The 55,042-nt window shown below is 65.3% G+C and carries 56 protein-coding genes, 1 tRNA gene, 1 other RNA gene and 1 pseudogene (2 of these 59 only partly in view); 30 read left to right on the top strand and 29 right to left on the bottom strand.

What is annotated here, in order from left to right:
* The 4 genes from NMQ09_RS13640 to trmB form a co-directional block, all read right to left on the bottom strand.
* Positions 1 to 980, bottom strand: partial view of an acetyl-CoA carboxylase biotin carboxylase subunit gene (locus NMQ09_RS13640; protein WP_255191130.1) — the 5' portion only. It extends 817 nt beyond the left edge of the window; 980 of the gene's 1,797 nt are visible here — the first part of the coding sequence; the start codon lies at positions 978 to 980; its stop codon lies beyond the left edge, outside the window.
* 153 nt (positions 981 to 1,133) lie between these two features.
* Entirely contained in the window at positions 1,134 to 1,439 is a 306-nt protein-coding gene (locus NMQ09_RS13635; RefSeq protein ID WP_255191129.1) for a DUF8022 family protein, read from the bottom strand.
* The gene (locus tag NMQ09_RS13630; RefSeq protein WP_255194596.1) at positions 1,439 to 2,983 is read right to left on the bottom strand and encodes an acyl-CoA carboxylase subunit beta; all 1,545 of its coding nucleotides are present in this window, start codon (positions 2,981 to 2,983) and stop codon (positions 1,439 to 1,441) included. The genes NMQ09_RS13635 and NMQ09_RS13630 overlap by 1 nt, the downstream gene beginning before the upstream one ends.
* A 174-nt stretch (positions 2,984 to 3,157) precedes the next feature.
* A complete protein-coding gene (gene trmB, locus NMQ09_RS13625; RefSeq protein ID WP_255191128.1) occupies positions 3,158 to 4,222 on the bottom strand; it encodes an HTH-type sugar sensing transcriptional regulator TrmB in 1,065 nt (354 codons plus the stop codon).
* 189 nt (positions 4,223 to 4,411) lie between these two features.
* On the opposite strand from trmB, the gene NMQ09_RS13620 reads away from it, so the two are divergent.
* A complete protein-coding gene (locus NMQ09_RS13620) occupies positions 4,412 to 5,407 on the top strand; it encodes a mechanosensitive ion channel family protein (RefSeq protein ID WP_255191127.1) in 996 nt (331 codons plus the stop codon).
* A 70-nt stretch (positions 5,408 to 5,477) separates the two neighbouring features.
* Here the strand turns inward: NMQ09_RS13620 and NMQ09_RS13615 are convergent, their stop codons facing one another.
* Entirely contained in the window at positions 5,478 to 5,888 is a 411-nt protein-coding gene (locus tag NMQ09_RS13615) for a universal stress protein (protein WP_255191126.1), read from the bottom strand.
* 129 nt (positions 5,889 to 6,017) lie between these two features.
* Here NMQ09_RS13615 and NMQ09_RS13610 point away from each other — a divergent pair, with 129 nt between their 5' ends.
* Complete coding sequence (locus NMQ09_RS13610) at positions 6,018 to 6,257, top strand: DUF5816 domain-containing protein (RefSeq protein ID WP_255191125.1); 240 nt, start codon at positions 6,018 to 6,020, stop codon at positions 6,255 to 6,257.
* 28 nt (positions 6,258 to 6,285) lie between these two features.
* On the opposite strand, the gene NMQ09_RS13605 is transcribed toward NMQ09_RS13610, so the two are convergent.
* A complete protein-coding gene (locus tag NMQ09_RS13605; RefSeq protein ID WP_255191124.1) occupies positions 6,286 to 7,593 on the bottom strand; it encodes a tRNA(Ile)(2)-agmatinylcytidine synthase in 1,308 nt (435 codons plus the stop codon).
* A 188-nt stretch (positions 7,594 to 7,781) separates the two neighbouring features.
* Here NMQ09_RS13605 and NMQ09_RS13600 point away from each other — a divergent pair, with 188 nt between their 5' ends.
* Complete coding sequence (locus tag NMQ09_RS13600; RefSeq protein WP_255191123.1) at positions 7,782 to 8,750, top strand: transcriptional regulator; 969 nt, start codon at positions 7,782 to 7,784, stop codon at positions 8,748 to 8,750.
* Positions 8,751 to 8,765: 15 nt separating this feature from the next.
* On the opposite strand, the gene NMQ09_RS13595 is transcribed toward NMQ09_RS13600, so the two are convergent.
* Positions 8,766 to 9,014: a glutathione S-transferase N-terminal domain-containing protein gene (locus tag NMQ09_RS13595; protein ID WP_255191122.1), complete on the bottom strand. Its 249-nt coding sequence runs from the start codon at positions 9,012 to 9,014 to the stop codon at positions 8,766 to 8,768.
* Positions 9,015 to 9,157: 143 nt separating this feature from the next.
* On the opposite strand from NMQ09_RS13595, the gene NMQ09_RS13590 reads away from it, so the two are divergent.
* Both NMQ09_RS13590 and NMQ09_RS13585 read left to right on the top strand, forming a co-directional pair.
* The gene (locus NMQ09_RS13590) at positions 9,158 to 10,351 is read left to right on the top strand and encodes a threonine synthase (protein ID WP_255191121.1); all 1,194 of its coding nucleotides are present in this window, start codon (positions 9,158 to 9,160) and stop codon (positions 10,349 to 10,351) included.
* Positions 10,352 to 10,366: 15 nt separating this feature from the next.
* A pseudogene (locus tag NMQ09_RS13585) lies at positions 10,367 to 10,621 on the top strand (zinc ribbon domain-containing protein); the annotation flags it as partial.
* A gap of 29 nt (positions 10,622 to 10,650) precedes the next feature.
* Here the strand turns inward: NMQ09_RS13585 and NMQ09_RS13580 are convergent.
* Positions 10,651 to 11,370 (bottom strand): DUF2270 domain-containing protein, encoded by a 720-nt coding sequence (locus NMQ09_RS13580; RefSeq protein ID WP_255191120.1) that lies wholly within the window; start codon positions 11,368 to 11,370, stop codon positions 10,651 to 10,653.
* A gap of 455 nt (positions 11,371 to 11,825) precedes the next feature.
* Here NMQ09_RS13580 and NMQ09_RS13575 point away from each other — a divergent pair, with 455 nt between their 5' ends.
* A complete protein-coding gene (locus NMQ09_RS13575; RefSeq protein ID WP_255194595.1) occupies positions 11,826 to 12,194 on the top strand; it encodes a DUF7344 domain-containing protein in 369 nt (122 codons plus the stop codon).
* A 162-nt stretch (positions 12,195 to 12,356) separates the two neighbouring features.
* Here NMQ09_RS13575 and NMQ09_RS13570 read toward each other — a convergent pair whose 3' ends face one another.
* On the bottom strand, positions 12,357 to 13,568 hold the full coding sequence (locus NMQ09_RS13570; protein WP_255191119.1) for an MFS transporter: 1,212 nt from the start codon (positions 13,566 to 13,568) through the stop codon (positions 12,357 to 12,359).
* A gap of 124 nt (positions 13,569 to 13,692) precedes the next feature.
* On the opposite strand from NMQ09_RS13570, the gene NMQ09_RS13565 reads away from it, so the two are divergent.
* Complete coding sequence (locus tag NMQ09_RS13565) at positions 13,693 to 14,061, top strand: cupin domain-containing protein (RefSeq protein ID WP_255191118.1); 369 nt, start codon at positions 13,693 to 13,695, stop codon at positions 14,059 to 14,061.
* A 106-nt stretch (positions 14,062 to 14,167) separates the two neighbouring features.
* Here NMQ09_RS13565 and NMQ09_RS13560 read toward each other — a convergent pair whose 3' ends face one another.
* A complete protein-coding gene (locus NMQ09_RS13560) occupies positions 14,168 to 17,056 on the bottom strand; it encodes a disk-shape morphogenesis protein volactin (protein WP_255191117.1) in 2,889 nt (962 codons plus the stop codon).
* Between the two features lie 166 nt (positions 17,057 to 17,222).
* On the opposite strand from NMQ09_RS13560, the gene NMQ09_RS13555 reads away from it, so the two are divergent.
* On the top strand, positions 17,223 to 19,073 hold the full coding sequence (locus tag NMQ09_RS13555) for an acyl-CoA dehydrogenase family protein (protein WP_255191116.1): 1,851 nt from the start codon (positions 17,223 to 17,225) through the stop codon (positions 19,071 to 19,073).
* 39 nt (positions 19,074 to 19,112) lie between these two features.
* On the opposite strand, the gene NMQ09_RS13550 is transcribed toward NMQ09_RS13555, so the two are convergent.
* Positions 19,113 to 19,352: a hypothetical protein gene (locus NMQ09_RS13550; RefSeq protein ID WP_255191115.1), complete on the bottom strand. Its 240-nt coding sequence runs from the start codon at positions 19,350 to 19,352 to the stop codon at positions 19,113 to 19,115.
* A 108-nt stretch (positions 19,353 to 19,460) separates the two neighbouring features.
* Between NMQ09_RS13550 and NMQ09_RS13545 the strand changes: the two genes are divergently transcribed.
* Together NMQ09_RS13545 and metG are read left to right on the top strand one after the other, a co-directional pair.
* Positions 19,461 to 19,721, top strand: coding sequence for an amphi-Trp domain-containing protein (locus NMQ09_RS13545; RefSeq protein WP_255191114.1), 261 nt, complete (start codon positions 19,461 to 19,463; stop codon positions 19,719 to 19,721).
* Positions 19,722 to 19,983: 262 nt separating this feature from the next.
* Positions 19,984 to 22,071: a methionine--tRNA ligase gene (gene metG, locus NMQ09_RS13540; protein WP_255191113.1), complete on the top strand. Its 2,088-nt coding sequence runs from the start codon at positions 19,984 to 19,986 to the stop codon at positions 22,069 to 22,071.
* Positions 22,072 to 22,129: 58 nt separating this feature from the next.
* Here the strand turns inward: metG and NMQ09_RS13535 are convergent, their stop codons facing one another.
* Positions 22,130 to 22,699: a hypothetical protein gene (locus tag NMQ09_RS13535; protein ID WP_255191112.1), complete on the bottom strand. Its 570-nt coding sequence runs from the start codon at positions 22,697 to 22,699 to the stop codon at positions 22,130 to 22,132.
* A gap of 255 nt (positions 22,700 to 22,954) precedes the next feature.
* Here NMQ09_RS13535 and NMQ09_RS13530 point away from each other — a divergent pair, with 255 nt between their 5' ends.
* The 9 genes from NMQ09_RS13530 to NMQ09_RS13490 all read left to right on the top strand — a co-directional run bounded on the left by NMQ09_RS13530 (position 22,955) and on the right by NMQ09_RS13490 (position 31,638).
* On the top strand, positions 22,955 to 23,440 hold the full coding sequence (locus NMQ09_RS13530; protein ID WP_255191111.1) for a hypothetical protein: 486 nt from the start codon (positions 22,955 to 22,957) through the stop codon (positions 23,438 to 23,440).
* 277 nt (positions 23,441 to 23,717) lie between these two features.
* The gene (locus NMQ09_RS13525) at positions 23,718 to 24,134 is read left to right on the top strand and encodes a DUF2178 domain-containing protein (RefSeq protein ID WP_255191110.1); all 417 of its coding nucleotides are present in this window, start codon (positions 23,718 to 23,720) and stop codon (positions 24,132 to 24,134) included.
* Positions 24,131 to 24,331, top strand: coding sequence for a helix-turn-helix transcriptional regulator (locus tag NMQ09_RS13520; protein ID WP_255191109.1), 201 nt, complete (start codon positions 24,131 to 24,133; stop codon positions 24,329 to 24,331). Before NMQ09_RS13525 ends, NMQ09_RS13520 begins: the two co-directional genes overlap by 4 nt.
* Positions 24,324 to 26,474 (top strand): serine hydrolase domain-containing protein, encoded by a 2,151-nt coding sequence (locus NMQ09_RS13515; RefSeq protein WP_255191108.1) that lies wholly within the window; start codon positions 24,324 to 24,326, stop codon positions 26,472 to 26,474. The genes NMQ09_RS13520 and NMQ09_RS13515 overlap by 8 nt, the downstream gene beginning before the upstream one ends.
* A gap of 435 nt (positions 26,475 to 26,909) precedes the next feature.
* Positions 26,910 to 28,562, top strand: coding sequence for an ATP-dependent DNA ligase LigA (gene ligA, locus NMQ09_RS13510; RefSeq protein WP_255191107.1), 1,653 nt, complete (start codon positions 26,910 to 26,912; stop codon positions 28,560 to 28,562).
* 89 nt (positions 28,563 to 28,651) lie between these two features.
* Positions 28,652 to 29,299 (top strand): helix-turn-helix domain-containing protein, encoded by a 648-nt coding sequence (locus NMQ09_RS13505; protein WP_255191106.1) that lies wholly within the window; start codon positions 28,652 to 28,654, stop codon positions 29,297 to 29,299.
* 88 nt (positions 29,300 to 29,387) lie between these two features.
* Positions 29,388 to 30,521 carry a histidinol-phosphate transaminase gene (gene hisC / locus NMQ09_RS13500; protein ID WP_255191105.1) on the top strand — a complete coding sequence of 378 codons (1,134 nt, stop codon included), beginning with the start codon at positions 29,388 to 29,390 and terminating at the stop codon, positions 30,519 to 30,521.
* Positions 30,518 to 31,033, top strand: a complete 516-nt coding sequence (locus tag NMQ09_RS13495; RefSeq protein ID WP_255191104.1) for an adenylate kinase family protein — start codon at positions 30,518 to 30,520, stop codon at positions 31,031 to 31,033. The genes hisC and NMQ09_RS13495 overlap by 4 nt, the downstream gene beginning before the upstream one ends.
* Positions 31,030 to 31,638 (top strand): CDP-alcohol phosphatidyltransferase family protein, encoded by a 609-nt coding sequence (locus tag NMQ09_RS13490; RefSeq protein WP_255191103.1) that lies wholly within the window; start codon positions 31,030 to 31,032, stop codon positions 31,636 to 31,638. The genes NMQ09_RS13495 and NMQ09_RS13490 overlap by 4 nt, the downstream gene beginning before the upstream one ends.
* 90 nt (positions 31,639 to 31,728) lie before the next feature.
* Here the strand turns inward: NMQ09_RS13490 and NMQ09_RS13485 are convergent, their stop codons facing one another.
* The 4 genes from NMQ09_RS13485 to NMQ09_RS13470 form a co-directional block, all read right to left on the bottom strand.
* Complete coding sequence (locus tag NMQ09_RS13485) at positions 31,729 to 32,307, bottom strand: cadmium resistance transporter (protein WP_255191102.1); 579 nt, start codon at positions 32,305 to 32,307, stop codon at positions 31,729 to 31,731.
* 164 nt (positions 32,308 to 32,471) lie between these two features.
* Positions 32,472 to 33,011 (bottom strand): DUF7097 family protein, encoded by a 540-nt coding sequence (locus NMQ09_RS13480; protein WP_255191101.1) that lies wholly within the window; start codon positions 33,009 to 33,011, stop codon positions 32,472 to 32,474.
* 741 nt (positions 33,012 to 33,752) lie between these two features.
* Positions 33,753 to 34,742, bottom strand: coding sequence for a DMT family transporter (locus NMQ09_RS13475; RefSeq protein WP_255191100.1), 990 nt, complete (start codon positions 34,740 to 34,742; stop codon positions 33,753 to 33,755).
* Between the two features lie 78 nt (positions 34,743 to 34,820).
* Entirely contained in the window at positions 34,821 to 35,546 is a 726-nt protein-coding gene (locus tag NMQ09_RS13470) for a helix-turn-helix domain-containing protein (RefSeq protein WP_255191099.1), read from the bottom strand.
* 185 nt (positions 35,547 to 35,731) lie between these two features.
* Between NMQ09_RS13470 and NMQ09_RS13465 the strand changes: the two genes are divergently transcribed.
* Complete coding sequence (locus tag NMQ09_RS13465; protein WP_255191098.1) at positions 35,732 to 35,935, top strand: helix-turn-helix domain-containing protein; 204 nt, start codon at positions 35,732 to 35,734, stop codon at positions 35,933 to 35,935.
* Positions 35,936 to 36,026: 91 nt separating this feature from the next.
* On the opposite strand, the gene NMQ09_RS13460 is transcribed toward NMQ09_RS13465, so the two are convergent.
* Positions 36,027 to 36,404: a hypothetical protein gene (locus NMQ09_RS13460; protein WP_255191097.1), complete on the bottom strand. Its 378-nt coding sequence runs from the start codon at positions 36,402 to 36,404 to the stop codon at positions 36,027 to 36,029.
* A 100-nt stretch (positions 36,405 to 36,504) separates the two neighbouring features.
* Positions 36,505 to 36,816, bottom strand: an RNA gene (gene ffs, locus NMQ09_RS13455) — signal recognition particle sRNA.
* A 102-nt stretch (positions 36,817 to 36,918) separates the two neighbouring features.
* Here ffs and NMQ09_RS13450 point away from each other — a divergent pair.
* The 4 genes from NMQ09_RS13450 to NMQ09_RS13435 all read left to right on the top strand — a co-directional run bounded on the left by NMQ09_RS13450 (position 36,919) and on the right by NMQ09_RS13435 (position 40,444).
* Positions 36,919 to 38,124, top strand: coding sequence for an AI-2E family transporter (locus tag NMQ09_RS13450; RefSeq protein ID WP_255191096.1), 1,206 nt, complete (start codon positions 36,919 to 36,921; stop codon positions 38,122 to 38,124).
* Between the two features lie 77 nt (positions 38,125 to 38,201).
* Positions 38,202 to 38,450: a YhbY family RNA-binding protein gene (locus NMQ09_RS13445; RefSeq protein ID WP_255191095.1), complete on the top strand. Its 249-nt coding sequence runs from the start codon at positions 38,202 to 38,204 to the stop codon at positions 38,448 to 38,450.
* 43 nt (positions 38,451 to 38,493) lie between these two features.
* Positions 38,494 to 39,414: a mechanosensitive ion channel family protein gene (locus tag NMQ09_RS13440; protein ID WP_255191094.1), complete on the top strand. Its 921-nt coding sequence runs from the start codon at positions 38,494 to 38,496 to the stop codon at positions 39,412 to 39,414.
* A gap of 1 nt (position 39,415) precedes the next feature.
* Positions 39,416 to 40,444, top strand: coding sequence for a DUF2804 family protein (locus tag NMQ09_RS13435; RefSeq protein WP_255191093.1), 1,029 nt, complete (start codon positions 39,416 to 39,418; stop codon positions 40,442 to 40,444).
* 102 nt (positions 40,445 to 40,546) lie between these two features.
* Here the strand turns inward: NMQ09_RS13435 and NMQ09_RS13430 are convergent, their stop codons facing one another.
* The 3 genes from NMQ09_RS13430 to NMQ09_RS13420 form a co-directional block, all read right to left on the bottom strand.
* On the bottom strand, positions 40,547 to 40,753 hold the full coding sequence (locus tag NMQ09_RS13430; protein ID WP_255191092.1) for a hypothetical protein: 207 nt from the start codon (positions 40,751 to 40,753) through the stop codon (positions 40,547 to 40,549).
* A gap of 362 nt (positions 40,754 to 41,115) precedes the next feature.
* Positions 41,116 to 41,625, bottom strand: a complete 510-nt coding sequence (locus NMQ09_RS13425; RefSeq protein ID WP_255191091.1) for a DUF7382 domain-containing protein — start codon at positions 41,623 to 41,625, stop codon at positions 41,116 to 41,118.
* Positions 41,626 to 41,884: 259 nt separating this feature from the next.
* Positions 41,885 to 41,969, bottom strand: a tRNA-Ser gene (locus NMQ09_RS13420).
* Positions 41,970 to 42,107: 138 nt separating this feature from the next.
* Between NMQ09_RS13420 and NMQ09_RS13415 the strand changes: the two genes are divergently transcribed.
* Positions 42,108 to 43,058: an AAA family ATPase gene (locus tag NMQ09_RS13415; protein WP_255191090.1), complete on the top strand. Its 951-nt coding sequence runs from the start codon at positions 42,108 to 42,110 to the stop codon at positions 43,056 to 43,058.
* A gap of 139 nt (positions 43,059 to 43,197) precedes the next feature.
* Here NMQ09_RS13415 and ppc read toward each other — a convergent pair whose 3' ends face one another.
* Together ppc and NMQ09_RS13405 are read right to left on the bottom strand one after the other, a co-directional pair.
* The gene (gene ppc, locus NMQ09_RS13410; protein WP_255191089.1) at positions 43,198 to 45,939 is read right to left on the bottom strand and encodes a phosphoenolpyruvate carboxylase; all 2,742 of its coding nucleotides are present in this window, start codon (positions 45,937 to 45,939) and stop codon (positions 43,198 to 43,200) included.
* A gap of 89 nt (positions 45,940 to 46,028) precedes the next feature.
* Entirely contained in the window at positions 46,029 to 46,985 is a 957-nt protein-coding gene (locus NMQ09_RS13405) for an alpha/beta hydrolase (RefSeq protein ID WP_255191088.1), read from the bottom strand.
* A 256-nt stretch (positions 46,986 to 47,241) separates the two neighbouring features.
* On the opposite strand from NMQ09_RS13405, the gene NMQ09_RS13400 reads away from it, so the two are divergent.
* A complete protein-coding gene (locus NMQ09_RS13400) occupies positions 47,242 to 47,529 on the top strand; it encodes a DUF8011 family protein (protein ID WP_255191087.1) in 288 nt (95 codons plus the stop codon).
* A 270-nt stretch (positions 47,530 to 47,799) separates the two neighbouring features.
* Here the strand turns inward: NMQ09_RS13400 and NMQ09_RS13395 are convergent, their stop codons facing one another.
* The 5 genes from NMQ09_RS13395 to NMQ09_RS13375 form a co-directional block, all read right to left on the bottom strand.
* Positions 47,800 to 48,516 (bottom strand): DUF6498-containing protein, encoded by a 717-nt coding sequence (locus NMQ09_RS13395; RefSeq protein WP_255191086.1) that lies wholly within the window; start codon positions 48,514 to 48,516, stop codon positions 47,800 to 47,802.
* A gap of 128 nt (positions 48,517 to 48,644) precedes the next feature.
* On the bottom strand, positions 48,645 to 48,974 hold the full coding sequence (locus tag NMQ09_RS13390) for a transcription factor S (protein WP_255191085.1): 330 nt from the start codon (positions 48,972 to 48,974) through the stop codon (positions 48,645 to 48,647).
* 24 nt (positions 48,975 to 48,998) lie between these two features.
* On the bottom strand, positions 48,999 to 49,985 hold the full coding sequence (locus NMQ09_RS13385) for a beta-ribofuranosylaminobenzene 5'-phosphate synthase family protein (protein WP_255191084.1): 987 nt from the start codon (positions 49,983 to 49,985) through the stop codon (positions 48,999 to 49,001).
* A gap of 154 nt (positions 49,986 to 50,139) precedes the next feature.
* Positions 50,140 to 50,388, bottom strand: coding sequence for a hypothetical protein (locus tag NMQ09_RS13380; RefSeq protein ID WP_255191083.1), 249 nt, complete (start codon positions 50,386 to 50,388; stop codon positions 50,140 to 50,142).
* A gap of 89 nt (positions 50,389 to 50,477) precedes the next feature.
* Positions 50,478 to 50,687 (bottom strand): hypothetical protein, encoded by a 210-nt coding sequence (locus NMQ09_RS13375; protein ID WP_255191082.1) that lies wholly within the window; start codon positions 50,685 to 50,687, stop codon positions 50,478 to 50,480.
* A gap of 120 nt (positions 50,688 to 50,807) precedes the next feature.
* Between NMQ09_RS13375 and NMQ09_RS13370 the strand changes: the two genes are divergently transcribed.
* The 4 genes from NMQ09_RS13370 (at position 50,808) to NMQ09_RS13355 (ending at position 54,839) form a co-directional block, all read left to right on the top strand.
* A complete protein-coding gene (locus tag NMQ09_RS13370) occupies positions 50,808 to 51,422 on the top strand; it encodes a GNAT family N-acetyltransferase (protein ID WP_345781299.1) in 615 nt (204 codons plus the stop codon).
* 3 nt (positions 51,423 to 51,425) lie between these two features.
* Positions 51,426 to 52,022, top strand: a complete 597-nt coding sequence (locus NMQ09_RS13365; protein WP_255191080.1) for a GNAT family N-acetyltransferase — start codon at positions 51,426 to 51,428, stop codon at positions 52,020 to 52,022.
* Positions 52,023 to 52,230: 208 nt separating this feature from the next.
* Positions 52,231 to 53,547, top strand: coding sequence for a transposase (locus tag NMQ09_RS13360; RefSeq protein WP_255194594.1), 1,317 nt, complete (start codon positions 52,231 to 52,233; stop codon positions 53,545 to 53,547).
* A 113-nt stretch (positions 53,548 to 53,660) separates the two neighbouring features.
* On the top strand, positions 53,661 to 54,839 hold the full coding sequence (locus tag NMQ09_RS13355) for a 3-dehydroquinate synthase II (RefSeq protein WP_255191079.1): 1,179 nt from the start codon (positions 53,661 to 53,663) through the stop codon (positions 54,837 to 54,839).
* Positions 54,840 to 54,841: 2 nt separating this feature from the next.
* Here the strand turns inward: NMQ09_RS13355 and NMQ09_RS13350 are convergent, their stop codons facing one another.
* Positions 54,842 to 55,042: the 3' end of a zinc ribbon domain-containing protein gene (locus tag NMQ09_RS13350; protein WP_255191078.1), read on the bottom strand. Its footprint extends 222 nt past the window's final position; the window shows 201 of its 423 coding nt (coding positions 223-423); its start codon lies beyond the right edge, outside the window; the stop codon is at positions 54,842 to 54,844.

The following is a 55,042-nucleotide window of genomic DNA, read 5'->3' as shown; positions in this document are numbered from 1 at the left end:
TCGTCCTGCTCGAAGGCGAGTTCCTCGCCGGCCGCGACGCGCAGTTGCCACTTCACGATGTCGATGCCCGTAATCTCCTCGGTGACGCAGTGTTCGACCTGGATGCGGGTGTTGACCTCGAGGAAGTAGAACTCGCCGTCCTCGACGAGGAACTCGACGGTGCCGGCGTTGACGTAGTCGGTCGCCTTCACGCCGCGACGGGCCGCCTCGCCGATGCGCTCGCGCAGGTCGTCGTCGAGGGCTGGCGAGGGACCTTCCTCGATCACCTTCTGGTGACGGCGCTGGAGCGAACAGTCGCGCTCGCCGAGGTGGCGAACGTTGCCGTGCTGGTCGGCGATGATCTGGACCTCGATGTGACGCGGGCTCTCGAGGTAGCGCTCGAGGTAGACCGAGTCGTTGTCGAAGTACGCCTCACCCTCGCGCTGGGCGCTCTCGAGCTGGTCTGTGACCTCGCTCTCGTCCTCGACGACCTTCATCCCGCGGCCGCCGCCGCCACCCTCGGCCTTGATGGCGATCGGGTAGCCGTGTTCCTCGCCGAACGATCGGACCTCGTCGGGGTCGGTGACGGGGTCGGTCGTCCCGGGCACGATCGGAACGTCGGCGGCGCTCATCGCCGTCCGGGCTTTGGTCTTCTCGCCTAAGGTCTCCATCGACTCACTCGAGGGGCCGATCCACGTGATCCCATCGGCTTCCTCGACCTTGCGGGCGAACGCGGCGTTCTCCGCGAGGAAGCCGTAGCCGGGGTGGATGGCGTCGACGTCGGCCTTTTTGGCGGCCTCGAGAACGGCGTCGTGATCGAGGTAGGAGTCGGCCGCCCGCGCGGGGCCGACGTTGTACGCCTCGTCGGCGTACCTGACGTGGCCGCCGTCTTTGTCCGCCTCGGAGTAGATCGCGACGGTCCCGACGTTCAACTCCTCACACGCTCGCATCACCCTGACCGCGATCTCCCCGCGGTTCGCTACCAGAACCTTCCGGAACATTCCTGTGTGAACGGTCGCAAGGGCGCTACCTTACTTTTTCGCAAGCGGTTTTATCGGCACGTATTCCAGCCTGTTGGCTGTTCGCACGGTCGGTGACCGTTCGCTCGAGCCGTCGGCTCTCTGTCGATCGACTCGAGAACGGGTCGGTAAGTACTAGAACCGGTCCGTCCGCCCCGCCGCAGTCCAGGGGTTCGTCGGGGCATCCCGCGGGACGCGGATCGTCCGGCGCTGCTGGCTCTGGATCCGGCCGGCGTACGACCACCGCTTGCCGTCCCACGTCTCCTCGCCGGCGGCCGCGGCGGCCGCCGCGAGCTCGAGGTCGCGCACGTGGGCGCCGATGGCGGCGGCGATCGCCGCGGCCTCTTCGTCGGTGGCGTCGTCGGGGATGGTGAGATCGAACGCGCCGGCCGTGCCGGATTCGTCGATCCCGCCGTCGGTCACGGATCGTTCTCGGCTCATCACAGCGGGATGTTGCCGTGTTTCTTATCGGGGTTGTCCTCGCGTTTCGTCTCGAGCATCTCGAGGTCGTCGATGAGCCGGGAACGCGTCTCGGTCGGGAGGATGACGTCGTCGAGGAAGCCCTTGTCCGTGGCGGTGTAGGGGTTGGCGAACTCCTCGCGGTACTCATCGATGAGTTCGTCGCGCAGGGCGTCGGGGTCGTCTGCCTCGGCGAGTTCGTTCCGGTAGAGGATGTTGACGGCACCCTGTGGGCCCATGACGGCGATTTCGGCGGTCGGCCAGGCGTAGTTGATGTCCGCGCCGAGGTTCTTCGAGGCCATGACGCAGTAGGCCCCACCGTAGGCTTTCCGGGTGATGACCGTCAGCAGCGGGACGGTCGCCTCGGAGTAGGCGTAGAGCAGTTTGGCGCCGTGACGGATGATCCCGCGGTGTTCCTGGTCGGTGCCGGGCATGTAGCCGGGGACGTCGACGAAGGTGACGATCGGGATGTTAAAGGAGTCACAGAAGCGGACGAAGCGCGAGCCCTTCATCGAGGCGTCGACGGTGAGCGTCCCGGCGTTGACTCGCGGCTGGTTCGCGACGATCCCCACGGAACGGCCGTCGAGCCGACCGAAGCCGACGACGATGTTCTGGGCGTGGTTCTCGGCGACCTCGAAGAACGACCCCTCGTCGACGACAGAGCCGATCACCTGTGTCATGTCGTATGGCTTCTGTGCGCTCTCGGGGATGATCGACTCGAGTTGCTCGTCCCGACGGTCGGGGTCGTCCCACGGCTCGACCCGGGGTGGGTCCTCGACGTTGTTCTGTGGCAGGTACGAGAGCAGTCGCTTGATCTGATCGAGCGCCTGCTCTTCGTCCTCGACGGCGAACTGGGCGACGCCGGTCTTATCGGCGTGAGTCATCGCGCCGCCGAGTTCCTCGTGGGTGACGTCCTCACCGGTGACGGTCTTGGTGACGCCGGGGCCGGTGATGTACATGTGGCTCGTATCTTTCACCATGAAGATGAAGTCGGTGATCGACGGGGAGTAGACCGCGCCGCCGGCACACGGGCCCATGATGGCCGAGATCTGGGGAACGACGCCACTGGCCTCCTGGTTGCGCCGGAAGATCTCGGTGAAGCCGGCGAGGCTCTTGACGCCTTCCTGGATGCGTGCGCCCGCGGAGTCGTTCAGGCCGACGATCGGGGCGCCGACCTCCATCGCCATGTCCATCACCTTGGTAATCTTCTCGGCGAACACCTCGCCGAGCGAGCCCCCGAAGACGGTAAAGTCGTGGGCGAAAACGAAGACGGTTCGGCCGTTGACCTCACCGTAGCCCGTAACGACGCCGTCGCCCGGGATCTTCTGCTCGTCCATCCCGAACTGACGCGTCTGGTGGGTCCGAAGCTGGTCGAACTCCGTGAACGTGCCGTCGTCGAGGAAGTAGTCGATCCGCTCGCGGGCGGTCATCTTCCCCTTCTCGTGCTGGCGTTCGATGCGGGCTTCACCGCCGCCCATGAGGGCCTCCTCACGCATTTCCTCGAGCTCTTCGATGCGATCTTCCATCGTCATGGATACGCCCTCCGCTGGTGGGTCATTGTGCGGGGGAACGGCCACCGGCACAAAAAACGTTCTGTAACCGCGTAATCCTGCGACGGACCCACCCCACCCCACAGGTAGGGGATACATCGCCTCGAGACGGGCCTCGAGCGGCTTTCGACGCCCCCGCCGGTCGGCGGCTTACTCGTCTTCGAGGGTCGGCGGACTCGAGCGGCCGATGTGGATCTCGTAGGCCTCGACGTCCTCGAGGGCGGCGACGCGGCCGCCGATCGTTACCTCGCCCGCGTCGGTCTCGAGGGTGAGTCCGGCGACTTCTTCGGTCAGCTCGAAGGAGACGTCGACGATCCGGCCGCGGACGACCGTGGCGCTCCCGGTCTCGACCTCGCGACCCTCGATCGTCGCGTAGAACTCCCCGCCCTCGTCGATCACGTCTTTCACGCAGCGGCGGATGGAGGCGTATCTTCGGGGGTACGGTCGTCCCTCGCCGTCTTCCCCGAGCGTCTCGTTCGCGGTCGTCCAGAGGACGGTTCCGAAAAAGCCCGACACCAAAAAGCCGAGCGCCGAGCGGTTGAAGATGACGCCGTAGCGGTCCTGGTCGTCGCGCAGCGCGTCCTGGGTCGCGTAGATCGAGTACTCGCCGTCGGCGACAGCGACGACCGGCGTGGTGATGCCGCGGCGGGCGCGGGCGGTCGTCGCCACCTCGAGGTAGTCGAACTCCTCGGGACTGGGCGCGTCGGCTGCGGGCGTGACGATCAGGTCGACGCTGACGCCGTCGGCGACCGCCCGACGCAGTTCGTCCTCGAACCGGGTCAGCAGGTCGGGCGTCAGCGAGAGTGCGAGTTCGTACTCGGCGTCCTCGATCACTTCCTCCAGGTATCGCAGAATCGTCGACCGTGATTTGACGAGCGAGACGGCTTCCGTCTCCCGCGCCGGGGCGGTGTACCGCGTCCCGAGTTCCTCGACTAGCTCCTCGAGCGAGGACTGAACGTCGTCGAACGCCTCCTTGGGGTCGATCGCGACGATTTTCATGGGCCTCGACTCGCGGAGTTCGACGAGGCCACGGTCACTGAGGCTGCGAACCGTGTCGTAGACGCGTGGCTGGGGGATGTCGGTCCGGTCGGCGATCTCACTCGCCGTGAGCTGTCCGTGCTCCAAGACGGAGAGGTAGGCGTCGATCTCGTACTCGCCGAGGGTGAACCGGTCCCCGACGCGTTCGACCGTCGAGCGCAGGTCGTTCTGTGTCATACCTGCGCCTACGCACTCAACCGATAAATGATTTATTATACAATGAGTAACACTCCGTTTCGAAATTGGGTTGTTTCTTGGTCGGCCTGTGGCCGGTCTGCGACGTCCCTGCGGCCCCCGGTCGAACTGGAAGCGGGCGGGTCGACGTTCGCCCGAAAGTATAACCAACGGGGCCAAGAGAGTCATCGCATGCGTGAACTCGTCCTGCAATTGAACGAGTCCCGGGTCGTGGGTCGACTCGAGGGGGCTCTCCCGGACTCGGGTGAGACGCTCGAGATACTGGTCACGCTGGCGCAAGCGCTCGTAGTCCTCGTCGTCGGTTGGTACCTCTCGAAGGTCGTCGTCCGGCTCACCGGCAGGACGGTCGCTCGTCGCATCGCCCGGCCGAGCGTCACGCGGACGGTCCTGCGTGGGGTTCGCGTGTTCGTGCTTACGCTGACGCTGGTCGCCGTCGGTGCCATCCTCGGAATCCGGAGCCCCGAGATCCTGCTGTCGGTCGGTGTCTTCTCTGCGGTCGTCGGTATCATCCTCGCACCGCTCGTGGCGAGCGTCATCAACGGGCTGTTCGTCCTCACCGACCGGCCGTTCGAGATCGGTGACCTGATCGAGGTCGTCGACGAGGGCCACCGCGGCTTCGTCGAGGACATCACGATCCGGTACACGAAGATCTTCACGCTCGATAATACGTTCATCGTGATTCCCAACGGCGAGATTCACCTGCGGGACGTGATCAACTACTCTGCCGAGGACGAGCGCACGCGCGTGTCGGTCCAGTTCGAGGTGACCTACGAGAGCGACCTTGAGGAGGCAATCCGGCTGGCCGAACGCGCCGCCCGCGAGGTCGACGTCGTGATCTCGGGCGGGCCGGACATTCGCATCGGCAGCGCCCGGTACTCGGCTGCGCCGACGTGTCACGTCGACGAGTACGTCGATAACGGGATCCTGTTGACGTTACGGTTCTGGGTGAAACACCCCTACCGACTGCTCGTCGCCCGATCTCAGGTCCAGCAACGTGTCTGGAGCCGATACGCCGACGCCGACGTCGAGTTCGCCTATCCGCACCGACACCACGTCTTCGACGAGACGAGCGGCCGGGCGCGGGTCGCAATGGCCTCGCCGCTCGAGACGGACGGGGACTCGCGAGGCGGTGCGGGATTCGACCCGGGCGACGATCACAACCGGTAACGTCGCGTCGATCGTGGTTCTCGTTGCGATCGGCCGTCCTCACGCCAGTGCGCCCGACGATGCTCGCTTCTCATGCCGGCGCGCCCTCGACGGTGATCACTTCACAGTCGAGATGCCGCCGGAGGTAGGCCTCGATGTTCGGATTGTCCACGAACCGGCGGAGGATTCGTCGCCACCGACTCGCCTGTTTGTGGCCGACGACGACGACGTCGGCGTTCTCGGCGGCGACCTCCTCTAAGATCGACTCCTCGACGAGAAATCCCGACCGAACCACGTACCTGGTGTTCTCGAGGCGGCCGAACGACCGTTCGACCTCGTCTTTCAGGTCGGTCCGGTTCACCTTCCGGCCGTTCTGGTAGAGGTTCACGTGCAGCACCGTCAGCGCCGCGTCTCGCTCGCGTGCCACCTCGATCGCCTTCTGTAAGGTGTACTTCGAGTGCGGGGACAACGGATAGCGGACGGGAACCACGACCAGGCTCATTACGGAAGCGAACGTGACCGCCGTGGGTAAATCTTTCAGTCTAACGGGAGTGATCCCTCTCATCCCGGGTGTGACAGCGTCTCGTGCCGGAGAGACAGTCATTTACTTCGGGCGGCCCAACGCCGGCGTATGCACGCGAAGTCGACCGACGACGGGGAGACGATCTACGTCTCACCCGCCGACGGTGACAAGGGGTCGAAGGGGCCGTTCCTCGTGGCGTACCATACCTCCGAAGGGGCCGAGCGCTACGGCTGGTTCTGTACGAATTGCGAGAGCGTCGACAACGCGATGGACGCGATGGGGCGCATTCAGTGTAACCGGTGTGGTAACTTCCGCAAGGCCACCGAGTGGGACGCGGCTCACGAGTGAGCGTCGGACCCAACCTCGAGCGCCGTCGCTACCGTTCGGGATGTGTCGGTCCGTCGAAGCCATCCCGGACCAGCGGCTTCGCGACGTGCCGGCGAGCACACGGCGGCACCTCGTACCAGCCCTCCTCGAGGTCACGCTCGAGGGCGACCGCGGCTTTCCCGTCGGCGTGGGTCTTGCAGTCCCGACAGCGGTAGCCCTGGTTGCGGCCGGCGCTCTCCATCGTTCGACCGCAGTCGGGACAGACCGGCGTCACCCGTTCGGTCCGCACGAGCTCGCGGACGGCGACCTTCTCGAGTTTACACGTCCCGTCTGAAATCTCGCCGCAGACGGTGAGCCGGTCACCCACGCGAAGCGTACGGACGCGATCACGGAAGCGTTTGGTGGGTTCGAAGGCGACGCACTCGAGGCGGTCGCCGTTCGCGCTGGCGTCACCGCCAGCGTCAGAACTGGCATTCGACGCCGATCCCTCCGCAGCGAGCGTGAAGAAGACGTGCCCGCCCCGCCTCGTTTCCGGTTCCGAGACGACCGTGCCCTCGAGGCGGTAGGCGCCGCCGTCGCGGACGTCGGCGATCGTCGCGTCCCGGAGGTGGGCGTCGGTGCCCTGGTTGGTGACGAACAGCTGGTGGCGGTCGACGGGCTCGCCCTCGATCCGTTCAGCGACGTCGCGGACGGCGTCGGGATCGTCGCCGCGGATCCCGTACAGGATGGGACAAGGCGTGTGCGGAACGCAGACGAGTTCGTCCTCGTCGCGGTCGACGGTGTCCCACACCGTCGGGTACCCCCACTCGGCCGCCGCGAAGACGCTCTCGGCGTCGACGTCCCTCGGGGTGCCCCACCGGTCGGGTTCGCGATAGGAGATGCACTCGTAGGTCCAGTCGTCGAACGCCCGCCACGCGCCGACCGCAGCCAGCGCGCCGATGCGGCCGCGTCCGTCGCCGACGTGCCACGATCGGTAGCCGTGGCGCTCGAGGAGGGCTTCGGCGTCGGCGATCTCGTGGTGCTCCCAGAGTGCATCGCGGGCGAACGTCCGGACGTCGGCAGGAACGGCTGCCGCGTCGCCGTCGGCGACGACGAGACCCGGGTTCGTCGCCTCGTCGCCGTCCGCCGACAGCGACTCGAGTTCCTCGCGGGCGACGTCGAAGGCGACGTCGGAATCGCAGTCGGCGTGGATCGCGAGCGCGGCGTTGCCCCGCGTCTTGTACGGCACGGCCGGGTTGAGCCGCACGAGGAGCAGTCGCTTGACGTTCGCCAGCCGCTCGGCGACGCGCGTGGCGACGTAGGTCGTACACATCCCGAGTTCGCGGGAGTCGGTATCGTCCAGCCCGACGACGGTCATCACCCGGCCTTGACGGTCGAGGGAGTAACGCGTTTCGGGCGAGGTGGGTGTCTCACCACCGGTGTGTCTCGCCGCGGAGGACGCGACCATCTATTTAAACGTATCTTCTACGAGCGACAAAACCGCACGACGTGGCGCGGTGTGCAGCGGGGAAACACTATTATAGAATGAGTTGCTTACATACGCCTATGTCCCGGTCCGCACTGGTCGGAAACGTCACCGCGATGCTCGAGGATGCAGGCTTCACGGTGAGTGACCGGTGTGCGATTCGGCCGAAGAGTTTCGACGTCGCTGCCCGTCGCGGTGACGACCTCGTGCTCGTAAAGATTCTCGGAAACATCGACGCGTTCAACCAGGAGACCGGCCAGGAGATGCGCCGGCTCGGAACCTACCTCCAGGCGACGCCGCTGGTGCTCGGTCTTCGGAGCCGCGACGAGAACCTGAAGCCTGACGTCGTCTACTTCCGTCACGGCGTCCCCGTGCTCAGCCCGGACACCGCGTACAACCTGTTCGTCGAGAACGTGCCGCCGCTGATCTACGCCGCTCCTGGCGGTCTCTACGTCAACATCGACGGCGACCTGCTCGCGGACGAACGCGAACAACGCGACTGGAGCCTCGGCCAGCTCGCGAACGAACTCGGCGTCTCCCGACGCACCGTCTCGAAGTACGAAGACGGCATGAACGCCTCCATCGAGGTCGCGATGGCCTTAGAGGAGCTGTTCGAGGCGCCGCTGACGAGCCCCGTCGACGTCCTCGAGGGTGCAGAGGACGTCCACGACGCCGACCCGATGCCCGACGATCCGCGTGCCGATCCCGACGACGCGGAGGTCGTCACGGTGCTCACCCGTGCAGGCTTTCGGGTCCACCCGACGGTTCGATCGCCGTTCAAGGCCGTCAGTCAGGACGAAGGCGGCGAGGACGAGGTCGTCCTCACGGGTCACTCCGCGTTCACGAAAGCCGCCGAGAAGCGCGCGCGGATCATGAGTTCGATCGGTCACGTCGCCCACACCCGCTCGGTCTACGTCGTCGACCGCGCGAAACGCGACGCCGTCGAAGGAACCGCGCTCGTCGAGCGCGAGGAACTCGCCGAGATGCGTGACGCCGAAGAGCTCCGGGAGGTCATCCGCGAACGCGCTGACCGGAAAGAAGCCGTCTGATTCCCGATCGGCCGATCAGTTCCCGTACGTCTCCTCGAGGTAGGCGACGATGTCGCTGCTCTCGGCCATCCCTTCGACGCCGTGGGCCTCGTCGACGAGCACCGGGACACCAGTCTGGCCGCTCACCGCCTGTACCTCCGTCCGCTCGAAGTGGGGGGCGGGGACCTCGATCACGTCGTACTCGAGGTCGAGCTCCTCGAGTTTTCGCTTGACGCGCATGCAGAACGGGCAGCCGGGAAGATCGTAGAGGATGATCTCTGTCATGGGCGGACGTAGCGACTCGAGTGGTTATAGCCCGTCGATCGGCTGTCGTCTTGCCGGCGTCGGCGAGCTCCGGCAATCGCGCGGGCCCACCCCGGTCTGAGCCCGATGAACAGGAATTTGTCCGCGGGGACGAACGGTCGAGTATGGACACGACCGAGGCGTTCGCCGGGCTCGAGTGCGTAGACTGCGGGGCGACGTTCGACGCGGAGACGGCAGGTCATCGCTGTGGGGAGTGTGGCGGGATCCTCGACCCGACGTACGCGTACGACGACCTCGAGCTGGACCGGGAGACGCTCGCGTCCCGGCCGTTCGACTCGATGTGGCGCTACGAGGAGTTGCTGCCGTTCCCGCGGGAGACTGCGGTGACGATGGACGAGGGTGCGACGCCGCTCGTCGACTGCCCGAAGATGGCCGACGAACTCGGCGTCGAGCGCGTCCTGATCAAAGACGAGGGACGGAATCCGACCGGGACGTTCAAAGACCGCGGGCAGTCGGTCGCCGTGACGGCGGCGCGCGCTCACGGGGCGAGCGACGTCGCGCTCGCGTCGGCGGGCAACGCCGGACAGGCCGCGGCGGCCTACGCCGGCCGGGCGGACCTCGAGTCGCACGTCTTTCTCCCGGCGCGCTCGAGTCACACAACCAAGGCGATGGTGAACGTCCACGGCGGGGAGATGACCGTCTCCGGCGGCCGGATCACGGAAGCCGTCGCGGCCTACGAGGACGCCATGGCCGAACATGACGACTGGTACTCTCTCGGGACGTTCGTCACGCCCTACCGCCACGAGGGCAAGAAGACGATGGGCTACGAAATCCTCGAGCAACTCGAGTTCGACGTTCCCGACGCGATCGTCTACCCGACCGGCGGCGGCGTCGGCCTCGTCGGCATGTACAAGGCCGCGACGGAGTTTCGCGAGCTCGGGCTGATCGACGAGCTGCCCTCGTTTTACGCCGCCCAGGCGAGCGGCTGTGCGCCGATCGTCGAGGCGTTCGACGAGGGCCGAGACGTCCACGAACCCGTCGAGTACCCCGATACGATCTGTGGCGGGATCGAGATCCCCGATCCCGGCGCGAGTCCGTGGATCCTCGAGGCCCTGCGCGACTCCGACGGCGGCGCCGTCGCGACCGACGACGAGGAAATCCTCGAGGCCGCGATCGCCGTCGCGAAGGGAGAAGGACTCGAGATGGCGCCGACCTGTGCAGCGGCCGTCAGCGGCGCCTGGGAACTCGGCGAGCGCGGCGAGTTCGACGGCGACGAGACGGTCGTCATCCTCAACACCGGCTCCGGAAACAAGGAAGCCGACGTGTTGCGGAGTCACCTGATGGGGAAGGGGATCTGACGGGGATCGGCATAGATACACACACTCGCTAATGTGTTCTTCACGTCGATACTCGACTACAAGGCGGAAGCCGAAGGTATCGACGTAACGGCTGAGTCCGAACGCGATACCTCAAAGACGTGTTCGGCCTGCGGAACGAAGGACGGCAACCAGCGTGTTGAACGCGGGTTGTACGTTTGCGAGGAGTGCGATACGGTGGCGAACGCGGACGTGAACGGTGCGGAGAACGTCCGCCGAAAAGTAAACCGTAATATCCCAACGGCGGTCGGGATTCCACGTCGTTTACGGCGTGGAGGGTATCAACGGTCTGTCTCTTTCCAGTCGTCCGGGTCCCCTTCACGGAATTCACCCTTGGCATGGCGCTCGTGAGGCCAGAAGGTGACACCCAGCAGTACGACGTAGAACACACCCACAACGGCAACCACAGCAATCCCGGGGAGACGGGCGATTCCAGCGGTTGTCAGCCAGTCTTGGCGCGGCGCGAACGCTGTAATCCTGAAGATCCACGCGACCAAGAGGACACTGAGCAGCGCAAGGTACACACGCCGGAGCCGGTTTGCGAGTGCTTCGTAGAACGAGACTTTCAGCGTCGGCCTGCGATAGTCCCTGCTCAGTTCCGCTCGCCAGTCGTGACTTTCAGTGCCCTGGGACGGATCGAGGGCGTTTGCGAACAGGTTCTCTTGGATGACTCGAGCACGAGAACGAAAGACGTCGTAGTCTCGGTACCGCCGTGCTTCGATTCCCAGAAAGATGGTGACGACAACGACCCCGATCAGCAAGATATAGTGTGGGTTATCGGTACTCGAAAACGCCCACGTCAAGATTGCTGCCATCAGCGTAACCGCCCACGTCGTCGTCTCGTCGAGGCGCTGGCGCCACGTCCCCACTCGGTCTATCTCTCCGCGATAGGCGTGGGCCATCACCGAACCGAGTCCCGCGCTGTCGTCAACCATTTCGCGGCCGATCTCCCGTTGGTCTGGTGCTGTTGGGTCGAACTCGTCGCTACTCGAATCGGTCATAGAGGAGAGACATCTCCTTGCTCCATAAGCAGGTATGTCGACGGCATAAACTGAGTGTCATGTACTGGAGAACATCGAACAGTATGCATGTGTAATTGACGTGATCGTGTACAGATGGTGCTGAAAAATGATTCGGAGAGAGTCATGGAGACGTTGATTCGGTAAGTACAGATAGCAAACGGCTCGCTACGCTCGCCGTTTCAAATCAGCCGAGGCGTCGTTCGAGACGCGCGAAAGCGCGTCTCTCTGCGGTATGGCGAACGACGCACGAGCGAAGCGAGTGCAAAGTGAGCCATCTGTGCTGTCCGATTCAGTCTCGATGGATCGACGCCCACTACGCATGCGTACGGATCGTCCACTTGTTTATTCACTCAGTTAATCAAAACAGCAACTGCTCGTGAAAATGTTATATATTTAATAAGATTGTGGGGGAAACACATAGTATGGGGGTCGAGATGATCGATGATGATAAATCATTTGACGCTTTGGCTGACGGCCGTCGACGCCAGTTGTTAGTTGAGTTATTAACCCACAATCCGCAACACGTTCCGGAACTCTCTGGAAAGTCACAGGAGATCGCTAAAGCTGACGAGAAGCTCTTCCAACAACATCTGTCCAGCTCCCGAGCGATTCCAGGAGTGGACGAGGGACTTCTTCGGCTGCACTACATTCATCTTCCCAAATTGGCCGACTACGGTTTCATCGAGTGGGACCGAAACGCCCACGTCGTAACGAAAGGCCCACGGTTCGACGAGATGAGGCCCTTGCTCGAGCTATTGATCGACCAGCAAAAAGAAGAGACCGTTGTACTCCTTCGTGAGTGAGAGAGTACGGCGTTCAATGTAGGACCTGGACTGACCGATCACCCTTCACAGATTAACTCTCGTCTCGTGCATCATTCGCGCCTTGTATTCATCAGCCCCAAACTCTCAACTACTGAAGATGGATGAAACAAACCTATGAGTTGCGTTGCTAATCCCTATGAGTCAGCGGTCCATCGGAACGAGCAGACAGAGCGCGGCGCCGAGCCCCGAGATCACCGCGACGAGCAGGAACGCCCCGTCGAAGTAGCCGAGGTCGGCGACGAACCCGACGACCAGCGGGCCGGTCGCCCCGAGGGCGATCTGGACGGTGCGCAGGAGCCCGAGCCCGCTTCCTTTCATGTCCGACGGGAGCGCGTTGACGAGGTACGTCTGGGTGAGCGGTGTCACGCCGAGGAGCGTGCTCGCGACGGCCGTCAGGGCGATCAGTCCCACGACGCCGTCGACGAACGGCAACGCCGTGAGCGCGGCCGTCGAAACGAGCGCGACGCCGAGCAACGACGGCCGCGTGCCGAACCGGTCGCCGGCCGCGCCGGCCAGCGGCTGGACGACGATGCCGACGACGAAAAAGAGGCCGAACAACCCCGCCGCGAATCGCGGCGAGAGCCCCTTCATCTCGACCAGGTACGTCGGGTAGAAGCCGGTGAACCCCTGGTAGACGAAAAAGAGAAAGAGGTGAATGCCCGTCATCAGCACGATCGCCCGCTGGGCGATCCCGCGAACGACGTACCTGAACGTCGAGAGCGAGAGCGTGTCGACCGCGCTCCCCTCGCTCACCGAGCCGGGGACGACCCGAAAGAGGACGACCGCCATGAGGAAAAACAGCGGGACGGTGACGCCGAAGCCGAGCCGCCAGGAGACGGCCGCGGCGAGGACGCCGGCGACGACGGGCAAGATCGCGTTGCCGGCTTCGCCGGCCGAGAGCGTCAACCCGACGGCCGTCCGGTCCCGATCGTCGTAGATCGCCGAGAGGATCGTGAACCGTGACGGGCCGAACAGGGCCGTCGAGAAGCCGAAGACGGCGGTGGCCGCGAACAACATCCATGGCGTGTTCGAGACGGCGACGACCGCGATCGCCACGCCCGAGACGACCGTGCTGATGACGAGCGCGTTCCCCTCTCCCAGCCGGTCGCCGATGATCCCGCCGGGGAACTGGCCGAGCGCGTAAGCGACCCACAGGACGGTGAGCAACAGCCCCGCGAGCGTCAGCCCGAGCGAGAACGTCTCCCGGAGGTACGGGAGCAACGGCGGAAAGACCAGTCGAACGCCGAGCGAGAGAAACCAGCCGCCGGCGACGCCGAGGAGAATCCAGCCGCGACCGTCGCTCCAGAGCTCCCGTGCGACGACGCGGACGTCACCTATCCCTGTCGTACTCACGTACAGATCGACGAATATCGGAAGCATGCCGCTGTCGGTCCCGGCAGGGCCGACTGGTTCTCGCCCGAGCCGCCGTGACTGCCGCAGTGCGAGCGCTTTTCACCCGGACTGACGAAGCGCGACCATGTACTCGCTTGTCGCACTCGACGAGGTCGATGCGCACGAATTCGACGAAACGGGACCGATGCTTCGCTCGATCGGCTACCACCTCCGGCCAGAAGAGATGCGTCCGGCGATCTGGGAGTACGACGCCGGCGAGTCCAATCGGTACCACCGACAGGGTGAACAGGAGGAACTGTACGTCGTCCTCGAGGGGGCGTTCGACGTGACGATCGAGCGCGAGGACGACCGGGACGTGGTCTCCCTCGAGAAACACGACTGTCTCGTCGTCCCGCCGGAATCGTGGCGACAGCTCGAGGCCACCGCGGACGGGAGTTCGGTCCTCGTCGTGGGCGCGCCGAACGTCAAAGACGACGGCGTCCACGAGGAGTGAGATGGGTTGCTGTACCGATGCACCGGCGCAACCGTCCCACGGTCGCGGTTGCGTCGGAACTGACGTACAGCGGTCCGTCTGAGTCGGGGTCGGTTCGCCGCGAGAACTACGACGACAAATACACCGCCCCAGCGACGAGAACGACGCCGAGGAGGACAGCCCCGAGCCCGAGCGATGCGTCACCGGCCAGTACGAACGCGCCGCCAGCGACGAGCCCAGCACCGCCACCACCCGCCAGCACCGGCGTCACAACGCCGGCTCGCCGCGCTGACTGTCCGGCCTCGAGCTCTTCCCGGAGCGCAGCCACCGCGGCTGCGTCGACCTCGTCGCCCGAGTCCCGCGTCGACGTGTCCGATTCGTGCGCCGACTCGAGCGAATCCAGCCGAGCCGTCGCCGTCTCGATGCGCGCTTGGATCGCCTCGAGGGAGCCGTCGACAGCCTCGATGTCGTCGGAGACCGTCTCGAGGGTCTCGGCTCTCGTGTCGGAGTCCGCCTGAAGCACTTCGAGTGCAGCGCGGAGTTCGTCGACGGCATCGGCGGCTGCTGCGTCGTCGGCTTCCCTCGCGATCTCGTTGAGGCGTGATTCGAGCGTCGCGAGATCGTCCGCCGACGCCGGGGTCGTCCGGTCGGCGATCGAGGTCGACAGCGCCGAGACGTCGGCCTCGACGGCCGAAAGCGTCGACTGGACCTCCTCGAACGACGACTCGAGGTCGCCGAGACGCGTCTCGAGGTCGATGGAGCGTTCGTCGACGGCGTCGACGGCCGCACGACTCGCCGCGTCGTCGACGGTGGATTCGAGCGTCTCGAGGTCGGCCGCCAGCGAGTCGAGCGTTTCGTCGACCGTCTCGAGTCGACCGTCGACCCTCTCGAAGTCGCCGTCAATCGAGTCGAGGGCCGTCGATAGCGTCTCAGTGGCGACCTCGAGATCGGAGAGTGACTGCGTTGTGGCCTCGACGTCGGCCTCGAGCGTCGCCGTCGTCTCACCGAGGTGCGTTTCGAGCCGTTCGACGTCGGCCTCGACCGAGGCGAGTTCGTCGCCGGTCACTGCGTTCCCCTCGAGGGTTTCGACCGACTCGCCGAGGGCATCCAGTCGGTCCTCGGCCGACGTCCGAACGTCGTCGAGGTCGTTTTCGATCGAGTCGAGTTCGTCCCCGATCGAGTCGAGTCGCGTTCCGAGGTCGTCCTCGAGTGCCGTCACCGCCTCGTCGATGGATTCGAGGTCGGTCTCGAGCCCGCCGACGCGGTCCTCGACGTCGGCTTCCAGGGTTTCGACCCGCTCGTCCACGCTCTCGTCGAGCCGATCGAACCGCTCGTCCACGCTCTCGTCGAGCCGATCGAACCGCTCACCCACGTCATCGTCGAGTCTGTCGAGCCGGGCGCCGGCTCGTTCTGAAACCTCCTCGATCCGCCCGGAGAGTCCCTCGGCGCGAGTCCGGACCGTCTCGAGCCGGTCGTCGACTCCCGACAGGTCGTCGGCCACGGTCTCGAGGTCGTATCGAACGTCCTCGACGTCGGCGGTGGTCGCTGCAGTCGCGGCGAGGTCGTCGAGTCGGTCCTCGAGTGTGGCTCGCTCGTCGGCGACACGCGCTTCGACCGTCGAGACGGTTCCGGAAACCGACTCGAGGTGGTCCTCGAGTGACCGAAGCGTCTCTCGAATCGCGTCGAGATCGTCCACGAGATCGGCGACGTCCGCGTCGGTTTCGCGCTCGAGGGCCGCGAGGTCGTCGGCGAGCTCCTCGAGTCGATCGTCGAGCCGGTCGACGTCCGCGGCCGCCGCGCTCTGCCGTTCGAGGGCGTCGTGGGCCGCGACGAGTTCGTCGACCGCTTCGGCGACCGTTTCGATCTCCTCGTCGCGGGTCGCGAGGCGGTCGAACAGCCGGTCGATGGCCGCATCCGTGCTGGCGTCGGTGTCGTGCTCGACCGGTTGTTCGTCGAACGCCAGCGTGTCAGCGCGTTCGTCGTCGGCCGACGTCGCAACTGCGGGCGCGTCGTCGTCGCTCGAGGCGTCCGACCAGGTGACGGCTTCGTAGGCGTCCACGTCGTCCCGGGCGGCTGCGAGCGCGCCGCGAGCCGGACAGCGCGCCGGCTCGTCAGCGAGCCGAACGCCACGGATCGAGAAGGGGAGCGTCGCCGCGTCGAACCGTCCGCCGAGGAGAAATTCGACGCCCTCGACGGCGCGGTCGCCACCGACGGCGACCGGGACGGCGATCCCTCGCTCGAGGTCGGCCTCGGCGGCCGCAGCCTGAATCGCGGCGATCAACTCCCCGACGAGGGCGTCGTACGCCTGCGCCAGCGCGCGCTCTACCTCGCCGGCCGCGGCGTTCGGATCGAGCGCGAACTCCTCGAGCGTCGCGGCGACGTCCGTTCGCGAGGTGCCGGTCTCCTCGGCGACGCGATCGACGATCCACTCGCCGCCGCTCGAGAGCGAGACGGCCATCACCGGCACGCCGTAGTACGCGAGGGCGACGCTCGTCGTTCCCGCCTCGATGCAGACGCCGAGCCCGGTGTAGTTGTCTGCCTCGAGCTGATCGTAGATCACGGCGAACCCCCTGGTCACCGCCGTCGCGTCGACGCCTCGATCCTCGAGGATCGCTTCCAGGCTCGTCCGGTGTGCCTCGGCTGGTTCGTCGGCATCGACGAGCGGGCCGGGCGTGGTGTAACAGAGTCGCCCGTCGGCCACGTCGGCGAGCAGGCCGTCGAAGAGCGCCTCGAGTGCGGGTTCGGCGTAGCGATCGCCGATCAGAAAACCGTTCGCGAGCAATCGAACCGGCTCGTCGCCGGTCGACTCGGCCACGGTTGCCGCGTCCGAACCCAGGACGTACGTCGCTCCGTTCCGCTCGATCGCGTGACAGGCGTCGGGATCCACGCCGGCCGACTCGAGCGTCGACTCGTCGGTTGCCAGCGCAATCGGCGGCTCCGACTCGAGCGCCAGGTCGTTGGGCTCCCCGCTGACCGATCGAAGCGCCCCCGTTCCGATGTCGAGGCCGTGTACCATGCCCCCGGAAACCGCGGGCGGCCTCTTGGTCGTTCCCCTCCGAGTACCAGAACTGAAAATTAGCGGTCGGACACCGGTCGATACAGCAGCCGGGGCAAACTCGAGTAAACGTGCGTCGTGTTATCTGGCTGCACGTTTATGGTCGATAGTCACCAACCGAGCGCGTATGAGCGAGGGAATCGACTACGGACAGCTCGAGAAGGGACGACACGTCAACTACTGGGAGCTGGACCGAACGATCCAGCGCGAACTGCGCCGGGTGTACGCCGCCGACGAGTTCGAGTGGGCTGTACCCCGACTCGAGTCGTTCGGCGAAATCGTCGGACACACGATCGCGGACAACGCCGACTACGTCGACGACCACGGACCCGAACTCGAGCCCTACGACGCGTACGGCCAGGTGCAAAACGTCGTCCGCTACCCGGCCGAACTGCTCGAGAGCGAGCGGCTGGTCTACGAGGCGGGCACCGTTTCCGACTCGTTCCGGGCCCCGCCGGGACGGGACGAGCCGATGCCCCTGAGCCACTACCTCGGGATGCTGTACCTGCTGTCGTACGCCGACGGCGGACTCGCCTGCCCGGTGGCGATGACCGCCGGCGCGGCGCTCGTCCTCGAAAAGTTCGACGACGGGTCCCTCGAGCCCTACTACGACGCCCTCGTCAGCCGCGAGCACGACGACCTGATCGAGGGGGCGATGTTCCTCACCGAGAAACAGGGCGGGAGCGACGTCGGGGCGAACGAGACGCGCGCCGCGTACGACGAGTCGGCGGGCTGCTGGCGGCTCACGGGCGAGAAGTGGTTCTGCTCGAATATCGACGCCGAGGGCACGCTCGCGCTCGCCCGGACCGAAGACGCCCCTGCGGGAACCGCCGGCCTCTCGATGTTTCTGGTCCCTCACGGCGACCCGGACGACGGTGTCCTCACGAAGGGGCGCCGCGCCGCGTTCTCGGGAACGCCGCCGGGAGACGCCCTCAACGACCAGTTCTACCGCCGGCTGAAGGACAAGCTTGGAACGATCTCCGTCCCGACGGGCGAGGTCGAGTTCGAGGAGACGCCGGCGTTTCTCGTTGGCGAGGCGGAATCTGGTTTCAAGCAGATGGCCGAGATGCTTAACCTCGAGCGGCTGTCGAACGCCGCCGCGTCGTGCGGGATCATCGGCCGGGCACTGCTCGAGAGCAAAATTCACGCCGCGGACCGCGAGGCGTTCGGCCGCACGATCGACGCGTTCCCGCTGATGCGCGCGGACCTCGTGGATATGGCCGTGGACCACGAAGCCGCCACGGCCTTTACGTTCGAGGCGTCGCGGCTGCTCTCAGAACGCGAGCGAGCCGAGCGAAACGGCGAGAACCGGACGAGCGCCGGCGAGGACGTCGAGAACGTCTACCGGCTGCTGCGGCTGTTGATCCCGATTGCGAAGCTTCGAACCGGCCGGATGGCCGTCGATACGGCCTCTTACGCCATGGAGATCCAGGGCGGCAACGGCTACGTGAACGAGTTCGTCACTCACAGACTGCTCCGGGACGCCCAGGTACTCCCCATCTGGGAAGGCACCGAGAACGTCCTCTCGCTCGACGTCCTCCGGGCGCTCGAGCGCGAGGCGTCCCACGAGCCGTACGTCGAAGCCGTCCAGGCGCGACTCGAGGCCGCCGCCCACCCAGCGCTCGCCGAGCCGGTCGAGGCGGTCGAGGCCGAGTTCGCCGACCTCTCGGCCGCGCTGGCCACGCTGGCGAGCGAAGGCGAAGCGTACGCCCAGCTCTCGGCGAAACGTCTCGCCCACTACCTCTTCGACGTCTTCACCGCCGCCTTGCTGCTCGAGGAAGCCCAGGCCGGCCTCGAGAACGGCGACGCCCGCACGGCCCTCGTCGCTCGACGCTTCGTGGACCGACAGCTCCGGACGCCCGAGGCACGCGGGATCACCACGGGTGATCGGCTCCCCCTCGAGGCGTTCGACGCCATCGTCCGGTACGCGCCGCTCGAGCCCGAAGCGGTCACCGAACTCGAGCTGGCGGATGACTGAGCTGGTGGCGGTTTTCGTCGGTAGCAGACGGGGTGATCGTCACGCTCGGCCGGCACCGTACACGCCGAGGTAGATCGAGACGACCGCACAGCCGATGCCAGCGTAAAAGAGGAGGCTGAACGCCGAGTCGGCGGCGATCGGCGAGGCGTCGCTCGAGACCGCGCCGACGAATCCGATCACGACGAAGCCGAGCGCCACGAGCCGCAGGATCGACGGCACGCTGTCGCTCACGGTTTTCGAGGCCGCCACCTCGTCGTCCTGATCGTGTTCGCCCCCCATCGTGCTACCTCGATCGACGACGGTCAGGATAAAGAACGCTGCGGGTTCGAGGATGGCTTTCGTGGGTAGTGAGTGGTTTTATCCGTCCATCCGTTGAACGCCTCTCGTATGTCTGAGGAAACCGAAATCGAATACGAGCGTGACCTCTCCCGGGACGAGATCGCCGACCACCTCGAGCGCTTCGCCGACCGACTTCGAGGGTCGGACGAGATCGAACTCGAGGTCGGTGACGAGACCGTCGTCGTCAATCCGCCCGAAACCGTCGAGTTCGAACTCGAGGTCGAAGACGAACCCGAAGACGGCGGCGTCGAACGGAGCATCGAGTTCGAACTCGAGTGGATGCGAACGGACGACGAGGAGCCGCTGTAACCGACACGGTCGTCGGTGCATGGAAATCTTTTTTTCGAGCGAGCGAGTATCACCGCGCGTGATTCCGACGGCAGCCGTCGCGTTCGCCGCTCGTTCTATGCGTATGTAGCACCCGCTGTCGTCGGGGGGAGCGCCACGAACTCGGCCGGTCATACGGCCCTCACGTGGCGTCGAAACCCGGACTCGAGGACTCGACGCGGAGTATCGGCTGTCGAGAACGAAATCGGCGGGTTTTACGCCCGTCACCAGAGACACCAACCACATGAGCCACGACGACTATCCAACGGATCGCCCCGCGGTCGTGACCTGCGGGTTGCCGTACGCCAACGGCGATTTACACATCGGTCACCTCCGCGGCTACATCGGTGCAGACGCGTTCAACCGCGCCCTCAAAACCCTCGGCCAGCAGTCGGCCTACGTCTGTGGGTCGGACATGCACGGCACGCCCGTTGCCGTCAACGCGGAGGAAGAGGGCGTCGAGCCGGAGGCGTTCGCGCTGCGCTGGCACGAACAGTACGAAGAAACCTTCCCGCAGTTCGCCGTCGACTTCGACAACTACGGCCACACCCACGACGAGACGAACACCGAGACGACCCAGGACATCGTCCTGACGCTCGAGGAAGAGGGTCACATCTACGAAAAAGAGATCCAGGTGGCCTACGACCCCGACGCCGACCAGTACCTCCCCGACCGCTACGTCGAGGGGACCTGTCCGTACTGCGGTGCAAAGGCTCGCGGCGACGAGTGTGACGAGGGCTGTCAGCGTCACTTAGAGCCCGGCGAGGTCGAGGACCCCCACAGTTCGATCACGGGCAACCCCGCGGAGTACCGCGAGCGCACCCACAAGTTCTTCCGCGTTTCGGACTTCGAGGCGTACCTCACCGAGTTCCTCGACGACCTCGAGGGAACCTCGAACGCCCGCAACCAGCCCCGCCAGTGGATCGAGGACGGCCTGCAGGACTGGTGTATCACCCGCGACATGGACTGGGGGATCGACTACCCCGGCGAGGGGGCCGAGGACCTCGTGCTGTACGTCTGGGTGGACGCGCCGATCGAGTACATCTCCTCGACGAAGCAGTACACAGCACGAGTGGGTGCCGACGAGTACGACTGGGAAGACGTCTGGAAGGACGAGGGCGAGATCGTCCACGTCATCGGCCGGGACATCATCCAGCACCACACCATCTTCTGGCCGGCGATGCTCGAGGGAGCCGGCTACAACGCCCCACGCGCCGTGGCCGCGACCGGCTTTATCACGATCGACGGCAAGGGCCTCTCGACCAGCCGCAACCGGGCCATCTGGGCCCGGGAGTACCTCGAGGAGGGCTTTCACCCCGATCTGCTCCGGTACTACCTGACGACCACGGGCGGCCTCCAGCAGGACGTCGACTTCACCTGGACGGCCTTCCAGGAGAAGGTCAACGGCGAACTCGTGGGCACGGTCGGCAACTTCTGGTACCGCTCGCTGCTCTTTGCCTACCGAAACTACGAGGGGACGCCCGAGGCCGAGGTGTCAGGGGAGGTCGAGAGTCGGATCAACGGCGCGATCGAGGAGGTCCGCGAGGCGGTCAACGACTACTCGCTCCGAGGCGTCGGCCATGCCGCCGTCCGCCTCGCCCAGTTCGGCAACGAGTACATCCAGCGCAACGAGCCCTGGAAGCTCACGGACGACGAGCCCGACGAGGCGGCTCAGGTCATCCGCGACTGCGTCCAGCTCGCGAAGGCCGTCGGCGTCCTCTTAGAGCCGATTGCCCCCGGCAAGGCCCAAGCCCTGTGGGAGCAACTCGGCGAGGAAGGCGAGGTCGCCGACGCCCACCTCGCCGAGGCCCTCGAGGCTCCGCCCCGACACTTCGACGAACCGGGCGAACTCTTCGAGAAGATCGAGGACGACCGCGTCGACGAACTCGAGGAGAAACTCGAGGCGAAGATCGAGGCGGCTGCCGAGGACGCGTCGGAAACCGAAAGCGACGAGACGGATGAGGGAGAAGCCGACGACATGGCAGCCACCGACGACCTCGAGCCCCTGCTCGAGGATCGCATCAGCTTCGAGGAGTTCCAGGATCTGGACATCCGCGTCGGGCGGATCGAGGCAGCAGAAGGCATCGACGGCGCGGACGACCTCGCGCGCCTCGAGGTCGACATCGGCTTCGAGACCCGCCAGGTCGTGGCGGGAATCAAGCGTCTGCACGACCTCGAGGAGCTGCCGGGCACGAAGTGCATTCTGCTGGCGAACATGGAGCCCGCCGAGCTGTTCGGCGTCGAGAGCAACGGGATGATCCTCGCGGCGGGCGAGCAGGCGGACCTGCTGACGACCCACGGCGACGCCGAGCTCGGCGAAAAGGTCAGGTAGGACCGGCTCTCGAGCGGCTGAGCCGCGGCAGTTTTCGTTCAACAGCCGGTCGGCGGTTTTAGCAGTCTAACTCGACCCAGATAACGGATTCGACGTCGAAGACTGTAACGTCCGGATCCGGAACCTCGGGGACGTCGGCCCGGAACGTCTGGTCGCCAGTGAGGATGTAGGCCGAATGTTTCTCGGGACTGTGACCCACCCACTCGGGTTCATCGTCGCCGCCGCCACGATACGTGACCCCACCGACGAGGTGAAGACCGACGACGCTTCCGTCGTCGTTCCATTGAACGTCCCGAACCGCCACGCCCACGCTCGAGAGATGCCTGCTGGAATCGGTCTGCTCGAGATGTGCCCGTTCGATTTCTCGCACTGTAGCAACGATCTCGTCTCGATCAGCCTCCTCGATGGAGTCCGGGAGCGTCAGTGCCGGGGAGTCGTCGTCCGAAGCTACTGGACAGGATCGATCTCCGGCAGCTGCTGGGAGGAGATCGTCTTCGGAGTTCGTGGACTCGTTGGCGGCAGCTGTCGAGGACGGACGATCGGATTCGTGATCGGACTCGTCGTGCAGACAGCCGGAGACCGCGATCGAGGCCGAACCGATCGCCGTGAGGAGGGCTCGCCGCTTCATGGCAATAAATTGTTGAATACATATAAATGCTTTCTGTGAACACAGTCGTACCGGGATCGTATTTCGGTTCGAACCGAGTCCAGGTCGTCTATCGTCCGAGCGCTCGCTTCGAAGACGGGGTTTCCCGCGAAACACGGCTGAACCCGCCCGGTTCGAGCCGTCGGTTCGTTCCCAGACGGACGGGTTCGGACACGTCACACAGAGCGATCGCGGTCCCCACCCACGATTTATCGTGATTCGGCGTGGACGTCCGGTGTGACCACGACCAGACACCGACTCGTGTGGGGCAGTCCCGGGGCTCCTCGAGCCCTGGTGATCGGCGGCTTCGCCGCGCTCGTCCTGGCCACGCTGCTCGCCGTGGTCGCGACGAACGTACTCGAGCCCGCCAATCCGGTCAGGCGGGTGGTCTACGACGTCGGGTTCCCGTTCGTGCTCTTCTACGCGCCGGGGCTCGCCGCCGCGCTCGTCGCCTACCTCAGGTGTGGCGCGGTGACGGGCCTGGCGGTCGGCCTCGTTCCAGCCGCCTTTTTCGCGACGGTCGCGATCGTCGGCGTCGTCGTTGGGCTTCCGGGCGTCGGTGGCGGGGACGCTCCGCTCTGGACCATCACGCTTGCGTTCGCGACGGTCAGTATCGTCGCCGCCGTCGTGGGGTTCGCCGCCGGGACCGTCGTCCGGGTCGTCGTGATGGCCGTTCGTCGGCGTGGCGGTGACGAGACTGGGGCAACCAGTGAGAGGGAGTAGCAGCGCCGATCATCGTTTTGGGTCATTTCTCTCCAGTGGCAGGTCGGATCTGCTGATTCGGTAGTGGGATATCCAAGATCACCGACTGAGGCTCTATTCAGGACCAGACTTCCGAATACGCTGGCTCTTTATCAGGCGATCGGTGCGGTCTTCGGTGGGGGAGACTACATCTGGAAGTAGTCGTGAGCAGTCAGTCGAGGGGTAAGGTTTAAATCCATGCGTAAAGCAGGCTTTACTGTAAAGTGAGCTTTACGGAAAGCTCGCTTTCCACACAATCATGAACGAACCCACTCACTCGACGAATCTCCGGATCAAACGACGACAGCGGTACAAACGCCTGGCGTTCGGCAGTCTGGTCGTCGGTATCACTGGCTTGCTGGTTGCCTCGTACCTCGATCAGGTTCTAGTTGGCGTCTTCATCTACTGGGCGGGGTTCGTCGGGATGCTTGGCGTATGGCAGTTCAGCCCAGTGACGCTCTATGACGAGCGAGACACAGCCATCGAACGCAAAGCGAGCGACTACACCCTCGGCGTGTTCGCCATCGCCGGCGTACTCGCTATACCAGGGTTAGTTGCGCTCGAGGCAGAGGGTATTCTCACCCTCCCGGCTGCGTTCGACGGGATGGCCGTCACGTTCGTTGCCGTCTTCGTACTCTTCGGCGTGATTTACACCGTTCTCCGCCGACACGCATGAAGAACGACCTGCGAGAACGCCGGGAGCGTGAGGGCAAGAGCCAGGCAGATCTCGCCGCCGCTGTCGACGTCACGAGACAGAGCATCAATGCGATCGAACGCGGGCGGTACGATCCGTCGCTGGAGTTGGCGTTCAAGCTCGCTCGCCACTACAACTGCACGATCGAAGACATCTTCGAACCATCACTCGATGACTGACACGAACCAAGACTTCGACAGCAGAACAGAGCGCTCCAGGAATGCGATTCCAGAACGTTCTGGAGGCGAACATACACGTCGAACTCTCCTCGTAGGCACAGGGGCGCTCGTCGCTGGAAGTCTGGCCGGGCCGCGATCGGTCCGGGCCGCCCCGGGTACACAATCGCCGCTCGAAACGCCAGGGGTTCGAGAGCGTGCTGTCAAGAACGCTGATGACTATGACGTTTCACTTGACGGCATCGAGGCTGTCATCGACGAGGAGATGAAGGAAGTGATCGACGACGGCGATGTCGTCGGAGCCACGGTCGCTGTTGTCCACGACGGCGAGTCCGTGCTGACGAAGGGCTACGGCCAGAACGATCCTGAAAGCGGCGAGCCGATCGACGAAAGTACACCCTTCCGGATCGCGTCGGTCACCAAGCCGGTCGTATGGACGGCCGTGATGCAGCTCATCGAGGCCGGCGAAGTGGATCCACACGAGGATGTTGGGACGTATCTTGATTCAGTCAACATCCCTGAGACAATCGACGAGCCGATCACCCTCGCACATCTGGCAACCCATACAGCCGGGTTCGAAGAGCGCAATCAGGGGGTGTGGGTGGACGATCCCGAGGACCGACGTGCGCTAGTCGAGGTACTTGATACCGAGCAACCCAGCCGTGTACGAGCACCTGGAACCGTCAGTTCGTATTCGAACTACGGGACGGCGCTGGCGGCCCAGATTGTCGCTGACGTGACTGGACAGGAAATCGAATCCTACCTCCAAGAGCACGTATTCGATCCCCTTGAGATGCACAATGCATCGGTCGCACAACCGTCGGATCCTCCCGCCACGCAGGGGTACACCGCCGCACTCGGGTCACCGTCTGCTGCTCCAGGCTTAGCGATAGAACTCTGGCCGGCTGGTTCCATGACGGCAAGTGCCACGGACATGGCCCGATTTATGCGAGCCCACCTGGCCGATCCGGAGACGGGTGATCGGGGCCTCTCAACAGGCGTCGTCTCGCGTATGCGCGAGCAGTGGTTTACACACCACCCCGCACTCGATGGGCTCGGCTTCGGCTGGATCGAAGACACGAGCAGAGGCGTTCGGACCCTGTGGCACAATGGCGCGATCCCGGGATCGTTTTACAGCCATCTCGTACTCGTCCCGGGCGCAGATCTCGGGCTGTTCGTTGCGTATAATACGGATGTCGGTGCGGGGGCCGCCGGCAGTCTGGTCGATGCATTCCTCGAGGCGAGCGTCGGACAGGAAGCACCAGCGGATCGTGAATCGGACGGGCCTCCGAGTAGGGCCGATGAACTCGCTGGGACGTTCCGCAGCGTCCGGGTGGCTGAGAACTCACATTCGAAACTGTTCACGACGCTACAGGCTGGACGGATAGCGGTCGAGATTGATGGCGACTCTCTGCTCACCGAGATGGGCGGATCAACGACGAGGTGGGTCGAACGGGAACCGCTCGTGTTCGATCAGGTCGATGGACACGAGACCCTTGCGTTCTCTGCTGATCTCTCTCATCTCTTCGTTGGATCTCAAGCGTTCGAGCGCCCACCCAGATCCGAGTCGTTGGCATACCATGGAGTGCTCGGTGCAGGTGCCGCACTCGGGATGGTCGGTGGAATTGTCGGCCCTCCGGTCGCAAGCGGGATACGACGGCTTCGGAGTAACGACTCCTCGAATTCGATCGACCCCGAATCGGAAGCAGAGGCTCGTGGTGATGGTCACGAGGAAGCGACCAGAAACCGATCGGGCAGTGGGTCGACAACCGACGATTCGGACTCGAGCGAAGCATCCAGCGGATTTTCGGCCCGAGTATCGAGGTTGCTCACGTCACCCAGGATTGCTCGGCGTATCATGATCGCGGCTGCGGGATCCGTAGTCGTCTTCGCTGTGAGCGTTGTCACTGGCATCATTGTGAACCCGACGCTGCTCTCACAGCCACCGCTGTGGTATCAGCTCGCCTTGTTGCTTCCACCAATTGCCACTCTACTGATAGTTGTTTCGATTGGATCAGCCGGCCTGACGTGGCGTGCGGGACTGTGGTCTCGGCGGTCGTCAACCGTCTATACCGTCCTCACAGTGTCGACGGCGATCGCATGCTGGCTGTTGTACTACTGGAATTTCTTCGCCACCACAGGGTAGAGACTCGAAGCGGGCTCAAGATTCACAGCGCGAGTGTTCTACATGATTGGGTTCGGATTGTCAGGGTAGGGCCAGTAAATGAGCAACGGAGCGGCGATCGTACTCACCACTAGCTATCAAAACGGTGTGAGGAACGTGGGATGCGTTTGCAACATGAAGAGTCGGACTTTCAGTGAATCGTGTTGTACTTCGGGTATTTAACGCAGTTTCTATGGTATACTCGGAGCGAGCGCTGTCTCAGCAATCTGCGATCGGCGGTGTTTTCTGCTTGGGGGAATTGGTAGAGCAATCATCGGTGCCACGACCAATGTGTCGAGTTTCGCCCTCTGGACTGCTACCGGAGCTGGTGTCGGTATGTCCTTATCATACATCTATCGGACTGTCCAACAGAAAATAGTAAAACGTTAAGCAGCGACCGTCACCTACACCACGTCGATGGAGTTCGCCGCCTTCGCCGAGCGTGCCGGGGAGATCGAAGCCGAGTCGGCCGACCTCGAGATCGTCGACCACGTCACCGCGTTGCTCGAGGAAGCGAACGACGACCTCGAGGTGGTCGCCCGGTTCGTCCAGGGGCGGGTGGTCCCGGCGTGGGACTCGACGACGCTCGACGTCGGGCCGAGCACGTGCTACGAGGCCATCGCGCGCGCAGCGGGGACGAACGTCTCGGCGGACGACGTCGAGGAGCAACTGGCCGAAGTGGGCGAGATCGGCGAAGTGGCGGCAGGTTACGACTTCGGCGGCCAGCAGGGCCTGTCGGCTTTCACGGGCGGTGGGGCCGACGACCTCACCGTCCGCGAGGTTCACGAGACGCTAACCGACCTCGCGGACTCGTCGGGATCGGGCAGCCAGGACCGCAAGGTAGACCTGCTGTTTGGCCTGTTCAACCGCTGTTCGAGCGCGGAGGCACGCTACCTCGCCCGACTGGTCCTCTCGGAGATGCGCATCGGCGTCGGCGAGGGGACGGTTCGAGACGCCATCGCCGCGGCGTTCGACGTCCCCGCCAGTCGAGTCGAGCGCGCCCTGCAGGTCTCGAACGACTACGGTCGGGTCGCCGTCGTCGCTCGCGACGAGGGCCTCGAGGGGCTCGACGCGTTGGAACTCGAGGTGGGCCGGCCCGTGCAGGCGATGCTCGCCCAGGCCGGGACGGTGACGGGTGCGCTGGAAGACTGGGAGGTGGCGGCCGTCGAGTGGAAGTACGACGGAGCGCGGGTGCAACTGCACCACGACCCCGACGGCGAGACGCGCGTCTTCTCGCGGAACTTAGAGGACGTCACCGACGCGCTCCCGGAGGTCGTCGAGTTCGCCGACGAGCACCTCGAGGTATCGACCATCCTCGACGGCGAGGTCGTCGCGGTCGACGACGCGGGTGAGCCGCTCCCGTTCCAGGAGGTGCTGCGCCGGTTCCGGCGCAAACACGACATCGCGAAGGCGCGCGAGAACGTGGCCGTCCGTCCGGTCTTTTTCGACTGCCTGCACGCCGACGGCGAGGACTTACTCGAGGCGCCACTGACGGAGCGTCACGCCCGACTCGAGTCACTCCTGACCGACGAGGGGTTGTCGATCCTCTGGCACACGGACGACCCAGCAGCGATCGAGTCGATCGACGCCGAGGCGCTCGAGGCGGGCCACGAGGGGATCATGCTGAAAGACCCCGACTCGGCGTACTCGCCGGGTCGACGGGGGAAACACTGGCGCAAGCGCAAGCCCGACGTGGAGACGCTCGACTGCGTCGTGACGGGCGCGGAGTGGGGTGAGGGCCGACGAGCGACCTTCCTCGGCACGTTCGAACTTTCGATCCGTGACGGCGACGAGTACGCGACCGTCGGCAAGGTCGCGACGGGGATCACCGACGAGAAACTGGCCGAGCTCACCGAGCTGCTCGAGCCCCACGTCCGCGCCCAGGACGGTCGCGAGGTCGACCTCGAACCGGCGGTCGTCTTCGAGGTCGGCGCCGAGGAGATCCAGACCTCGCCGACGTACTCCTCGGGGTACGCGCTTCGATTCCCACGGTTCATCGGGGTTCGCCACGACAAGGATCCGGCGGATGCCGACTCGCTCGAGCGAGTCGAGGCCCTTCGGAAGCTGTAATCGGCGTTTGGTGACGGGTCACGAGAATCACCATCAGGCGAGATCGTCCGGTCAGCAGACTTTTCAAATCACCGGACGTAGCCGGGGCAATGGCCGTCGTCTCCGAGTTCGAGATCGCCGCCGACGAGTTCGCCCTCGGCCGGCTACTCACGTCGGAGCTCGACGTTACGGTGGACGTCGAGCGCGTCGTCCCGTCGTCACGTCGCTTCGTGCCGTATCACTGGGTCGAAGGTCCGGACGTCGACCGCTTCGCCGACCACGTCGGGGCGAGCGATGCCGTCGAGTCGATCGTCGAACTCGAGCGTGACAGCAGCCGGATCTGCTATCGGATCGACTGGTGCGATGGGTTCGGTTGCCTCGCGAGCGCGCTCGAGCGCAGCCAGGCGGCGGTCCTCGAGGCTCGCGGCGACGATCGCTGGTGGTTCCGGCTCCGATTCCCGTCACGGGCCGCCCTGTCCGACTTTCACGGCTACTGTGACGACCACGACGTTACCCTCTCGCTCGTGCGGATCCAGCCGACCGAGTCGGTCCCGGGAGACCGGTTCGAGCTGACGCCGGAACAGCGCCGGGCGCTCGAGCTCGCGGTCGAGCGCGGTTACTTCACCGTGCCACGGGGGACCACCCTCTCGGCGCTCGCCGACGAACTCGACGTCTCCACGCAGGCGGCCTCGGAGCGGCTCCGCCGGGGGACGGACGCCGTGCTCCGGTCTCAGTTGCTCGAGAACGGGCCGCCCTGACCGGTCCGCGCCGTCGTGGCCGAACTCGGCTCGCGGGTCGTGACCACAGGTGAGCATCCTTAAGGCCTGCGAGGCGAACCGTAGGCGTATGCAACCGCGCGACCTGTCCGATCACGTCGCATACGAGGCGGGTCGGGGGATCGAGGAGGTCGCCCGCGAACTCGGACGCGATCCCGCCGAGTTCGTCAAGCTCGCCTCGAACGAGAATCCCCTCGGTCCCTCGCCCGCGGCCACGGTGGCGATCCGCGAGGCCGCCCTGGACGCCAGCTCCTACCCGAAAGCCGCCCACGCCGACCTCACTGCCGCCATCGCCGACCGCTGGGAGGTCGAGAACGAGCAGGTGTGGCTCGCCAACGGCGGCGACGGTGCGATCGACTATCTCTCGCGGGCGACCCTCGAGCCGGATGACGAGATTCTCGTTCCCGACCCTGGCTTCGCCTACTACGGCATGAGCGCCCGCTTCCACCACGGTGACGTGGCCGAGTACGCCCTCTCGCGGGCCGACGACTTCGCGCAGACGGCCGAGACCGTCCTCGAGGCGTACGACGGTGAACGGATCGTCTGGGTCACGAGTCCCCACAACCCGTCGGGATCGACGATGCCCCTCGAGGAGATCGACCGACTCGCCGCCGAGACCGACGAGGAGACGCTGGTCGTCGTCGACGAGGCCTACGGCGAGTTCGCCGACGTCGACAGTGCCATCGACCTGCTCGAGGGTCGCGACGGCTTCGACGCTCGGGACGACGTGGCCGTCCTGCGGACCTTCTCGAAGGCCTTCGGCCTCGCCGGGGTGCGCCTGGGCTACGCCGTCGTTCCCGAAGCGTGGGCCGACGCCTACGCCCGCGTGAACACGCCGTTCGCCGCGAGCGAACTCGCCTGTCGCGCCGGCCTCGCCGCCCTCGAGGACGATCAGCACGTCGAGCGAACCGTCGAGACGACCCTCGAGTCGCGCACCGCCATGTGCGAGGGCATCGACGCCCACGTCTGGCCGAGCGAGGGCAACTTCGTCCTGGTCGACGTCGGCGACGCGACGGCGATCGCGGACGCGATGCAAGAACGAGGCGTCATCGTTCGCGACTGCACGAGCTTCGGGCTGCCCGGCTGTATCCGGATCACCTGCGGCACCGCCGAGGAGACCGAACGCGCCGTCGAGACGCTCAACGAGTTGCTGGCCGAGGGAGTAGGCGAGTCCGAGAGATCCGGCGAGGTGACCGATACGTGAGGGTCGCCGTGACGGGTACCCCGGGAACGGGGAAGACGACCGCGACGCGGCTGCTCGAGCCCGACCACGAGGTGATCCACCTCAACGAGGTGCTCGAGGCTGAAGGCCTCTACACCGACGTCGACGAGGAACGGGACAGCGTCGTCGCCGATCTCGAGGCGCTCGGGGCGTGGCTCGAGGGTCGCGACGACGTCGTGATCGAATCGCACCTCGCCCACCACGTCGACGCCGACCGCGTCGCGGTGTTGCGCTGTCGGCCAGCCGACCTCGAGGCGCGACTGATCGAGCGCGGGGAGTCTGACGCGAAAGCCAGAGAGAACGCCGAGAGCGAGGCTCTCGACGTGATCCTCACCGAAGCGGTCGAGAGTCACGGCCTCGAGTCCGTCTACGAGATCGACACGACCGACCGCGAACCCGAGGCCGTGGCGAGCGAGCTCGAGGCCGTGATCGGTGGCGAGCGCGAACCGAGTGCGGGCGAGGTCGACTTCCTCGCGTACCTCGACGACCGATGACGCTCGACAAGCTCAGACCGTACGTCTCGAGCGCGCTCGATCCGTTCGTCCGCGGCTTCGACCGGCTCGGGATGGGGCCGGACGGCGTCAGCGTGCTGGCGTTCGGGATGGCGATCGCCGCGGCCGTCGCCTTCGCCCTCGGCGGGCAGGACCCGATCTGGTACGTCGTCGCCGCCGCCTTCGTCTTTCTGAACGGGTGGCTCGACGTCGTCGACGGCGCGCTCGCCCGCGCGCAGGGCGTCGCCTCGTCCGCCGGCGACCTGCTCGATCACGTCCTCGACCGGTACGCCGACATCGTCGTCGTCGCCGGCATCGCCGCAGGTGTCGGCGACTTCCTGCTGGGCTTCGCCGCAGTCACGGGCGTCGTGATGACCTCCTACCTCGGCACGCAGGCCCAGGCCGTCGGCCTCGAGCGGGTCTACGGCGGCCTCGTCGGCCGGGCGGATCGGCTCGCGATCATCGGCTTCGTGGGCGTCCTCGCCTACCCCCTCGACGGCACTTACGCCGGCTTCACCCTCGTCGGCTGGCTACTCGTCTTCCTCGCCGTCGTCGGGCACGTCACCGCGCTCCAGCGCTTTTACTACGCCTGGCGAGCGCTCGTTTGACACACTGGTGAATTCGAGCGCCGCGGAAGCCGTCGCAGGACAGTCGCCGATGCCCGGCCGCCCGTGTCACAGAGCGCCCATATCCAGCGTTCAGACGATGATCCAGCCGGCCACCACGACGTATCCGCCGACGAGTACCAGCACGGTGGGAACGAGCCAGCGATCCAGCCAGTCGGGAATGCCGTCGGTGGCGACGCGGGAGACGATCACGAACGCGGCGAGAAACACGACTCCACCACCGATCAGGTAGACGACGATGATGAGTGCCAGTTCGGCCGGTGAGAGAGTAACGAAAAACGGGACGAAGACCGCGATGTTTTCACCACTGAGTCCGAGTCCCGCGACGGTGACGACGACGATACGACCGAGGGAGTTCGGCACGACGGGTGACTCCTCGATCGTCGTTTCCGGCGGCTGGCTGAGTAGGCCCCACAGCCCCAAACTGAGGGGAACGACACCCAGCAGGAACGTCCACTCCTGGAAGAGTTCGGCGGCGAGAACCGCTCCGGCGATCGCCACAGCCAGTCCGATACAGAAGCTGACGTAGTGTCCGACGAACACCTCCCGGAGCCGATAATCGTTGTCGGCACAAAACGCACCGACGACGAGTAGGGTGTCGAGATGGGTTACGGCGAACAACCACACACCGACGAGCAGGATCGTTTCCACGAGGTAGCACCCCCGTCACATCGAGGTCGTATAGTGGTTTCTTTCCGCGAGCCTCGCTCGTCGGAGGATGCTGTGATCGGCAATCGGTTTGCCACTCTATTTTCAGGAAAGTTCCTAACGTATTGACGGTTAATAGTACGGTTCACGTCCGTCAGTGTGAGCAGTCACTCCTCCCCGTACCGTTCGGCTGCCGACTCGAATCCCAGCTCCTCGAGCTCTCGCCCCCGTCGCCCCTCGAGTTCGGCGATGGCCTCGGGGTCGGGCGAGACGTCGTCGGTGAGCCGCGCCCACGAGGTGTGGACCTTGGCGTGACACCATCGACAGAGGAAGACCGTGATCTCGTGAGAGCACGTCTCACCGTCTGCGGCGTAGGAGAGGTGGTGTTCCTCGAGCAGCGGCCGCTCACTCGAGTGGGCGTCCAGTTTCTCCTCGAGCCCACAGCGAACACACGCGCGGGTGCGCGTTCTCGAGCGGAAGTGGGGGCAATCGGCCCACGAAGGATCGGCCGATTCGGGGTCGGCGTCGGGCTCGAGGGCGAGACACGCGTACTCCTCGGCGGCGCGCTCGCGGGCGAATTCGGGGTCGTGCCCGTAGTGGTCGAAGGCGTACCGACACGTGCCCTCGCTCGTGAGGTGATCGCAGACGCCCGCGAACGCGTAGGGGTCGTCGACGCCGACGGCGGTGCCACGTGGGGTCTTCTCCATGCTCGGTCGGCTGAGCGTTGGACGGACGGGAAGTTGAATCCTGCGTCGAGTCGGTTGCGGCGTCAATCCGGTGTGACCGCGAGCGTCGGCTCATGCCGATGGGTGTAGCCAGGCGTGTCACCGAACGGGTTCTCAGCGGATCGGGCTCGGTCGTATCTTCGATGACCAGTGTGGTCAGTAGACCTGCGCATGTAACAATAGTCGCAGGTTGTATTCTATTGGGCTGCTCGTAGTCGTTCGGGAACCACCGTGTGCTCCGCTACGAGAGCAACTAGGGTTCCAATAAAAGCGCCGACAATGAGGGCGTGGAAGGATGGGATGAACGGGGGGACGCCGAACGCCAGCACAAGCCCAAGTGTGATAGGAGCGCCTATCATAGCGATTCCAAACGCGACTAATGTCAAACGCTCTCTGTACTGTTCGGAGTATCGGTCACGCAGTAACCATACAAACGGGCCAGCAAGGATTGCGATAACGACCCCAATGCCAGCAATCGAAACCCATGGAACGGAACCACTCTCCATGAGTTGAAAAACGCTCAAAAGAGCAAACATCCCCACAAATGCGAAGACCAGTAATTGTCGCACGAAGGATGAGAGCGACCGAACCATATGTGGATGAACTAGGTTTTAGTATATATCCTTTCGGCACGGAGTCTGAGCCAATTGTAACCTGTACCGACCGTTCGTCGAGGAGTCGTAGGGGGTTGCGAACGATTCTACGACACCTTCACCGTCAGTCTCAGGCGCTCTCGGATCGGGTCGACGTCCCAGCGTCGACCCCGGACTCCGTCTCGCCGTCGGCCGGTCGACCGGACCCCGTCGTCGCGACCAGGTAGACCCCGACGGCCATCACGACGCCACCGAGGAGAAAGCGGGTGCCGAGATTCTCGCCGAGGAAGACCGCCCCGAAGAGGGCGCCGACGACCGGCTGGGCGAAGAAAAAGGCGGAGATCACGCTCGCGCCGACGTACTCCATCCCCTTGTACCAGAGGTACCAGGCGGCGGCCGTCCCGCCCAGTCCGAGGTAGCCGACGGCGGCGACCAGCCCCGGCGTGAACTCGATCGTCCACGGCGAGACGCCCGTCGTCGCGGCCTCGTAGGGGACGAACAGTGCGAGCAGCGGCACCGACGCGACGCTCGAGTAGGCCGCCGTCTCGAGCGCCGAGTAGCGCTCGATCAGGGGTTTGCCCCAGACGGTGTAGACCGCCCAGGTCGCGCTCGCGAGCAACAGCATGAGTACGCCGGTCGTCGCCGCACCGGAGAGCTCGGTGAGGTCGTACTGGCCGGAGAGGACGACGACGGTGCCGGCGGTCGCCAGGCCGATGCCGACCAGCAGTTTTCGAGTGAGGCGCTCGCCGAGGAGGGTGACGCCGAGCAAGACGGTGAGCACCGGCGTGAGAACGGTGATGAGCGAGCCCTGGCTCGCCGTCGTCAGGTCGGTGCCGAGAAACTGCGTCGCGATGGAGGCGGCGACGACCGTGCCGAGGCCGGCGAAGCCGAGGAGATCCCGACGGGCGAACGACGGCTGCGGGTAGCGGAGTCGGACGACCAAGAGGAGCGCGGACGCACCGATCAGGACTCGGAAGAACGCGAGCGTCATCGGGGGGACGGCGTCGAAGCCCCACTTGCTCACGACGTAGAGGCCGCCCCACAGCGCGGCGGCCGCGAGCGGTGCCAGTGCGAAGAGATACGGTGAGATCGACGATCGTGACAGTCCGGTTTCGAACACACTCGTCCTTGCCGTCGCTCGAGCAAGGCTGCTCTCGTTAGGATGTTAACCCCGGTCGACGTGGGGTCTCGTCGGCCGCTATTGCGGGGGAGCATCGCCGTCGGTGGGCGTAAGCGTCTCGAGCGCCGGTTCGAGCAGTTTCGCCTCGGCTCGCCGGAGCGTCTTCGAGACGGCGGCGTCCGAGACTGCGAGGTCGGCGGCGAGTTCGCCGAGCGTCACAGAGCGCGGGACGTCGTAGTAGCCCGCCGTCACCGCGCGGTGAATCGTCACCCGTTCGGTCGGCGTCAGCTTCCGACCGCCCGCGAGCATCGCGGTCCCGACCTCGCCGGCCCGGACGTCCTCGAGGACGGTCGCCGGCTCGAGCGTCCGTCGGTCGCGGACGACGAACTCGTCGCCGTCGTGGCGTCGGAGTGCCTCGAGGGCGGTTTCGGCGGTGGTTTCGTCGTCGAAGCCGACCGCCCAGCGTTCGCGGCCGTCGACGTTCCGGAAGGGGGCGGTGACGTAGCCGTCGTGCTCGACGACCACGCCCATTACGTGGGTCGTCCCCATCGTGATCCGTGCCCGTGCGGTGGCTCCCGACTTCGCGAGCAGTTCGAACGACTGAAGCTCGTCGTGGCGTCGGAGCAGTGACAGGCCCGACTCGAGGGCGTCGCGATCGCCGGCTTCGGCGAGCACGCGGAGCTCGAGTCGGGACCGTTCGTGGTGATAGTGCCAGTGTGGCGTGACGAACGCCACGTCGTAGGCGCCGCTCGCCGCCGTCAGCGGGCAGTCGGCCTGGCGTACCGACAGTTCGAGGTTGATCATACCGTCGGATTGGAACGGGGTCTCAACCGCTTTGCGGTCGAGGCAGAAGCGGGGTCGGCCGCGATCGCGCCGCATCGTCGTCGCGGATCGGTGAGCCGGTTCCGGGTAGGTTGCTGGTCACCTGGCAGCTGGATCCACCGCCGAAAGCACTATGTGGGGCCGTGTCATGCATGGCGTCCACGTCTATGGAGCGAGCACTGCTGGAGGAATTGGACGCACGCGGCCCGGTTACAGTGGTCGCGCTCGCGGAGGCGACCGAACTCCACCCGACGACCGTCGAGCAGTGCTGCTACGACCTCCATCGGGACGGGTACGTGCACACGACGACGAGCGGCGTGTACGACCTCACCGACGCCGGGCGCCAATACCTGACGAATCTGCCGGAGTGACGCTCACCAGTTACGACGGCTACTCGAGAGCGACGATCTCACTGCCGCGACGGTTGCTCGAGGTCGACGAGCGGCCTTCAGACGCCGGCCGTTACCGCGCTTCAGCGAGCGAACGGCCGACGAGCGCGAGTACGAAGACGCAGACGACGACCATCACCGACTGGGAGACGGCGGCGATCGGGCGCTCGACAGTGCCGCCGGTCGCGATCGTCGCGAGGTCGACGACGCCCTGGGCCGATCCGGCGAGCCCGATCAACGCGAGCGCTGCCAGGCCGTAGCGCACCGCTCGCTGGCGATCCGTGTTGAGCCCGAGTCGACCGAGAACGACGAACAACAGGCCGAACAGCGACGGGATCAGCGCCGTCAGGCTGGCGTAGTCGGTCAGCACGTACGCGACTACACCTACGAGCACGAGTAGCGAGCCGGTCCAGACGCCTGCGTTGAACGTCACGTCGTCAGCGGTTGCCATACCGGACCAACGACGCGCGAGAGAGTGTCTCTTTCGATGACGGATCGGCCACTCGAGCGGCCGCGCCGCTCGGCGATCGTCGGTCGAATGAGGAGTATGAGTGCGGACGCCCGCGATTGCCCGGCGTTCCGGCCGGGGGAGTCCCGGTTGCCTCCTCCACCCCGCGACCCGTCGAGCGACAGGTGTCCGGCGGTCCACTGCTCGCTTCCGCGCCTGATGGGCTGTCGCCGATTAGCCACGACGAGTCGTCCCTGCGGACGGTCGTCGTGGCCCGCTGTCCCCGACGGACGAGGCTTCCACGTTGGCTCCCGGGGCCCCGGCCGGTCTGACCGGACGCCCGCGGGATTCGGTCCCCGCTAATGACCATAGCGCGGGTTCTGAGCAGGGCCAAACTGCCCGACCTAGTCCACTTCACCGTAGACGGTACCCTCTTAAGGGCCTTTCGCTCCCGCCGTCGATCGTCGCCGCTCGGCGCGCCACAGAATCATGACCGTCCCCACCGTAGTCGGGACGTATGTCCCTGGGCGAGTGGTCGAGAGCATCGAGCGACCGTCGCTGGTTGGGGCTCCTGATCGTCGTCGTCGGCGTCCTCGCCGCGATCATCGTCCTTCCGTACCTGCAGTACGTCCTGGCGGCGATCGTCCTCGCGTACGTCTTATACCCCCTCAGGCGTCGACTCGAGCCGCGCCTCGGCCGAACCGCCACGGCGGCCCTGCTCCTCGCGCTCGGGACGGTCGCCATCATCCTCCCGCTCGGGATCCTGGTCGCGGTCGCGATCGACGAGGCGGCCGACCTCGCGGAGGTGATCGCAGCCGGCGAGCTCGGCGTCGCGGAGTTCGAAGATCGCTTCGAGGCGCTCGGCCTCGAGGTCGACCTGCTGGCGCTGTACGAGCAGCTTCGCGAACCGCTCGCGATCGCCGCCCGCGGAGTCGCCGACCAGGCACTCGAGCTCGCCGGCGGCGTGCCGGGGTTCCTGATCGGCCTGACGGTCATGCTATTCGTCCTCTACTCGTTGCTTCGGGATGGCGACCGGCTCGTCGCGTGGCTCGGTCGCGTCCTCCCGTTGCGCGCCGACGTCCGTGAGGAACTGTTCGCTCGCGTCGATCGGCTGCTGTACGTCGCGATCGTCGCGAACGTCGCCGTCGCCGCCGTCCAGGCGATCCTCACGACGATCGGGCTCGCACTCGTCGGCGTTCCCAGCCTCACGTTCTTTTTCATCCTCACGTTCGTCCTCTCGTTACTGCCCCTGATCGGCGCCTCGATCGTCTGGGCGCCAATCTCGATCTACCTGCTCGTCGTGGGGCGTCCGCTCGCGGGTGCGCTGCTGTTCGCGTACGGGGCCGTGATCGTGAGCCTCTCGGACAACGCGCTCCGGCCGATCGCCGTCGGTCGCGGGGCGAAGATGAGCGTGGCGACGGTCATCCTCGGCATCTTCGGCGGCGTCGCCGTCATCGGCGTCATGGGGCTGTTCTTCGGTCCGGTCATCCTGGGGACGCTCGATATACTGGTCGAGCTGTACACGCGCGAGCGTGAGCGTTCTACCGGGGTGACGACCGCTGTCCCGGACGAATCCGGTTCTGAACTGGAGCGTCCTCGATCGACACCACGGGGCGAGGATCACGATGCTACCGGCACGAACGATTCGGTCACCGGTGACACCCGGGACGACGCGGGCACCGGGAACGACGCCCCGGCCGGCAGCGACCACGGGGATCGATGACGGCCGCGAACGCGCGTCGGACGTCACGACGGTCCGCATCGCGAACATTCAAACCGTTGGCGTCGCTACGCACGGTTATGGACGATCAGGAACTGAAGCGGCGCGCACACGACCTCGACGTAACCGTCTGGGTCGGCAAAGGCGGCCTCGAGGCCGTCGTCGACGAACTCAACGACCAGCTCTCGGACCGAGACCTCGTGAAAGTGAAACTCCTCAGATCGGCGAGAGCCGGCGGTTCCACCGACGAGCAGGCCGAAACCCTCGCCGAGCGGGTGAACGCGACGATCGTCGACGTCCGCGGACACACCGTCGTCTTGCATCGATGAGCCACGGCGGCCGACTGACGACGACTGCGGGGGTGGACGAGGCGTGACCGTCATCCCGCTCCTCGACGCCGAGGGCGCCGAGCCGACGCTCGGCCCGATCGGAAACGCACTCGACAACGTGCTGGGCGACGCCGCGATCGCCGGGGCGCTCGAGGGCGTGGTCCTCTTCGTCGTCGCGTTCGTCGTCATCTACGCGCTCGGACGGCTGGTCGTCCTGCCGCTGGTCGACCGGGCGTTCGACCGGCGCGAACTGGATGAACACGCTCAGAAACCGCTGCTGATGCTCACGCGATTTGGCGTCGTGTTCGTCGCAGTCGCGGTCGCGTTCGGGTTCGCCGATTACGGCAACTTCCTCGTCTCGATGGCCGGCATCGCCGCGGCCGGCGCGCTCGCGATCGGCTTCGCGATGCAGAACGTCATCGCGAACTTCGTCGCCGGGGTGTTCATCTACACCGACGAGCCGTTTCGGATCGGCGACTGGATCGAGTGGGACGACCACTCGGGCGTCGTCGAGGACATCAGCCTCCGGGTCACTCGCGTGCGTACGTTCGACAACGAACTCCTGACGGTGCCGAACGCCGAACTCACCGGCGGCGTCATCAAGAATCCCGTCGACGGCGACCGCCTCCGCCTGAAGTTCGACTTCGGTATCGGCTACGACGACGACATCGACCAGGCGAGTCAGCTCATCGTCGAGGAGGCCGAACGACACCCAGAGATCCTTGAGGAGCCCGCTCCCTCGGTCCGGCTGACCGAACTCGGGGACTCAGACGTCGGCCTCCAGTCTCGCTTCTGGATCGCCGACCCCTCGAGAGCCGACTTCGTGCGCATCAGAGGCGAGTACGTCACCACCGTGAAAGCGCGCTTCGACGAGGAAGGGATCGACATCCCCTACCCCGTCCGCACGCTCGAGGGCGGCCTCGACCTCCAGGGCTCGCGTCACCTCGCCGAACCGGCCGAGTGACGTGCCCGCCCTCGAGCCCGCTCCCCGGACGCCGATCGTCGACGGCAATCCCGCGTTCGGAACCTACCGGGGATCGCTCGAGTCGACGGCGTTCGAGGCGCGTCGGCGGGGGGCGGGACGACTGTCCTCGATTCTCCGGGAGAAACACTGGCAGTGGTTCGCGGCCGCGGACGACGAGGTGGCGGTCGGCGGCTCGATCGTCGACGCCGGCCCCGTTGGAACCGTCTTCTGCTGGGTCGCCGACCGCACGAGCGGGCGCCTCGTCGACGCCTCGCGGCCCCTTCCCGGCCCGCTCGTCGACCTTTCTTCGCGACCGACCAGAGGGCAGGTCGCGACGGTCCGCCTCGCTCGCGACCCGCTCACGATCGACCGCCGGGGCTCGGCCGTTCGCGTTCGCGGGAGCCTCGACGACGTCGCCGTCGACCTCGCGTTCGAGGCCCCGCCCGCCGACGCCGTGACGGCGATCTGTCCCGTCGCCGGCGGACACCGAGCGGCGCTGAACGTCACCCAGAAGGCGCTCGCACCGCAGGTGACCGGTACCGTCTCGGTTGCGGGACGGTCGCGAACGCTCGCCGACGGCGTCGGACTGCTCGATCACACCCACGGCCTGCTCGCCCGCGAGACGCGCTGGCGGTGGGCGATGGGCGTCGGGGCCGTCGACGGCGAACTCGCCGGCTTCAACCTCGTCTGGGGGTTCAACGACGGTCTCGAGAACGTCGTCTGGCTCGACGGCGAACCGCGAGCGGTCGGCCCGGCGACGCTCGAGTATCCCGACCACCCGGGATCGGCTCGCGGTGGCCGCGAGCGCTCGAGCCGGGAACGAACTGGCGAGCGGGCGTGGCAGGCCATCACGGACGACGGCAGCGTGACCGCCGAGCTCGCGGTCGAAGCCGAGCGCCTCGAGAACGTGACGGTCGGCCCGTTTGCCTCGCAGTACCGCCAGCCACTCGGCTCGTGGGACGGCCGGCTCGACGACCACGAACTCGAGGACGCCTTCGGCGTCGCCGAAGTTCACCGGGCCAGATGGTGAGCACGTGTGGTGCGCTATCGATGGCTGGTCGATCTCTCTGGTGTGGATTGCCACAGACGAGAGGTGGCAGTCTATGATCGATACCCGGACGATGTGTGGAGGTTACTGTTTTCGCAGTCGATACTTCGTTTCCTGAACCGTCACGAACGAGTAGCCGAGAAGGACCAGCGAGAGGATGCTGAGGAGCAGCCCCAGCTCGTCCCCCTCGAGGAGAAAGGGCAGTGCGAGCGCCGCGAGAGCGAGGGCAGCGATCGCCGACTGAATCGAACGGAGGTGCGCCCAGAAGAGCGGATTCTGGTTCAGGTCCATACGCCTACGATGAAACTATCGATCAATAAATGATTGTGGCTACGTCATTTCCGGCGTAACCGCACACGGCGTCGTTGTACCGGGAAACCGACAGCGCGCTCTGTATCACGGGAACAATTGTCATCTCGCCCCATCGTTCACCGGTTCCTCGCCGGCGACAGACGGTTCGTATCTACTCTCCCCTGTCAGTGGATAGGCTGTCTGGCTGTCGGTGCGCCAGCGCGCTATTGCGTCGGTCTCGCCACCGCTCATCCACCGCTTTGAGTTCGATCCGGGTCGCCAGGCCACTCTCGATTCGTCCGTTCGGTAATCGGTACCGATTACCGACTGCTCGCACCTCGTGATCCGAACGGGCCGGTCGGCTACTGGTCGATGACCAGCAACTCGTTGTTCGGCTCCTCGTCCTCCCAGTTCGTGCCAGCGGGAGGTTCTACCTCGAACTCGACGGTTCCGACGTCCTGGTCCGGTGGGAGATCGATACCCGCAGCCGAGAGATCGATCGTCACTTCGTTGTCGTCTTCCGGCGTGCGTTCGATAACGGCACTGTCCATCCGTGCTGAGCCGGCCGTCGCGATCACCGTCGCATCGGTGACTTCGTTCCCGTCCTCGTCGACGACGGAAACGGTAACGTTGGCGTCTCCGGTACCGAGCTCGAGCACGTCGTCGTCGAACTCGACGTCCACTTCGGTGTTGCCCTCGAACGTGTCGACCCCGCCGAGGATCTGGAGCATGATCCCGAGTGAGACCACGCCCACGATGAGCGCGATCACGAGCCTGATCGGCAGCCCCTCGATCGCACGATCGTCGGCGGCGAGCGAACGGGTCGATCGTCGGGAACCAGTTCGATCCTGGATTCGTTGTTCTGAACCCATACCCCCTCTGGCCGGGTAATCGAATTTAAACACCGGGACGAACGTTCAAGTACGATGCCGAGGCTGGCCGTGGACGGACGGCGAGCACACGCTACACAGTGCTCGCTGTGTTGCGTCGTGAAAAGCGCCGAGAGGGAGAGTTGAACTACGCCCGAGAACCTGCGCCTTCGGCGCAGAACCTCGGTCTAGTTCAAATTCCCCGTTCGCGTGTTACGGCGGCGGACCGCTCGCTTCGCTCGCGGTCGTTGTCGCCGTAAAACGCCGAGAGGGAGATTTGAACTCCCGTGTCCGTGAGGACAGCAGATTTCGAATCTGCCGCCTTGGCCGGGCTAGGCTATCTCGGCTCACCTCCAAATACCCGGGTAACGATTTTATCCGTTTCGGTTCGTCGGTTGCGTGTCACACCGTCCCGACCGCACTCGATCGACGAACCTGACAACGAAACGGAAGCCCTATGCCACGCCGGTGTGAGGGCCACGAGCATGGACGTCTCCCAGGCGAGCAAGGAGTGTGCAGCCGTCCTCGAGACGATTAGCGAGGCCGTCATCTGCGAGCGGGAGTTTCTCGAGACGATCCTCGTCGGCGTCGTCGGCCGTGGCCACGTGCTCTTAGAGGACGTCCCCGGGACGGGAAAGACGCTCACCGCCCGGAGCGTCGCAAACGCGCTCGGGCTCTCGTTTTCGCGGATCCAATTCACGCCCGACCTTTTGCCGGCCGACGTCACGGGGACACACGTCTTCAACGAGGAGACGCGCGAGTTCGAGTTCAACGAAGGGCCCATCTTCGCCAACGTCGTCCTCGCCGACGAGATCAACCGCGCGCCGCCGAAGACCCAAGCCGCCCTGCTCGAGGCGATGGAGGAGGGGCAGGCGACGGTCGACGGCGAGACGCGCCAGCTTCCCCGCCCGTTCTTCGTCATCGCGACGCAGAATCCCGTCGAACAGGAGGGGACGTTCCCGCTGCCCGAAGCCCAGGTCGATCGCTTCCTCGTGAAGACGTCCCTCGGCTACCCCGACCAGGCGGGCGAGGTCGAACTCCTCCGGCGGCGCGCCGGCCGCGAAGTGGGGACGCCGTCGGTCGAGCGCGTGCTCGAGCCGGATCACGTCGCCCAGCTCCGGCAGGTTCCGGAGACGGTTCGCGTCGACGAGGACCTCCTCGAGTACGTCGTCGGGCTCGCCCGCGAAACCAGGGTGGACGGCCGGGTCGAGATCGGCGTCTCCCCGCGTGGCACCCAGCGGCTGTTCGAGGCGTCCAGGGCGTACGCGGCGCTCTCCGGTCGTGAGTACGTCACCCCGGACGACATCAAGCGCGTGGCTCGTCCCGTCCTGACCCATCGACTCGTGCTGACGCCCGACGCGACGGTCAAGGCCGTCGAAAAGGCGGACGTGATCGAGTCGGTTCTCGAGTCGGTTCCGGTTCCGACCGTCGACTAGGGATCTATGGTGAAGCGATTCGGTCGCTCGAGGAACGTCCCTCGTCGCAGGTCTCCCTCATAGCGGTGGCGCACCTCGCTCGAATCGGATCGGCCGCCCATGGTGGGTCGTGGGTGGACGACCATCTAAGTCGTGTCGTTCAGCCGGTGTTTTTCATCCCCGCGGCGATTCCCTTGACCGTCAGCCGGAGCGTCCGCTCCTCGACGTCGGATCGCTGGGGCTGCTCGAGGAGGTGTGCCTGCAGCAGGTTCAGCGGGTCGACGTACGGGTTCCGTCGCGCCAGATTTTCCCCCATCCAGTCGCGAACGTGGAGGGTCTCTCGCTCCCCAATCGTCGTGAGGAGCTCGACGGCGCGGTCGTACTCCTCGGTGAGCCGCGGGAAGAACGCCTCCCGGCGTTCGGGATCGGCGAGGTCGGCGTACGTAGACGCGATCTCGAGGTCGGTGCGCGACAGCGAGAGCGCGGCGTTGTCGAGCGTGGTCCGGAAGAAGGGCCACTCATCGTACATCTCCCGGAGCGTCTCCAGCTCGTCTCCCTCGTCTCGCGGCTCGTCACCGTTCGAACGGCCCGAGGAGCGCGACTCCTCGCCCTGGAGGTAGGCGTCGATCCCTGCCGCGACGCCGTACCAGCCGGGGAGGATACACCGCGACTGCGTCCAGGAGAAGACCCACGGAATCGCCCGCAGGTCCTCGACCGTGCGTTCGCCGCTCCGGGAGGCGGGCCGCGAGCCGAGGTCGAGGTCCTCGATGACCGTGATCGGCGTCGCCTCTTCGAAGTACCGGACGAATCCCTCGCTCTCTAAGAGGTCGCGGTACTCTTCGCGGGCGGCGTCGGCCATCGTCGCCGCGGCCTCGAGCCACGCCTCGGGAACCTCTTCACGGGGCTGCTCGAGCGCCTGCTTGCGCGCTCGCAGCTGGGCGTTGAGCATCTGCTCGATGTTGCGCTCGGCGATGCGGGGATTGCCGTACTTCTCGGCGATCGCCTCGCCCTGTTCGGTGAACTTGATCTGGCCGGTCACCGTGCTGTTGGGCAGCGCGAGCATGGCCTCGTTCATCGGTCCGCCGCCCCGCGAGATCGAACCGCCCCGGCCGTGGAACAGCCGCATCGTCACGTCGTGGTCGTCACAGATCTCGCCCAGGCGACGCTGGTTCCGGTACAGCGACCAGTTCGCCGCTAAAAACCCGTTCTCCTTGTTCGAGTCGGAGTAGCCGAGCATGATCTCCTGGGTCCGCCCACGGGCTTCGAGCGCCTGGCTGTAGGCCTCGTTCTCGAACAGCGCCCCCATGATCCGCCGGGCGCCCGAAAGGGCGTACTCGGTCTCGAGCAGCGGCACGACGTCGAGGCCGCTGTGTTCGGGCAGCGAGACGACGCCCGCCTGATCGGCCAGGAAGAGTACCTCGAGAACGTGGCTCGGCTCCTCGGTCATCGAGATGCAGTAGGTGTCGATCGCCTGCACGCCGTACTCGTGTTGCCAGTCGGCGAACTGGGAGAACAGCTCGAGGACGCGCGCCGAGTCGGTCGAGAGCCCCTCGGTGTCCTCGAGGTCCAGCACCGGTTCGTCCTGCAGGATCGCGTCGGTGAGCAGTTCGACCCGGCCGTCTTCGTCGAGCCCGGCGTAGTCGATGTCCTCGCGCTCGAGGGCCTCGGCGATGGCGTCGGTGTGTTTCTGCTGGTGATCGCGCAGGTCGAGGCTCGCGAGCGAGAAGCCGAACGTCTCGGCGCGCCGACGGAGCGGATCGACGTGGGCCTCGACGACCGTCTCCGCGCCGTTCTCGCGCAGGCTCGCGGCGAGGACCTCGAGGTCCTCGATGAACGCCTCGACGGAGCCGTAGCCGCCGGGTCGGACGTCGCCGACGCGTTCGATCCTATCGCGCATCAGCTTGAGCTTCTGGCGGTAGGGCTCACCCGGATACCGCTCGTCCGCCGTCCGGGCGCTCCCCGGCAGCGCCTCGCGGTCGTCAGCGAGCGAGACCTCGAACGCGGGGCCGACGTCGATGCGGCTCCCATCCTGGCTCAGCACGCCCGAGAGCGTCTTGAGCTCCTCGTAGTACTTCTCGAGGACGACGGCTCGCTGTCGTTCGAGCGTGATCGCCGTCACCTCGGGCGTGACGAAGGGGTTGCCGTCGCGGTCGCTGCCGGCCCACGAGCGGAACTCGAACAGCTTGGGCACCTCGAGGGGCGCGTCGATCTCGGCGGCGAGGGCGTCGGCGAGCTCGTCGTACACCTCGCCGACGACGTCGAACAGCGTGTTCTCTAAGTACCACTGGACGTTGCGCGCCTCGTCCTCGGGTTCGGGTTGGCGCTTTCTCACCTGCGGGGTCTGCCAGAGACTCGTCACCTCGGCGTCGACGTCGCGCCAGAGCTGGCTGCGCTCTTTGTCCGTCAACAATCGTTCATCCAGCGTCTCGAGGTGGGTCGCGACCTCCCGGAGCTTCGACTTGACCGTCTTGCGCCGGGCTTCCGTCGGATGGGCGGTGAACGTCGGCTCGATCAGGACGTCCTCGAGGATCCCCTGGGCCGTCTCCGGATCCGTCGTCGCGAGCTCCTCGGCCGCCGCCTCGAGGCCGTCCGCGAGCGTCCCGTCCTGGGAGTCCTGCCTGATCGAGCGTACCCGTTCTCGCTCCTCGGCGAGGTTGACGAGTTCGAAGTACGTCGTAAAGGCCCGGGCGACGACTCGCTGCCGGTGGGGCGACAGTCCCTCGAGTTCGGCCGCGAGCGGTTCGCGGGAGTCGAGGTCGCCCGACCGGTAGTCGATCGCCGCCGTCCGGCAGGACTCGACCGTCTCGAACGCGCGCCGAGAGGTCTGGTCCTCGAGGACGTCCCCGAGCAACGCCCCGAGCTCGCGGACGTCCTGTCGAACCTCTCTGTTATGGAGTCTCATATCACATCCCTACGTGGATTAGCTCAAAAATGCTGGGCATGAGGAAGGCGTAGTGTTCGAAGATCAGGTGGAGGCGTGGCGTTCGGCGGTCAGGTGCCGAACGCGTCGGCGAGGTCTTCGCCGAGGGCGTCGAGTTCGTCCTGCCCCTGTGAGATCGTCGTCGGGAGACTGACGAAGGCGTGGATCTGTTCCGGGTAGTGGCGGTGCTCCACCTCGACGTCGTCGGCTGCGAGGCGTTCGGCGTAGGCGATTCCCTCGTCCCGGAGCGGGTCGAACCCGGCCGTAACGACCGTCGCCGGCGGCAATCCCGACAGGTCGTCGACCAGCAGCGGCGCGGCGTACTCGTTGCGGGCGTGGACCGGGTGCTGGACGTACTGGTCGTAGTACCACCGGACGCTTTCGGCCTCGAGGAGATAGCCCTCGGCGTTCTCCGCATAGCTCTCGAAGTCGTGGACGACGGGCGAGGCGACGGCGGGGTAGAGCAGCCCCTGGTGGACGAGTTTGGGCCCGCCGTAGTCGCGGGCCACGAGCGTCACCGCGGCGGCCAGGTTGCCCCCGGCGCTGTCGCCTGCGACCGCGATCCGGTCGGTGTCGGCGTTGAGGTGTGCGCCGTGGGCGGCGACCCACTCGAGGGCGGCGTAGCAATCCTCGACGGCCGCGGGGAAGGGGTGTTCGGGTGCCAGCCGATAGTCGACCGACACCGTCAGGCAGTTCGCCCGGTTCGTCAGCGCCGCACAGACGGTGTCGTGGGTGTCGAGGCTCCCGACCGTCCACCCGCCGCCGTGGAAGTAGACGAGGACGGGGTACGGCGGCGAGCCCTCGGGTTCGTAGATCCGCACGGGAATCGTCACGTCAGCGGCCGCCGTCTCGGGCCCCGGAATCGAGTACGTTTCTACGTTCGCGACGTCCTCGACCGGCTGGTCGGCGACGAGCGTCTCGAGACGCTCGCGGGCGCTCTCGACCGACAGCGCGTACGTGGGCGGCAACGAGAGCTGGTCGGCGAGCTCGAGCAGTGCCTGTGCCTCCGGATGCGGAGTATCGGCCATGACTGTAGCGATTCATCACTGGAACGTAAAATGTTCGAGCGCAGGTCGCGGTGGACTGCGCCACGGCATGCGAGGTCGAGGCGTTCGGACAGCAACTCGAATGTGTGCGTGATTTGCTAGCTTCAAAACGAGAAGTCGTACTCGAACCGGTGTAGAGGGCGAACACGTCGCAGGCAATGTAATCTGTTTCAAGTATAAAAGTCCATGTGGGAAAATGGCAGTACTTTTTTGGCTGTATGAGAACTACCAGAGTACAATGCCCTCCAGAACGGCATCCGACTCGAACTGGGTTTCGAACATTTTTGAGAAGCCAAAAGGATGGCCGTATAATGCTGTACTCTTGTTTGCGGCAGGTCTTTCTTTCTTCTTACTGTATACTAGAGAGACAGGGGCTTGGATGACGCTTGGATTTGTTTTCATCGTCCTCGCTATCGGTGAATCGGTTCCGTCGGAGCGAACATCGCTCGCAGGAGCCGTTCGGGTCGGCGGGCTTGGACTTGTCCTCCTTGCTGCTGTTATAACTGACTCTGGACTCATTGGGTAGTTACCAATCAATGCGCTCGAGCCGTTCCCGAGTCGATACTACTGGGGCTGTCCTACCGTTGGTGACCGACGGTCGGGATCGGTTCGTATCCGCTCGAGGCCCGTCGAACCGAACGCGATCGGCCCCACCAAAACGTTGGTTACCAGGTCGCAGTGCTGTCGGTCGGCTGTGGTGTGGTGTTCTGCGTCGTGAAGCGTCTCGTCCGACAGCGGCGCGCGGTCATGACAGGTTACGACAGTCGACCGAAAATAGGCAGCTCTACCGGCCGGGTTATCGCTCGTAGGGGAGCGTCACAGTCAATCCACCGTTCTGCAGCCAGACCCTGGCAACGCCGATAGGGATCACATATACCAATAATACGACAGTCTGTGACTCGATACCGTCTACTGCAAACGCAGCAGCCACCAGTATGAAAGTAACAGGTACAAATACGAATAAGACGGTAACGAGGAGTTCGTGAATTGGCCACAGTCCGACTTTGATCGCTTCTGCTGGCGACCGGTTTTGATATGCCTGATCCGCAAGGAACTGTTGCCAGGCACGCAACAGCTGAGTGATACAAATGGCGAGTATTGCAAGAGCAACTGTCGACGAAATCAGCGAGGGTATACTCTGGTTTGTGAGTTGGACTACGGCATGCATGAACGGAAGAATATAGATCGCTCCAACGAACATGTATTTTAAAACCATTCCAACATTTCGATCATACACCGGTGGGAGAAGCGGAACGAGCCGAATTGGGGTCGGTTCTCTCTGCCATTTGTCGCCGTCATGGCCTTCTATCGGTTGTGCCGCAAACAGCGCTACGGTTACGAACAGGACGTGGATGACTGCGATCTCGATTAGGTAGAGGAGGACTATTTCGATAACACTCCAGTTGAAAAATAAAATCCCGATAACAAGGAGGACGTGCGTGATGATTGGAGAAAGATACTCTCGAGAGAGGCCAAGTTCATCGGAAACCGCCTTATCAATTCTTTTGAACATCTCCTGAATATGACATAATCGACTCGTTCTATATGAACCCTAGAGAGATACTCTGGATCTTGTACGCCGAACCCAACATACCAGATGTTTGTCTCACAGAGGTATACGAGGATCGACGGTAACCCCCCTCAGTTGTAGCCGCGCCAGCGCTTCCCGCACTCGGTACACTTGAAAAATCGCGTCGGCGGCTCGTCCGCCGAGGCCGTCTGCAGGAAGGTGTAGTACGCCTCCGTACTCCCACACTCCTCACAGCGGACGTCCGTGGCGATCGGCTTCCCCTCGAAGTCAGCCCCTTCCTCGGTTTCGATCAGCTCCTCGTCGGACTGCTTTTCGGTCGTGACGAACGCCGCCTCTCGAGCCCGGTCGCGCTCGCTCGAGCCGGCGCAGTCGTCGTTCGTACAGACCATGCGGTCGCCCTCGGCTTTCATCATCGAGCCGCAGTCGTCACAGAACTGCATGCCCCGCCCGTACGTCGTCGACCGTCAAAAACGCCCGGCTCCCGACCGGTCCTCGATCCGGGCCCCCTCGCTCGCAGGTGGGGAGAGAACGACCTCGCCGGCGAGCCCCCAGGCCTCGAGCGCGTCCCGGGCGGCTTCTCGCGCCTCCTCGGCGTGGGTGGCGTCGGTGACGCCGTACACCGCGGGCCCCCACGAGGACTGGCCGACGCCGGAGAGAACGGGACAGCCCTCGAGTGCGTCGATCAGCTCCCCCGCTGGCGGGCGGTAGACGCCGCCCTGGGCATCGGTGTACCACGTGCCGTTCTTGCGGCCGATCTCGCCGATCGCCTCGCCGAAAGCCTCGAGTCGGCCCTCCGCGGCCGCCGGGAGCAGCTTCCGGGTGAGGAGGCCGGCGATCTCGTCGGCGACGGTGGGGTCGGCGCGCTCGATCACCGTCCGGATGCTCTCGTCCTCGTCGTCGCCGCTCCGGCCGGGCTCGGCCTCGGGGAGCGCAACGAGAAATCGCCACTCGTTGGGGAGGTGATGCCGGGCGACGACCGCCGGAACCGTCCAGTCGCCGTCGGCCGGCCGGGCGGTCGTGAACCGCCCCGTCGGATGGCCCGCGTCGACGACGAAGCCGCCGCCCTCGAACGTCCCGACGCCGACGCCGCTGCGCCCACCTCGGCCCATCGCGGGCGCCCGCTCGCGAACCCGTGGCTCGCGGTCGTGCGCTCGAGCGACGGCGGCGAGCGTCGCCAGCGCGAGCTGCGTGCCGCTGCCGAGGCCGACGTGGCGCGGGAGGCGCCTCTCGATCGAGACGGCGACACCCGGAACGTCGAGAACGTCGACCGCCCGCCTCGCATAGCGCTCGAGGAGGTCGTCGTCGGCGACGACGTCGGCTGCGGGCGTGGCGGTGACGGTCACCCGCGGCTCCTCGAGGCCGACGCCGAGCCCGCCGTAGAGGCGGTCGCGGGCGAGCGAGAGGTTCTGGAAGCCGACGTGGAGTCGTGCGCCGGCGCTGACGGTCGCCATGGTCGTCGTTCGTCGTCATCCCGAAAGGGGGTTTCGACGGCGACAGTCCGCTGTCGCGGTCGGAACGCTTTATGTCATCGATCGCTGTGACGGTCAGCCGGCGTCACCGCCCACGGGTCGCTCCTGGGTCGCACAGACTCGATCGAGACGCGGGTCAGCTCCGGGAAACGATCGTCACGGTCTCGATCTGGTCGTATCGAACGCTCTTGCCGTCCGGGGGGTGGCCGTCGAGTTCGACGGAGCCGGACTCGATCCCGGTCACCTCGCCCGTCACGGTGAGCTTGCTCCCGCCGCCGCGCTCGTTGTTGCCGATCTGGACCTCGTCGCCGACGGCTACGTGTTTGCGGACGAGTTCCCTGGTCTCCGGCTCGTCGGCCTCGTCGGGGATCGTGAGTTCGGACATCGTTCTTATACGTAAGACTGCTGGCAGGAACGGGCTCGAGGCTGAACGCGCAAGCACCGGCTCTCGGTCGCTGGATTGTCGTGTGGTGTTCAACAGGCGCAGGAACCGGAGTCCGGCGACCGCTCGAAGCGCATCGGGTCGCCACAGTCCGGACACGGCGGCCGTTCCCCGTCGGTGGATCGCTCGTCGTAGACGGGGGTTCGGACCGAACAGTCGTCACACCAGTGGGCGCCAACGATGGTCTCGGTGGCCGTATCGGCCGGTTCGAATGCGCTGCGGATCGATTCGAGGAGGCCCATGCTAGACACTCACGTTCTATCAGGAAAAGCGTACCGTCGATCCACGCCGAGGGTGATAGCCGATGGCACACGTCCAGTATCGTTTTTGAACCGCCGTCCGTCGGTTGGTCCATGAGCGAGCTGTTCCCCGAACGAATCGAGACGGATCGGCTGCGACTCGAGGCACTCGGCCCCGACGCCGTGGACGTCCTCGAGTTCTACGAGATCTGTTCGTCCGATCCGGCAATCGAGGCGATCACGGAGTACGTCACATGGGATCCCCACGCGACGCCGAAAGAGACCCTCGAGTACCTCGAGGGTGCCGCGGAACGGCGAGAGGCGAACGAGGGCGCCAGCTACCTGATCCGGCCGCGCGAGGGGGAAGACGGCGCGGGCGAGATCGCCGGCGACGCGGGGGTCGGCGTCGACTGGGAGAAGCGGACGATGGGACTCGGCGTCTGGCTCCGGAAGCGATTCTGGGGCCGGGGCTACTCGGGCGAGCGCGCGGCGGCGTTGATGAACCTGGCGTTCGAGCAACTCGACCTCGAGCTCGTCGTCGCCGACGCACACGTGGACAACGAACGGTCGAACCGGGCGATCGAGCGCTACACGGAAGCCCACGGCGGCGGCCAGGACGGCCTCTTGCGCAACTGGCACGTCTTCGACGGCGAGCCGGTCGACTGCTACCGCTACAGCGTCTCGAAGGAGGAGTGGGCCGAAACCCCCACGGACGTGACCGTGACGGTCGTCGACTGATCGATGTTCCCCGAGCGAATCGAGACCGAGCGGCTCGTCCTCGAGCGGCTGTCGACGGAGACGGTCGATCCACTCGCCTACTACGAGATCTGTTCGTCAGATCCGGGAATCGAAGCGGTCACCGAGTACGTTCCGTGGGACCCCCACGCGACGCCGACGGAGACGCTGGCGTTTCTCGAGTCCCGCGAGACGGCCTGGTCGGAGCGGACGGCAGCGGAGTACGTGATTCGACCGCACGAGTCCGAACCGGGTGCCGGCGAGATCGCTGGCGCCTGCGGCCTCGGGATCGACTGGGAGAAGCGGACGGGTGAGCTGGGCATCTGGCTCCGAAAACCGTTCTGGGGTCGGGGCTACTCGGGCGAGCGCGCCGCCGCCCTGCTCGAGCTGGCGTTTTCCCGGCTCGCCCTCGAACTCGTCGCCGTGCCCGTGCGAGCTGACAACGAACGGTCGATTCGGGCCGTCGAGCGCTACGCCGACCGCTTCGGCGGGGGCCGGGACTGCCTGTTGCGCAACTGGTGGACGACGGCCGTCGACGAGCCGGTCGACGCCGTCCGGTACACGATCACGCGGGAGGGGTACCTCGAGTCGATCAGCGGGTGACCGAACCGACGACCGGGCTCCGGCGGCCCTGACGATCCCTGCATGATAGGGATTGCTAGCGCATACCTGCGTCTCCAGGCGCAGGTCGAGCGATAGGCAGAGACGGCCCCGTTTTTGTAGTGACGCTGGGTGGATTTCCCTCGTTTACTTTCACTCCGCATGGCTGACGTATATGGTTCCCCGAGCCGTAGTGATGGATACAGAACGGATGCCTGAAGTCACGAAGACCCTGGAGTTGCGCCTCGTCAACCCTAATGCCCATAAAGAGCGCAAGCTCTGTGAGACCCGCGAGGCATATCAGCAGGCACTTCAGGCAGCCTTCGACGCCGACTGCGCCTCGCAGTCGGCCACAAATGACGTTGTTGTCGAGTACGACCTCTCCGGCTACGCCAAAAACGCCCTCAAGAAGTACGTCCCACAACTCTGTGGCGGCAGCTACGACGCCGACGAACTTCACGACGACCACCCGGTGAAGTTCACCAACGAAGGCGTCCAACTCGACCACAAGCCACAGAACGCCCTCGAGTGGTACGTCAAAATCCCTCACCACGACGATTACAACCTCTGGATCCCGGCACACGTCAATCCAGATCAGCGAGACTGGCTGGAAGCAGTGTACGCTGGTGATGCCGAGATGGGTGAAAGTCGGCTGTTCAAGCGGGATGGGGCGTGGTATCTCCACGTCACCGCCACCCGCGACGTGGAGGAACAGTCTGCGGCGTCTGCCAACGAGCGGACGCCCATCGGTGTGGACATCGGAGAAGCGAGTCTCGTCACGGTGTGTCACCGCGACGAGAGCGGTTCTCCGGTTCGCCCCAAACTGTGGGCCGACGACGGCAAGGCTGTTCGTCGGCTCCGCAAAACCTATTTCACCGCTACGCGGCGGCTTCAGAAGCGTGGTAGTGAGCGAATTGCAGAGTCCTACGGTGACGCACTGTGGGACCAGATCGATGACGTGGTCCACTGTGTGACCCGCGAGGTCGTGGAGTACGCCGAGTCCGTCGACAATCCAGTGTTGGTACTGGAAGACCTGACGTATATCCGTGAGAACATGGACTACGGCGCGTACATGAACCGGCGGTTGCACGGGTGGGGCTTTGCGAAGCTCCACGCACAGATTCGGTACAAGGCCGCCGAAAAGGGAATCCCCGTCGAGACGGTGAATCCCCAGAACACCTCGAAAGCATGCCACGCCTGCGGCGAACACGGCTACCGACCACGACAGGCAACGTTCCGTTGCTCGAACGCCGACTGTTGGGTCGGTGAGTACCAAGCCGATGTGAACGGGGCGATAAACATTGCAGACCGCTACCGTAGTGGAGAGAGCCACCGCCAAAACGACCGGGCTCCCCGGCAGAAGGCTGGTGACGATGACTCGGCTACGGATGGGGCCTCATTGACCGGGCCACAAGACAGCCATGCCGTTCGAAAATCGTCCGGCGATTTTCGAGCCAATCAGAACTCTCCGAGTTCTGATGACGATGCTGAACCCCAGCAGGTGACGCATGGAACGAATGCGTCTTAAAACCTTAGGGCCGCTACGCCTGGCCTGAAATCCCATGGTGGGATTCCCCCGCGTTCACGCGGGGGAGGAGGTCAACCGCCACGTTCAAGCCAGTTCCCTTCGACGGTCGAGCTATGACGAGAACAGTCTGGATAAAAGCCGACGATAGCGTCGGCGACTGGGACACCCGACGGGCGCGGATCACGACCGCGCTCGAGGCGGGCGCCGACTGGGTGCTGGTCGACGAGTACGACGTCGCTCGCGTCCGCGAACTCGGCGAGATCAACGTCGCCGCGTTCCGGACCGACGGCGACGTGACGGTGATCGACGACGCCGAGGAAGACGAACCGAACGCACGACCCGACGCCGTCGTCGTCGGAAAAGACGGCGAGGGCGACGGCACGATCGATCTCCCCTCAGACTACTCGGGGTCGGCCGACCTCTCGACGATCCGGCGCGAGAGCGAGACCGACACCGGCGCGTACGTTCGAATTCTCGCGAAAGAGTACGAGGCATTCGCCGAGGCTGCCGCCGTCGACGCGGACCACACGATCGTCGTCGGCGAGGACTGGGCGATCATCCCCCTCGAGAACCTGATCGCGCGCATCGGCGAGGAGACCGACCTCGTCGCGGGCGTCACGAGCGCCGAGGAGGCCAAAACGGCGTTCGAGACCCTCGAGATCGGATCGGACGCCGTCTTGCTCGACGCCGACGATCCCGACGAGATCCGCCGGACGGTCGAGGTTCGCGACGCGGCCGAACGCGAGACGCTCGACCTCCAGTTCGCCGAAGTGGTCGAAATCGAGCGAGCCGGATCGGGCGACCGCGTCTGCGTCGACACGGGGAACTTACTCGAGCACGACGAGGGGATGCTCGTCGGCTCCATGAGTCGGGGACTGGTGTTCGTCCACGCCGAGACCGCCGAGTCGCCGTACGTCGCCTCCCGACCGTTCCGGGTGAACGCCGGTGCCGTCCACGCTTACGTTCGGACGCCCGACGGCGGCACGAAGTACCTCGCCGAACTCCAGAGCGGCGACGAAGTCCAGGTGGTCGACCTCGAGGGGCACACCCGCGAGGCGATCGTCGGTCGGGTCAAGATCGAGAAACGGCCGATGTTCCGGGTCGCCCTCGAGACCGCCGACGGCGATCGGATCGAGACGTTGCTCCAGAACGCCGAGACGATCAAGGTCGCCACTGTCGAGGGCCGAACGGCGGTGACGGATCTCGAGGCCGGCGACGAACTCAGAATCTACTACGAGGACACGGCTCGACACTTCGGCGAGGCGGTCGAGGAGTCGATCATCGAAAAATAACGCTAGAGCGCGTCTTCTTCGGCCTCTGGGTCGGCTTCCGGCACGAGAGGCTCCGTACACCAGTGACAGAACTCGAGGTCTTCATCGAGTTCTTTCCCGCAGTAAGGGCAGGAGGCGCCGTCGCCGTCGCCGGTGGCGCTGGAGGAAAAGCCCATCGCCCGGAAGCCGGCGTCGACCGCGGCGAACACGACGATAAACGAGAG

It is taken from the genome of Natronobeatus ordinarius, from assembly GCF_024362485.1.
In the GTDB taxonomy this organism is placed as follows: Archaea; Halobacteriota; Halobacteria; order Halobacteriales; family Natrialbaceae; genus Natronobeatus; species Natronobeatus ordinarius.
This window is presented reverse-complemented; position numbering and strand designations above follow the sequence as displayed.

Bases quoted from the DNA above. Each gene is read 5' to 3' on its own strand.
- NMQ09_RS13355 (WP_255191079.1), top strand. From the start codon at position 53,661: ATGACGAGAACAGTCTGGATAAAAGCCGACGATAGCGTCGGCGACTGG.
- NMQ09_RS13375 (WP_255191082.1), bottom strand. From the start codon at position 50,687: ATGGGCCTCCTCGAATCGATCCGCAGCGCATTCGAACCGGCCGATACG.
- NMQ09_RS13380 (WP_255191083.1), bottom strand. From the start codon at position 50,388: ATGTCCGAACTCACGATCCCCGACGAGGCCGACGAGCCGGAGACCAGG.
- NMQ09_RS13400 (WP_255191087.1), top strand. From the start codon at position 47,242: ATGCCCTCCAGAACGGCATCCGACTCGAACTGGGTTTCGAACATTTTT.
- NMQ09_RS13470 (WP_255191099.1), bottom strand. From the start codon at position 35,546: ATGATCAACCTCGAACTGTCGGTACGCCAGGCCGACTGCCCGCTGACG.
- NMQ09_RS13430 (WP_255191092.1), bottom strand. From the start codon at position 40,753: ATGGACCTGAACCAGAATCCGCTCTTCTGGGCGCACCTCCGTTCGATT.
- NMQ09_RS13505 (WP_255191106.1), top strand. From the start codon at position 28,652: ATGGCCGTCGTCTCCGAGTTCGAGATCGCCGCCGACGAGTTCGCCCTC.
- NMQ09_RS13385 (WP_255191084.1), bottom strand. From the start codon at position 49,985: ATGGCGACCGTCAGCGCCGGCGCACGACTCCACGTCGGCTTCCAGAAC.
- NMQ09_RS13605 (WP_255191124.1), bottom strand. From the start codon at position 7,593: ATGACCGTCGTCGGGCTGGACGATACCGACTCCCGCGAACTCGGGATG.
- NMQ09_RS13450 (WP_255191096.1), top strand. From the start codon at position 36,919: ATGTCCCTGGGCGAGTGGTCGAGAGCATCGAGCGACCGTCGCTGGTTG.
- NMQ09_RS13525 (WP_255191110.1), top strand. From the start codon at position 23,718: ATGAACGAACCCACTCACTCGACGAATCTCCGGATCAAACGACGACAG.
- ppc (WP_255191089.1), bottom strand. From the start codon at position 45,939: ATGAGACTCCATAACAGAGAGGTTCGACAGGACGTCCGCGAGCTCGGG.
- NMQ09_RS13480 (WP_255191101.1), bottom strand. From the start codon at position 33,011: ATGGAGAAGACCCCACGTGGCACCGCCGTCGGCGTCGACGACCCCTAC.
- NMQ09_RS13535 (WP_255191112.1), bottom strand. From the start codon at position 22,699: ATGAAGCGGCGAGCCCTCCTCACGGCGATCGGTTCGGCCTCGATCGCG.
- NMQ09_RS13515 (WP_255191108.1), top strand. From the start codon at position 24,324: ATGACTGACACGAACCAAGACTTCGACAGCAGAACAGAGCGCTCCAGG.
- NMQ09_RS13635 (WP_255191129.1), bottom strand. From the start codon at position 1,439: ATGAGCCGAGAACGATCCGTGACCGACGGCGGGATCGACGAATCCGGC.
- NMQ09_RS13365 (WP_255191080.1), top strand. From the start codon at position 51,426: ATGTTCCCCGAGCGAATCGAGACCGAGCGGCTCGTCCTCGAGCGGCTG.
- NMQ09_RS13560 (WP_255191117.1), bottom strand. From the start codon at position 17,056: ATGGTACACGGCCTCGACATCGGAACGGGGGCGCTTCGATCGGTCAGC.
- hisC (WP_255191105.1), top strand. From the start codon at position 29,388: ATGCAACCGCGCGACCTGTCCGATCACGTCGCATACGAGGCGGGTCGG.
- NMQ09_RS13595 (WP_255191122.1), bottom strand. From the start codon at position 9,014: ATGACAGAGATCATCCTCTACGATCTTCCCGGCTGCCCGTTCTGCATG.
- NMQ09_RS13550 (WP_255191115.1), bottom strand. From the start codon at position 19,352: ATGGGGGGCGAACACGATCAGGACGACGAGGTGGCGGCCTCGAAAACC.
- NMQ09_RS13620 (WP_255191127.1), top strand. From the start codon at position 4,412: ATGCGTGAACTCGTCCTGCAATTGAACGAGTCCCGGGTCGTGGGTCGA.
- NMQ09_RS13460 (WP_255191097.1), bottom strand. From the start codon at position 36,404: ATGGCAACCGCTGACGACGTGACGTTCAACGCAGGCGTCTGGACCGGC.
- NMQ09_RS13615 (WP_255191126.1), bottom strand. From the start codon at position 5,888: ATGAGCCTGGTCGTGGTTCCCGTCCGCTATCCGTTGTCCCCGCACTCG.
- NMQ09_RS13580 (WP_255191120.1), bottom strand. From the start codon at position 11,370: ATGACCGATTCGAGTAGCGACGAGTTCGACCCAACAGCACCAGACCAA.
- NMQ09_RS13520 (WP_255191109.1), top strand. From the start codon at position 24,131: ATGAAGAACGACCTGCGAGAACGCCGGGAGCGTGAGGGCAAGAGCCAG.
- NMQ09_RS13445 (WP_255191095.1), top strand. From the start codon at position 38,202: ATGGACGATCAGGAACTGAAGCGGCGCGCACACGACCTCGACGTAACC.
- NMQ09_RS13465 (WP_255191098.1), top strand. From the start codon at position 35,732: ATGGAGCGAGCACTGCTGGAGGAATTGGACGCACGCGGCCCGGTTACA.
- NMQ09_RS13575 (WP_255194595.1), top strand. From the start codon at position 11,826: ATGATCGATGATGATAAATCATTTGACGCTTTGGCTGACGGCCGTCGA.
- NMQ09_RS13405 (WP_255191088.1), bottom strand. From the start codon at position 46,985: ATGGCCGATACTCCGCATCCGGAGGCACAGGCACTGCTCGAGCTCGCC.
- NMQ09_RS13390 (WP_255191085.1), bottom strand. From the start codon at position 48,974: ATGCAGTTCTGTGACGACTGCGGCTCGATGATGAAAGCCGAGGGCGAC.
- ligA (WP_255191107.1), top strand. From the start codon at position 26,910: ATGGAGTTCGCCGCCTTCGCCGAGCGTGCCGGGGAGATCGAAGCCGAG.
- NMQ09_RS13610 (WP_255191125.1), top strand. From the start codon at position 6,018: ATGCACGCGAAGTCGACCGACGACGGGGAGACGATCTACGTCTCACCC.
- NMQ09_RS13555 (WP_255191116.1), top strand. From the start codon at position 17,223: ATGAGCGAGGGAATCGACTACGGACAGCTCGAGAAGGGACGACACGTC.
- NMQ09_RS13600 (WP_255191123.1), top strand. From the start codon at position 7,782: ATGTCCCGGTCCGCACTGGTCGGAAACGTCACCGCGATGCTCGAGGAT.
- NMQ09_RS13490 (WP_255191103.1), top strand. From the start codon at position 31,030: ATGACGCTCGACAAGCTCAGACCGTACGTCTCGAGCGCGCTCGATCCG.
- NMQ09_RS13415 (WP_255191090.1), top strand. From the start codon at position 42,108: ATGGACGTCTCCCAGGCGAGCAAGGAGTGTGCAGCCGTCCTCGAGACG.
- NMQ09_RS13395 (WP_255191086.1), bottom strand. From the start codon at position 48,516: ATGTTCAAAAGAATTGATAAGGCGGTTTCCGATGAACTTGGCCTCTCT.
- NMQ09_RS13545 (WP_255191114.1), top strand. From the start codon at position 19,461: ATGTCTGAGGAAACCGAAATCGAATACGAGCGTGACCTCTCCCGGGAC.
- NMQ09_RS13425 (WP_255191091.1), bottom strand. From the start codon at position 41,625: ATGGGTTCAGAACAACGAATCCAGGATCGAACTGGTTCCCGACGATCG.
- NMQ09_RS13565 (WP_255191118.1), top strand. From the start codon at position 13,693: ATGTACTCGCTTGTCGCACTCGACGAGGTCGATGCGCACGAATTCGAC.
- trmB (WP_255191128.1), bottom strand. From the start codon at position 4,222: ATGACACAGAACGACCTGCGCTCGACGGTCGAACGCGTCGGGGACCGG.
- metG (WP_255191113.1), top strand. From the start codon at position 19,984: ATGAGCCACGACGACTATCCAACGGATCGCCCCGCGGTCGTGACCTGC.
- NMQ09_RS13630 (WP_255194596.1), bottom strand. From the start codon at position 2,983: ATGGAAGATCGCATCGAAGAGCTCGAGGAAATGCGTGAGGAGGCCCTC.
- NMQ09_RS13360 (WP_255194594.1), top strand. From the start codon at position 52,231: ATGCCTGAAGTCACGAAGACCCTGGAGTTGCGCCTCGTCAACCCTAAT.
- NMQ09_RS13590 (WP_255191121.1), top strand. From the start codon at position 9,158: ATGGACACGACCGAGGCGTTCGCCGGGCTCGAGTGCGTAGACTGCGGG.